This window comes from Actinoplanes sp. NPDC049598, from assembly GCF_040675435.1.
In the GTDB taxonomy this organism is placed as follows: domain Bacteria; phylum Actinomycetota; class Actinomycetes; order Mycobacteriales; family Micromonosporaceae; genus Actinoplanes.
Genome location: NZ_JBFAOX010000004.1, coordinates 1 through 56,530, shown reverse-complemented (window position 1 = coordinate 56,530; position 56,530 = coordinate 1). Strand labels below are relative to the sequence as shown.

Here is a 56,530-nt window from a genome sequence, read left to right as displayed (position 1 = left end):
CCTGCGGCGGCTTCCATGAACTCCAGCAGGGCGGCGCCGGCATCGGAAGCAGCGGTCAGGCGCTGGGCCAGGGCGGCCAGGTCGTCGATGCGGTCCAGGACCACGGCGGCCAGCAGGTCGTCCTTGGTCGGGAAATGGCGGAAGACCGTGCCCTTGCCGATCCCGGCGCGGCGGGCGATGTCGGCTACCGAGGCGTCGGGGCCGTGGAGGGCGAACTCCTCAGCAGCGGCGGCGAGAAGTGACGAGCGGTTGCGGGCGGCGTCTGCGCGCAGCGGCCGGTCGATCGTCACGGCGGCAACTCTAACAAGTTGACCAGGCGGTCCGTTTCACTCTAACGTGACCGCACGGTCCGCTTACGAGAGGTTGCCATGAAAGCCATCGTTGCCCGTGACTACGGGCCGCCCGAGAGCTTCGAAGTCGCCGACGTCCCGGTTCCGGAGGCGGGGCCGGGGCAGATTCAGGTGCGCATCGCGGCCGCCTCGATCAACCCGGGGGACATCGTCATTCCGAGCGGCGCCTACCCCGTTCAGCTGACGTTTCCGCACGTGCTGGGGAACGACTTCGCCGGCACCGTCACTGCGGTGGGGGCGGGCGTCACCGCGTACAGCAGGGGTGATGAGGTCTTTGGTCACTCCGTGCCCCGGGCGCTCGGCGAGCTGGCCGGGGCCAAGCAGCCGTCGGTGACGACCGGGACGCTGGCCGAATATGCGGTCTTCGAGGCCGGTACGCCGTTCATCGCGCACCGGCCGCCCGGGCTGGACGTCGTCACCGCGGCCGCGCTGCCCACGGTCGGCCTCACGGCGCACGCGCTGATCAAGACCGCCGAGCCGCGGCCGGGTGAGACCGTTCTGGTCATCGGGGCCACCGGCGGCGTCGGGACGACCGTGCTGCCCCTTCTCAAGGACTCCCACGTGATCGCCACGGGCCACCCGCCCGACGCCGCACTGCTCACGAAACTGGGCGCGACGGAGGTGATCGACTACGACGACTACCCCAGTGGCGGCGTCGACCTGATCCTCAATCTGGTCCGCCCGACCGACCAGCTCCGGGACGCGGTGAAGAGCCTCAAGCCCGGCGGCCGGCTCTTCACGATCACGTTCCCGCCCCCGCGGCCCGAGATGATCGGGCGCGACGACGTCCGGTTCGAGCTGGTGCTCGACGTCGACGGCGACCTCGGCGGCATGCGCGAGGTGGCCGGGCTGACCCCGCTGATCACCGCCCGCTACGACCTGGACGACGGTGTGCGCGCCCTGACCGACTTCGCCCGCAAGCACACCGTTGGCAAACTGGTCGTCAACGTATGCGAATCGCATACAATGGCGGCGTGAAAGAAATCGACGATTGGCATCAAGCCGTCAACGCCCGGGATCTGAACGCCGCGCGCCGGGCCGTTGCGGATTCCGTGCTGGTCAGCGGCCCGAGGGGCACGTCGCACGTCAGCCGCGACGAGTTCGCCGAGTGGATCACGCGGTCGGGCATCGAGCTCCGCCCGACCGCGTCGCATCCGCTCACCGACCACGTCGTCGTCCTCGAGCAGAAAGCCCGCTGGCCGCAGAGCGACGACTGGACCGAAGTGGCCACGGCGTTCCGGGTCCGCGCAGGCCTTGTCGACGCCGTCCTGCGCTTCACCACCCTGCCGGAAGCGCTGGCCGCGGCCGAAGCGTTGAAGGCGGGCGAGCCCGGCCAGACGCTGTTCGAGTTCATCCGCCACTGGTCCCGCCGGGGCGACTCCGAGCACGGCCGCGACGTTCAGGTCACCGAGGCCGTCCACTCGCTGCGCGCCCGCCCGGAGATCACGGTCAACGACGTCGCCGCCGAGCTCGGCCTCGACCAGTCCGGCGCCTCGCGCATGATCGCGCATGCGGAGGGCTACCTGGTCGTACGGCCCTCGGAACGAGACGCGCGGCGCCGCACCATCGCCGTGACCCCCGCCGGCGCCGAGCTATTGCACCAAGCCCACGTCTGGCAGGAGGCCGTCTTCGCCGAACTCACCGCCGACTGGACCGACACCGAACGCGCCGAGTTCCAGCGGGCCATGCGACGACTGCTCGATGCTTCCCGCGCGCGGCTCACGGCCGTGGCGACACCCGGGTCCAGTTCCGTTCGCCGCGCCGCGAAGTAGCGGCCACGCAGCGCGGGCAAAATGCCCCGTTAGTTACGGGCCGGGCCGGGCATTTGGAGGTCATGACCGAACAACCGCACCGCATCGACATCAGGCAGGGCGACGAGCCGGACGGCACCTCGGCCTACGCGGCCTCGCTGCGCCCGCCGGGCCACTCCGTCGACCCGGGTGTCCCCGAGGACGAGCGGGCCGACCGCGCCCCCGAGGACCGGTCGGGTGAGCGGGGCGGCGGCGTCGCCGACCGTTCCGGCTACGACTCGCGCAGCCTGGCCGGCGACAGCCCGAATTACCGCCCGGAATGAGGGTGGTCAGTCGCCGGCGGCCTTGAACAGGGCGGCGACCTCGGCCATGGACAGGTGACGGAAGCCGCCGGGCCGCAGGTCGCCGAGCCGGATCGGGCCGACCGAGGTGCGGATCAGCCGGGTCACCGGGTGACCGACCTCCTCCATCATCCGGCGGACGATGTGCTTGCGGCCCTCGTGCAGCGTGATCTCGACCTGGGCCGTCTTGCCCAGCGCGCCGACCAGCTTGAACGCGTCGGCCTTGGCCGGGCCGTCCTCGAGTTCGATGCCGTTGAGCAGCTGGCGCCCGACGTTGCGGGGCAGCGGCCCGTTGATCACCTCGGCCAGGTACGTCTTCTGGATCTCGTACCGCGGGTGGGTCAGCTTGTTGGTGAGGTCGCCGTCGTTGGTGATGAGCAGCAGGCCCTCGCTGTCGGCGTCGAGACGCCCCACGTGGTGGAGCCGGGTGCCGAACTGCCCGAGGAAGTCGGCGAGCTCGGTGCGGCCCTTCTCGTCGTCGAGCGACGACACGACACCGCGTGGCTTGTTCATCGCGATGTACATGAGCTTGGTGTCGGTGACGATCCGCTGGCCGTCAACGTGGATCTCGGCAGTGTTGGGGTCGACCTTGTCGCCGAGTTTGGCGACCTTGCCGTTGACCGTCACGCGCCGGCGGAAGATCAGGTCTTCGCAGGCGCGGCGGGATCCAACACCGGCGGCGGCCAGCACTTTCTGGAGGCGTTCGGCGGTGTCAGCCTGAGGCATCGAGCACTTCTTCCACGTCGTCGGGCAGGAACGGAGCGAGCGGCGGCAGCTGGTCGACCGAGTTGAGACCCAGTTTCTCCAGGAAGAGCGCCGTCGTGCGATACAGGTGTGCCCCGGTTTCGCTCTCCGTGCCGCATTCCTCGATCAGGCCGCGCGTCACAAGCGTACGCATGACCCCATCGCAGTTCACACCGCGGATGGCGGAGATGCGCGACCGGGTCACCGGCTGCTTGTAAGCAACTACGGCCAGTGTCTCCAGGGCCGCCTGGGTCAGCCGGACGGACTGCCCGTCGAGCACAAACCGCTCCACATACGCCGCATATTCCGGCCGCGTGTAGAGACGCCAGCCACCCGCCACCCGCCGAAGATCAAACCCGTGCCCCGCCGCCGTGTACCGCGCCGACAGGTCCTCCAACATCACCCCGACCCGCTCGGTCGGCTGCTCCAAGATCTGCGCGAGCTGCATCTCGGCCACCGGCTCATCGACGACCAGCATGATCGCCTCCAGCGCCGCCGCCAGCTCCGCGTCGTCGGTCAACCCCGGAAGGTCAACTTCCTCGGATGTACGCGTCGTGGCGTCCACAACCGCAGGAGCACCCCGCCGGCCCTTGCGCCCCTGTTCCGGCACCGCCGCGCCGGCCGCCCCCTCGCTCCGCTCGGCGCCGCCTACCCGCGGCTGGTCAACCTCGACCACCCCGTCCGGCCGGCCCCCACTCAGCGCCGCGTCAGCATCCTCGACCGGCACCTCGACGTCATCGTCATCGTCGTCGTCGTCGTAATCACGGTCCGACGCCGGCACCTCCTCCGAGAACGGCAGATCGTTCTCCCCGTCATCACTGACGTCATCATCGGCCGCCGCGTCGAACACATCCCCCGCGTCGTCCCCGTCCTCCGGCAACGGCGCGTCAACCGGATCCCCTTCGTCGTCGACGAGCTCAGCCTCAGCCGCCTCCTCGACCGCCTCCGGCACCGCCAACTCCGGCCCCGGCGAAACCGCCACGGTCCCCTGCCCCGCCGCCCCCTCATCGAGCGGCGCGTCAACCGGAATCCGATCCTCCCCGGCCTCACCCAGAGCCGGCTCCTCAGCGTCCCCAGCCGCCGACTCCCCCGCCTTCGCGACCGCTGACTCCCCCGCCTTGCCGACCGCAGACTCGTCCGCCTCCGCGACCGCAGACTCAGCCGCCTTCCTGAGCGCGGACTCATCCGCGCCCCCGGCGGAAGGCTCCCCCGCCGCGCCGGCCGTGGTCTCTTCAGCGTCCCGGGGGGCGGGCTCCTCCCCCGGCGGATTGGGCTGCTCGAACGCCGGATCGAAGTCGTCATCCGAGTCGAGCCCGGCCTCTTCGAGCTCGTCCCCATCCTCAGGCATCTGCCGGTTGTCCGACGCCCCCGCCGCGCTCCCCACCGGCCCGTGCTGAGCCCGCCGCTCCTCAGCCCAGTTCCCGTCCCCGCTGGACGACGTCGGCACCGCCGCCGACCACTCCCGCTCACCCGGCTCCGAGCCCGCGGCCGCCGCCACCCGCCCGGCCGTTTCCCGGTCAGCCCCCGATTCGGCGGCCGACTCCGTGTCAGCTTCCGCGTCGACGGCCGACTCCGTGTCAGCGCCCGAGTCCCGCCCCGCGTCCTCTTCCCCGCGCGCCAGCTCGGCCCGGGCCTCTTCCTCGGCCGCCGCCTGGAACTGTCGATCGGGGGTCCGCGGCGCCCGCTCCCACGGGGGCACCCAGGCCGCCGCCTGCGCCGCAAGTGAGTCGGCCTGCTCCTCGCTGCTCACGATCGTTCCTCCGCGTCGTCGTCTACCCCGCCAAGATCATCGCCATCCGGGCCCACGTCAAGCCGGCCCTCCCGCGACATCCCCGCTTCGGCCGAGCTCGAATCCCCCGACTCCGCCACACCGCCGGCGCCATCGCGCCCACCAGCCCGACTCGCCGCGTCGGCCCCGTCCGAGGGAGCCCCGGCCTCGGGAACAGCGGCATCGACCGTATCGAGCTGATCATCCAGGTCGCGCTGGCCGCGGTCGGCGTCAGCATCGTCGCCGGCGTTCGCGGCCGCGCCACGTTCGCCCGCGACCGCTCCCGCCGAGCCCAAACCCGGCACGTCGCCGAGGACGTCGGCCCCTCGCGCTGCAGTCGGCGGGTCTACAGGCTCGCCGCCGTCTTGGGCCTGGTCGGCCGCCGCTCCCGACAGCTCCCACACCACTTCCGGCGGGTCAGGCAGCTCGTCACCGTCATGACTCTGGTCCGCGTCCGCGGCCGGCAGCTCCCACACCACCTCCGGCGGGTCGGGGAACTCGTCGTCATCATCGAGCTCGTCCTCGTCCGGCAGGTCCGGCAGCACGGCCCTCGGCTCGTCGTCATCGCCGGGCTCGTCGGGGGCGGGATCCGCTGCCGCCTCACCCGCGGGCTTGTCGTCGTCGGTGGGCTTGGTGCCCTCGTAGTCGTCGATGTCGAGCTCGACGTCCGACGCGTCGCCGCCGATCCAGCGGACGGTCAGCTCATCGAGTGACACCGGCTGCTCGAAGTCGACCAGGCCCTCCCGGTAGAGCTCCAGCAAAGCCAGGAAGCGCGCCACCACCTCAAGCGTGTTGTCGCAGTCGGCGACCAGCAGCGAGAACGTCGCCGAGCCGGCCCGGCGGAGCCGGTCGCGCAAAAGGGCCGCATGCTCGCGGACGCTGACCCGCACCTGGTGGATGTGGGCGATCGACACCTGCGGCGGCCCCGGCTTGGGCACGAACTGCTTCAGCGCCAGCTTGAACAATCGCTCCGGCCCGATGCCCAGCACGAGGTCGGGCAGCGCCTCCGAGTACCGCGGCTCCATCGACACCGCGCGCGGCCACCGTTTGCCCCCGGTGAACTCGAGCTCGGCGATGTGGGCCGCGGCCTCCTTGTACGCCTTGTACTGCAGCAGCCGGGCGAACAGCAGGTCGCGGGCCTCGAGCAGGGCGAGGTCTTCCTCGTCCTCGACGTCGGCCGCGGGCAGCAGCCGGGCCGCCTTCAGGTCGAGCAGGGTGGCCGCCACCAGCAGGAACTCGCTGGTCTCGCCGAGATCCCAGTCGTCGCCCATGGCCCGGATGTACGCGATGAAGTCGTCGGTCACCTGATGCAGCGCGATTTCGGTGACGTCGAGCTTGTGCTTCCCGATCAGCTGCAGCAGTAGGTCGAACGGCCCGGTGAAGTTGTCGAGCCGCACGAGGAATTTGCCCGAATCGTCCGCAGCGGGGTCGGGCGCATCGGAAGGCGCGGCTGGGGGGACAAGCTCTTCAGGCACCTGCTGACCGTAGTCCACGGGTACGACAACTTGCTCAGTGCTCACGCCACCCCTCTCGCCCGTACCGTTTAAACGGGACAAATCCCGAAACGGTACGCGACGATGAGGAAGATCAACCCCAGAGGCGAACGAAGACGAGCCCGAGCGCGTCCAGGATGCGCAGCAGGAACGGCGCCCCGAACGGGAAGATGCACAGGATCAGCAGGACCAGGACCCCGATGTTCTTGTCCTCGAACCACAGCCGCATCCACTGCATGCCGTTGCCCGGCCGGGGCAGCGCCGAGTACAGCGCCCCGAACCCGTCCAGCGGCGGGATCGGAATGATGGCCAGGATGCCGAACGTCAGCAATCCGACCGCCAGCGACAGCAGAATCTGCTCCCCCACCGGCAGGTCGATCCCGAGCAGCACATCCCCCGGCCCGATGAAGGCGAGATAGTTGTCCGGATAAGCAAGCGCGTAGGCCAGCATCAACAGCTGCGACACCACGATGCAGAGCAGCGGCCCGGCCAGGAAGACCGCCACCGCGCGGCCGCGGCCCCGCCACCGCGGCACCTCGTCCACCGAGAGCATCTTGCCCCAGCCCATGCCCCCGATGGCCGCCGCCACCGCGCCGAACGGGTCCACGTCCTCGCGGAGCCGCGGCGTGATCGACTCGCGGCGGTCGGACAGGCCCAACGACCGCGACGTCACGCGGATGGCGACGGCCCGCAGCACCAGGCCGAGCAGGAAGGAGACGACCAGGGCGACGAACGCCACCGGCTCACCGAGCGCGTAGAGCACCTCTCAGCCGCGCTCCACCTTGGCCGCGATGACCTCGCGGGCCAGCTGGCGGTAGTTGCGGGCGCCGGAGGACGCCGGGTCGAGCGTGGTGATCGGTGCGCCGGCCACCGTGGACTCGGGGAACTTCACGGTCTTGGTGATGACCGTCTGGTACACCTTGTCGCCGAACGCCTCCACGACCCGCTGCAGCACCTGGCGGCAGTGGGTGGTGCGGCTGTCGTACATGGTGGCCAGGATGCCCTCGAGCTCGAGGTCGAAGTTGAGCCGCTCGCGGACCTTGTCGATGGTGTCGAGCAGCAGCGCCACGCCCCGCAGGGAGAAGAACTCGCACTCGAGCGGGATGAGCACGCCGTGCGCGATGGTCAGCGCGTTGATCGCCAGCAGGCCCAGCGAGGGCTGGCAGTCGATCAGGATGAAGTCGTACTCCTTGCGGACCGAGCGCAGGGCCCGGGCCAGCGCCATCTCGCGCGCGACCTCGTTGACCAGCTGGATCTCGGCCGCCGAGAGGTCGATGTTGGCCGGCAGCAGGTGCAGGCCGGCCACGTCGGTCTTGATGATGACGTCCTCGGTGGCCACGTCGTCCTGCATGAGCAGGTTGTAGACGCTCAGGTCGAGGTTGTGCGGGTTGACGCCGAGACCGACCGAGCACGCGCCCTGGGGGTCGAAGTCGACGAGCAGGACCTTGCGGCCGTACTCGGCGAGCGCCGCGCCCAGGTTGATCGTGGTGGTCGTCTTGCCGACGCCGCCCTTCTGGTTGGCCAGGGCGATGATCCGCGCGGGGCCGTGCCGGTCGGTCGGCATCGGCTCGGGGATCGGACGGCGCATGGTGTACGCCGTGGGGTCCGCCGGACCCAGGTCGGCCCCGAGATCCAAAGAGCTCTGCTGCTCCCGGAGCGCAGAGGTCCAGGCCTCGGCCCGATCGCCAGTTCCTGACATTCCCCCAGCCCCCTCTCGACTCGCAGCCGGAGCCGATGCCCGACTCTACGCCACGCGCGCCGCAACTCCGGGGTCAGCTGTCGGCGTGTCGCCCGAGACGGATGCGCAGCGTCTAACGAGCGCGCGGGTGAGCGGTCGCGTACACCTCACGCAGTCGGTCGACTGTGACCAAGGTGTACACCTGAGTAGTCGTCACCGAAGCGTGACCCAACAGCTCCTGAACCACGCGCACATCGGCCCCGCCGTCGAGCAGATGGGTCGCGTATGAGTGACGGAGCGTGTGCGGCGAGACCGCATGTGGACCGTCCACCGGGAGATCGGCGGCGATCGCCGCCCGGCGCAGGATCATCCAGGCACCCTGCCGGGACAGCCGGCCACCGCGCGCGTTCAGGAACACGGCCGGCGTCCCCTTCCCGTTGGCCGCGAGCGCCGGCCTCCCGCGTACGGCATAAGCGTCAAGCGCAGCGCGAGCGAAGCCACCCACCGGAACCAGGCGGGTCTTGCCGCCCTTGCCCCGCAGGATCGCCGAGGGGTCCTCGGCCAGCATCAGGTCGTCGATGTCGGCCCCGATCGCCTCGGAGATCCGCGCCCCGGTGCCGTAGAGGAACTCCAGCAGCGCCTTGTCGCGCAGCCCGCGCGGCGTGTCCTCGGGCACCGCGAGCAGCCGCGTCACCTGTTCGACGTCGAGCGCCTTGGGCAGGCGCCTGGGCAGCGCCGGCGGCTTGACGTCGGCTGCCACGTCGACGCCGACCAGGCCCTCGCGGGCGGCGAAGCGGTGCAGGCCCCGGACCGCGCTGATGGCCCGAGCGGCCGAGGAGGCGGCCAGCCCCTCCTCGTGCAGCAGGGCGAGATGATCGGTGACGGCCGAGGCCCGGACTTCGGACAAATCGGCCACTCCCGCGGCGGCGAGGGCCGCCGCGTAACGGTCAAGATCGCGGCGGTACGACTCCACGGTGTTCCGCGCCATGCCCCGCTCGACGGTCAGATGGTCGAGGTAGGCCGTGATCGCCTGCTCGAGGGTCAGCGCAGCACCTCGGTCAGGGCCAGGGTCTGCATGCCGTGCGCCTCCGCGACCGGTCCGTAGGTGACGTGCCCGTCGTGGGTGTTCAGGCCCAGCGCGAGCGCGGCGTCGGCCTTGAGCGCGTGCCGCCAGCCGAGGTTCGCCAGCTCCAGAGCGTACGGCAGGGTGACGTTGGTCAGCGCGTAGGTGCTGGTGTGCGGGACCGAACCCGGCATGTTGGCCACGCAGTAGAACAGCGAGTTGTGCACCTGATAGACCGGGTCGGCGTGGGTGGTCGGCCGCGAGTCCTCGAAGCAGCCGCCCTGGTCGATCGAGATGTCGACCAGCACACTGCCCGGCTTCATCCGCGCCACCAGGTCGTTCGGCACCAGGTTGGGCGCCTTCGCGCCGGGCACCAGCACGGCCCCGATCACCAGGTCGGCGTCCATCACGGCCTTCTCGATCTCGTACGCGTTCGAGGCCACCGTCTGCAGGTGCCCGCGGTAGTCGGCGTCGGCCGCCCGCAGCTTGGCGATGTTGCGGTCGAGCACCAGGATCTCGGCCTGCATGCCGAGCGCGATCGCGGCCGCGTTCATGCCCGAGACGCCGGCCCCGATGACCACGACCTTCGCCGCATAGACCCCAGGGACACCACCCATCAGCACGCCTCGTCCACCACCCGAGCGCATCAGGTGGTACGCGCCGACCTGCGGGGCGAGCCGCCCGGCGACCTCGGACATCGGGGCCAGCAGCGGCAGCGACCGGTCGGGCAGCTCGACCGTCTCGTACGCGATGCCGGTGACCTTTCGGTCGAGCAGCGCGTCGGTGCACTCCTTGGACGCGGCCAGGTGCAGATAGGTGAACAGGACCTGCCCCGGCCGCATCCGCGGGTACTCCTCGGCGATCGGCTCCTTGACCTTGAGGATCAGCTCGGCCGTGCCCCAGACGTCGTCGGCCGAGGCGACGATGGTCGCGCCCGCCGCCTGGTAGTCGCCGTCGGTGATCGACGACCCGTTACCGGCGCCGGCCTGCACGAACACCTCGTGCCCGGCCCGCCGGAACTCGTACACGCCGGCCGGGGTGATCGCGACCCGGAACTCGTTGTTCTTGACCTCGCTGGGAATGCCGACCTTCACGGCACCGTCCTTCCACTCGACGCTGAGCGTTCTTTTTGGACGGTACGGTAAGTTCCCGATCACGGCGGCTGAAAACCGCCGCGCGAGGCCGTCAGGTGGTGACGTTCCGGCTGTTCACGGTCAGGGCGTGGGCGTCGACGTCCGGCTGGTCCAGCCCGAAGCTCAGGACGCGCCGCGGGTGAATGCGAATGATCTCCCCGATGGCCTCGGCGGTGCCGCGGATCTCCACGCAGCGCACCCGCCACGGGTCGACCGACGGGACATCGTCGACCACGAAGGCGATCTGTCCGTTAGCTAGCACGTTGCGATATTTGCGGCTCTTCGACATGTTGTGACCGGGGATGTCGATCGTCCCGGCGGCGGCGTCGACCCGGAACCCGACGGGGCTGTTCTGCAGCGTGCCGTCCGGTCGCAGGGTGGCCAGGCGGCCCAGCGGCTGCCCCTGCAGATAGGCGATCTCGAGCTCGGTGAAAGGCATGATCGCAGGTTGCAACCTCAACCTTCGTTGAAGTCAAGCCGTACGGGGTATGTCCCGATCATGAGTGACATCAACCCCGAGACCGAATACTCCGAGTACGCCGCCGACGAGGGGCCCAGCTCGCCCGACGCCGCCCAGGAGCGCGAGCACCCCGAGCAGGAGGCCCACGGCGGCAGCATGGCCCCGGGCCTCGTCGACGACGCCGGCAATCAGGTCGAGGAGGCGCCCCCCGCCCCGGCCACCTGAGCCTCGTCCCGGCTCAAGTCAGCCTCCCGGGTCAAGTCAGCGAACAAGTCGGGCCGGTCCGGGTCCTCGATGGGGCGTCGCGGGGCGAGCACCGTGGCGGCCGTGTCGGCGACCGGGACCGCCTCCAGGGTGCGGCCGGCCCACAGCATCAGCGACAGGTCGACCCCGGCCAGCGGGGCCGGGGCCCGCGACACGGTCCAGACCGCGGCCGAGGGCACCTGGGCCGCGGCCACCAGCGGGGCCGGGCCGGCCAGCAGGAAGTCCAGGTCGAAGTCGACCAGCAGGCGCAGCATGGTAGCCCGGTTGGCCGGGTCGACGCCCTCGAACGCCTCGTCCAGCCAGAGCGGCCGCGGCGCGTCGGCCGAGCGCGAATAGAGCGCGACCAGCGTGGCCAGCAGCGGCTGGAGCAGCGTGACGACCTTGCCGCCGCCCGAGTCGACGCCGTGCACCTGCTTGGTCAGCGGCTTCCAGTCGCCGCCCTCGACCCGGTAGTAGCAGACACAGTCGAACCAGGCCCGGTAGTCGAGCAGTCCGGCCAGGTGCTTGACCCACTCGTCGGTGCCGATCACGCCGGAGTCCTGGGCCTCCCGCAGCCGGTCGCTGAGGAAGAGCCGGATCTGCTCCTGGGCCGAATCCGACTCGACCCGGCCCTCCTCCAACGCCCGCAGCAGGTTGAACCCGTGCTGCTGCCCGTCGGCGGGCCGGCGCCGGATCTGCAGCACCGTCTTGTTGGCCCCGGTCGGATGCCGCAGCAGCACCTCGTTCACCGTGGTCAGCAGCGTGACGACCCGGGTCATCCGGTCGGCCAGGTGGTCGATGAAGGTCGACGACAACAACTCGGCGTACATCTGGTGCAGCTTCTCGTCGTGCGTGGCCGACAGCTCAGCCACCGCCTGATCGAGCCGCTCCACCGCCGCCGGCGGGTCGAGCGGCGTCCCGGCCGCGTCGACCACCAGCATGATCGACGGCAGCGGCTGCCCCTCGTCCGCCTCCCCGACGATCACCGACCGCCCACCGGACGCCTCCAGCAGCGTCTGCAGCTCGGTCATCGCCCCCCGCAGCGCCCGCTGCATCGCGGTGTCGACCCGCCGCTCCCGATCGGCCGCAGACTCCGGCCACGACGGCGGCTTGACGACCTCGACCGCGATCCGCGCCTGAGCCAGCGCGTCCGCCAGCGTGCGCCCCGGCCGCCCACCCGCTACGTCGCCCGCCGCGGAGCCGCCCGCCGCGGAGCCGCCCGCCGCGGAGCCGCCCGCCGAGCCGTCAGAGCTGGCTGAGCCGTCAGAGCCGGCCGAGTCGTCGAGCTCGCCGATGCTGCGAGCCGCGGCGATTCCGGCGTCCACCGGCACCCACCACGCGCGCGCCGCCGCCTCGCGGTCGGCGATCGCGGCGGTCACCGCGTCCTCGCGGCGCTGCCACTCCCCCTCGGCCGTGCTGGCCGCGGCGGCGAGCGTCAGCCCGCGCTGGCGGCTGGCCGCGATGGCCCGGTCGCGCTCGCGGATCTGCTCCTCCAGCTCGGCCGAGCGGGCGAACTGCTCCCGGTCGTCCAGGCTGACCGAGGCCTCGGCCTCGCCCGCTTCGGCGTCGAGCCGGGCCGCGGTCACCGCGGCCTCGCCGACCGCCCGGGTGGCCGCGCCCTGCGCTGCCTCGGCCGCCTCGACGCCCGTCGCGGCGGTGGCGACGGCCCGTTCGGCGACGTCCTGATCCTTGAGCGCCAGCCGCAGGGAACCGGCCGCCAGCGCCGCCGAATCCAGCGCCGTCCCGACCGCGTCGAGCTGCTCGTCCGAGGTGGGCAGCCCATGCTCGTCGGCGTAGCCAGTCACCGCCATGGTGGCGGCGTCGGCCTCCTCCTTGGCGGCCGCCCCCTTGTCGGCGGCCAGGGCATGCGCCGTCTCGGCCCGATCGCGTTCCTTGGTGGCGACCGCCAGGCTGATCGCCGCGGCCACCACGTCGGCATCACTCGGCGCCGCGGTCACCGCCGCGCGCAGCACCGCTATCCGCTCGGTCAGCTCGCCCGCCTGCCGCGTCAGCTCCTCGGCCGCCTCCCGATCGGCCGCCGCCTGCTCCCGCAACGCCGCGATCTGCCGCCGCCGCGCCGCGGCCCGGGCCGCCGCACCGATCAGCTCCGCGCCGTCGGTGGCCCGCCCCGCCTGTCCTTCAGCGATCGGCGTACGCCACCGCCCATCCCCTGCGATGACAAAGTCACCGCCGATCGGCTCCCCTGTCCGGACATACCCGATACGTCGGAGAATCCGCAGAACCGTGGCTCCCAGCGGCCCCGCGTCCTCCGCCGGCTGCAGGACAGCGGTCAACGAACCGTCATCAAGAGCGCTCAGCGGCCCCGAAGCGACCGAATCCGCTCCGTCGCGGTCGCCCGACCACGCGCCGTCCTCCGTCACCCAAGCGTCGAGCAGCCCGGCCGCCGCCAGGGCCGCCTCGACGTGATCGAGCACCTCGGCCGGCACCTCACCGGCCGGATCGACCAATCGCCACAGCGGTGCCCCGGCCGCACCGGGAAAAGGCGGCCGTTCGCGACGGCTCCACCCCACGGGAGCGGCCGGCCGCGGATCGCCCGCCTCGCCCAACGTCGCCGCCTCGCGCTCGGCCTGCTCGGCCCGCTGCGTCGCCGCGCGAGCTTCGGCCCGCGCCGTGGCGATCTCCTCCGTGAGCGGTCCTACGGAAGGGTCGAGCCACTCCCGTGTGAGGAGCCCGCCCAGCACCTCTCGCGGGCGTACGGCATGGGTCTGCGAAACCACCTCCCGCACCCAGTCGTCGCGCAGCGCGACCGGCGGCACCGCCGTCGGGAGGGCGACCGCCCATCGCTCCAGATCGTCCGAAAGCTGCTGCACGGCGTCGGTCAGGGCCGACGCCGCCGTTTCCGCCGCCGCCGCGCGGGAGCGTTCCTCGTCGCGTAGGCGGACCGCCGTGGCCGACTCGGCCTGCCAGCGCCCCACCGCCGTCGCCGCGGCCCGGGTCAGCTTGCGCAGCGCCGTCACCTGGGCCCGGCGGGCGGCCACGGCGGCGTCGATCCGGTCGACGTCGCCCTCGCCGGCCCACTGCGCGGCCAGTCCCGCCGCCGAAAGCGCCGCGCCCGCGTGCGAGAGCGCCGCCGACGCCGCCGTTCGCGCGCTGTCGAACCGCCCGGTCGCCTCCGAGTGCGCGGCCCCCGCGGCTTCGAGCGCGACGACCGTACCGGCCAGGTTCTTCCGCGCCGTCTCCTCGGCGACCGTGGCCGCCGCGGCGTCGCGGCGCATCCGTTCCGCGTTCTGCGCGCGGCCGGTCGCGTCCCGATAAGCGGCCGAGCGCAACAGCTGAGTGAGAGCCGCGCGCGACCGCTGAACGTCCGCTTCCAGCTCGTCGCTGCGCTCGGTCTCCGCGGTCAACGCCGCGCGAGCCTGGGCGAGAGCACCCTCCGCGGTCTCGGCCGCCGACGCCGCCGCGGTCACTCCAGCGTCCGCGGCCAGCAGATCGTCCGCCCGGGCCCGCAGCAGCGCGTCGGCCCACGGCCGCCAGGCCCGCGCTAGGTAGACCCCGACCGCGTCCCGGGCCGCCAGCGCGTGGTCGCGGTCGCGGCCGAGCTGCTCCAGTTGTTGCCAGCCGTCGGCCAGCTTGTCCACCTCGGACTCGGCCACCGCGGGCAGGCTCATCCGGATCTGCTCGGTGAACCAGTCCGGGTTGAGCTTCTGGCCCAGGTGCGGCGTGCGCAGCACCTTCAGCATCTCGAGCACGGTGGCGAACCGGTCGTCGTCGGAGAAGCCGAACAGGTCGTTGGCGATCCGGGCCGCGTACCGCTTGCCGCTCCGCATCACCTCGAGGCCGGCCACGCCCGCCAGCTCCTTGGGCTCGACCGCCGAGGAGCCCACGGCCAGGGTGAGACCGTCGCGGACCCGGACCGCGCCGCGGCAGATGATCCACACCGGGTCGAGCTGGCTGACGCCACGCTTGGCCTGGGCGTAGAGCATCGTGGTGAAGAACTCGGGGCCGTCCTCGCCGAGCCGGCCGTACTCGACCCAGGCCCAACCGCGGTGAGTGGAGCCGGTGGCCTCCCGGCGGTCGCGGGCGTCGTCGGTCGGCTCGACGTAGTAGCGGAACGACTTGTCGGACTGGCCGAACGTGTCGATGTACTGCCGGTCGAGGCTGCCCGACAGCATGATCAGCGTGGTCAGGGCCATCAGCGTCGACTTGCCGGACTGGTTGGCCCCGACGAACTGCGCCCGCCCGTCGGCGAACCAGTACTCGGCCGCGTCGAACTCCCACAACCCGACGCAGCCGGCCCGCAACACCTGCCAGCGCGAGCGCACCGGCGAGGGCAGGCCACCGTGGGCGGCGGAATCCCGCCAGGCGGTCAGCTGCGCGTCGGTGGCTTCGGGAGACAGGGTCATCGGGCGGGCTCCGTGTTGTCGGTGATCGTCACGTCGGGGTCGCGGTACCGGCCCGCGACGGGCAGCAGGGTCCACGAGCCGTCCCAGCCCACGCGGAGCAGGCCGAGCTCGGTCAGCATGCGTTCGGCGTCGCGCCGCACGGTGCCGGGCACGGTCTTCTGCGGGACGGTCATGTAGTCGCCGCGCCAGCTGATCAGGTCGTCGACCACGGCGTCGACCTGGTCGGTGCTCAGGTGCACGGTGCCGTCGGCGTGCCGGGTGCCGTCGCGGCCGGCCTGGTCGGCCATGAGCAGCGCCACCCAGTCGACGGCGCGGGCCCGGGGCCACTCGGCGACCGTGGGCGGGCGGACCTCGTCGTCGGCCAGCACCACGAGCAGGCCCTCGCTGCGCGCCTCGATCGTGCCGCCGGTCATCTGGGCCACGTCGGCCGCCCGCTGACCGCGATGGGCGCGCAACGCCTCCGCCTCGGCCGGCGCCAGATCCCCGTACGGCACGAACGGGGTCTCCAGCAGCGCCCGCAGCTGCGCGACCGTCTCCGAGGCGGTGACCACCCCCGGGTTGAGGGCCAGGTCCATCACGTCCGGGCTGGTCATCAGCAGCAGAGCGTCCCGGTCGACCTCGAAGCCGGCGCCCGGCCCGGTGCCGGACTCGGTCCACTCGTCGAGCAGCCGCTCGTCGCTGGAGCGCTGCCGCAGCACGCCCCAGCTGGTCAAGAAGGCGGCGGAGTCGCGCAGAAGCCGCCGCTGGGTCTGATCGTCCGGGTCGTAGCGGGCGGCCGGCAGCTCGCGGACCATGTCGGACAGCCGCTGCAGGGTGACCCGCCCGGCCACGTCCTCGCAGCACGCGGCCAGGCAGCAGACCAGCGCGAGCATGCGCCGCTCGGGCGCCTCCGCCGGCCGCGGCGGCCGGGTCACCGAGCCCCCGAGCGGCACCCGGATCAGCCGTACGGCCTGGCCGACCCGCTGCACCCGGTAGCCGAGCCGCCGGGCCGCGTCGGTGACGGCCTGCTGATGGCGCAGCACGAGCCGGTAGAGCCGCGGGTCGGCCGCCGCCGTGACCAGCGGCTTGGCCAGCAACCCGGTGAACGCCTGCTGCGCCTCCCGAGCCGACGCCGTCGTCTTCATCGGGAGACCCCCGCGGGCTCGATGTGCAGGCGGATGTCGGGATGCACGAGCCGCCCGTCCGGCGTGTGCACGACCGCGGCCGGCGCGCCCGGCGGCGGCTCGGCCCGCAGCCGCCAGCGGGCATCGCCGGACGTCGCCGAGCGCACCCCGTCGCCGTCGGCCCGGGCCGAGGCCACCACGCCGAGCAGGATCATGAGCATCTGCAGCTCGGGCGAGGTCAGGTCGTGCCACTCGGACAGGCGTAACCCCGACCGGGCCAGCACCGAAGCCTCCGTACGGGCCGCCGCGTCGCGCAGATGCTCGGTGTGCACCCGCGCCGCGAGCCGGCTGGCCGACCGGTCGGTGATCCGCGCCGGCCCGCCCCCGGTCGCCTTCGGACCCTGCTTGCGCAGGCGGGCCGCGACCGGCACGGGCTCGGCGTCCCAGAAGGACGGTTGCCCCACCGCCATCGGCGCCTCACCCGGCAGATGGCGCGCCGAGAACAGTCCCGTCGACGCGCACCACACGTCCCAGGCGCTCTCGTCGTCGGCCGCCGCGTCGATCCGCGTGGCCAGCGCCAGCAGCTCGGCCCGCCGCGACACGTGCCCGCCGACGGCGGCCAGGGTCCGCTGCCCCCGCAGCAGCGGCCCGATCGTGTCCCGCATCTGCCGCCGCAACTTGCGCGCCTGACAATCCGGCCCGTCGAACCATGATCGCAACGTCGCCAGAGTCTGCGCATAAGAGAGGGTCAGCTCGTCGATCGCCGCGTTGTCGGCGTTCGCCCCGAGATGGTGCACCGCGATCCGCCGCCACGTGACCGCGTCGACCTCGCCCAGCTCCCCGATCAGCGCGGTGATCCGCTCCGAATGCGTGTCGACACCCCCGCCCCACATGTCGACATAGCGCCGCAGCGTCTCCTGCACGGTGTTGACCTTGGCCTGATCGGGCGTCCCGGCCAGCGCCCCCGCCAGGCGGGCCTGCCAGCTCGCGGCCGCCCGCGCCATCGCCTGATGCGTCGTCTGAATGACCGACCATGCCGAGGCCGCCGTCGCCGGATCAACCGACGCCGTATCCCGCAGCACACCCAGGTTGGCCGTCAGCACGCTCGGCGCCAGCGTCGCCGCGGCCGCCGACGCCAGATCCTGCCCCAGCGACATGACGGCCCGATGCAGCTCGGCCGCGACCTCGGTCAACTGGTACCGATCCCAGTTCAGGACGAAGTCGGCATCCCGATCCGTCCGGTCCTGGAACACGATCACGACGCCCCATTTCTCCAGCGCCGCCATCCGCTGCTTCAGCGTCTCCTCGGGAATCGTGAGGTCGGCGATCTGCTCCCGCAGCAGCCCCGGCAGATCAGCCGCGGCCACCCCGGTCAGGGTGTGCTGCTGCTCCTCCAGCAGAACCTGAACGATCAGCCTGTACTGAGCGGCATGCCGGCTGGTCAGATAGCTCGCCTGCAGAAGACCCCCGGGCAGCCCCGCCAGCTGCCACAAGTCGGCTTCGTCATCCACGGCGCACCCCCTCCGGCCCGGTCAATCGTTCGCGCTGGCGAGCATAGGCAGGGGGTCCGACAGTTTCACGCACCCGCCCACCGGACCGCGAAAAGAATCACCCCAGCTGTACGCAATCACGATCAGCACCCGCTCCCACCAGCCACGCTGGGTGCCGTCCCGGCCCCCCTGCCGCGGCTGCCGGGTTGTCCTGCAACTAGAGCGCCCAGTAGCAGTACAAATGCCACCCCTCAGCCCGCCCGGCCAACTCCGCCAGCCGCCGCACGAAATCAATGACTCCCTCCGGCTCCGCCCCGGCCACCTCCTCGGTCACCGCAAGCCGCGCCCCCGGCCCGCTCCAGATCCGCCGAGCCAGCCCCCGCCAGCGCATCCCGCAACGAATCGGTCACCGCGACGATGAGCTGCGTGCTCTCCCCCGACACGGCACTGACCGGCGCCCCCTGCCGCGGCAGCTCAACAACCTGGTCATAGGGCACCCCGGTCAGCATCGCCTCAAGATTCCCCGGGACGACGACCGGATCGACGTTCTTCGCCTCCAGCGCAGCTCGGTGGCCACCGGCCCGCCATCCGCCAGCGCCGGTCCGCAGCTGTGGCATACGTCGTTCTCGGGCGCACTGAGCGAACTCGGTCCTGGCCGCCCGACCCGTCAGGAGCTTGAGGCTGCTTCCGCGCCGGCCGGATCCACGAGCCGGGTCACCGGCGCCCGGCTCCTTCGGCAGCGAGTGCGTGGGCGTGTCGCCAGGCGGCGGTGCCGCCGGGGAGGGGCCAGGCGCGGGTGGTGCCGCGGGCGGTTTCGAGGGCTTGCAGGTCGCGGGCCAACTGCTGGTTCAGGGTCAGCAGGGCGTCCGTGGCGCCGGGGGAGCCGGCGGCGGCCTGGCGTTCGATGTGGTGGGTGGTGCGCTCGTGGGCGTCGAGCCAGATTTGGGTGTTGCGGGTGGCTCGGGGGCGGCTGATCGAGGAGAGGGCGAGCAGCGGGGGTGACTGCTGTTCGGCCAGGGCGGCGGCCAGGCGGTCGTGGCCGTCGAGGAGGACGTGGCAGTCCAGGCCGCTGATCCACCAGAGCAGGAGGGGCGGCAGGGCACCCTCGCGGGTCCGCTTGCGGTAGGCCTTGACCCGGGCGGCGGTCGGGCTCGGCAGGGGGCGCAGGGGCAGGATCTCCCAGCCTCCGGCCGGGCCGAACCAGCTGATCCCGCCGCGAGGCTGGGGAAGCACCTGGTCGGCGCGTATGTCGGTCGCCGTGGTGCTGATGGCCCAGCGCCCGGCGTGCAATGGCCCGGTGCTGGTCTCGGTCAGGGCGGAGGCGAAGTAGTGCGCCCAGGCCATGGGCGGCTTCGGGCTTCCGGCGCGGATCGGTGGGATCGGCGAGCGGAATTGTCCGGTCAGCACGTAGTCGACTCCGGCGTAGCGGGGATCCACTTCGGCCAGCAGGATCGCGGCGCCGGCCTGGCGGAGCAGGAGCAGCCCTCGGCCCGCCACTTCCATGCGCAGCTCCGGCCGGCCCGGGCTGTCCACGTCCAGCAGGACAGCCTCATCCAGGTTCGTCCGGCGCGCTTCGATCACCGGGCCATCATCGATGACGAAACCGCGATCGACCTCCCAATTCAGCCCGCGGCAAGTCAACCTCTGGTCAGGCCGCGCGATGTCAGTTCGGCGATGAGCTGCGGGTTGTCCCGATAGCGGATGGCGGCGATGCCCGCGTTCTCGGCGCCGTCCACATACTGCTGCTTGTCGTCGATGAAGAGGCACTCGTGCGCGGGGCGGCCGACTCGAGCCAGGGCGGCGTCGAAGAACTCGCGATGGGGTTTGCGGTGGCCGAGCTCGTGAGGCGCTCGACGATGGGGAGCAGGCCGCCGTCGCCGGTCAGGCTGCGGGCCTCGGCCGGGTCCTGCAGAAGTTCGTGCTGGAAGGCCAGGTAGCCGCTCTTCCAGGGGTGATCCCGCTCGATGTCGCGGACGAACTCGGGGCGCGGGAACTGCAGCACGCCGTCGACGTCGAGCAGCAGGGTGAGCATCCACGACCATAGCCCGATCGGCAGCGCGCAGCGCTGAGTCGTTGCAGGACAGCCCGGTAGCCGCGGCAGAGGGGCCGGGGACGGCAGCCAGCCGGGCTTGACGAAGCGGGCGCTTGTTGCGAACCCGTACCAATCATGGGTTATCAGTGGTTGCCGCAGTAAGGTGCGAATCACGGGAAGGAGGGAGCGGGCATGGCCGGGCCGGTTTCGTCCATTGCGTACGTTGCGCTGCATGAGGTGCTGCCGCCGGGGTTCGCGGGGGCGGAGGGGCGGCTGCGGGAGCTCGCGAGCAAGCTGGAGCGGCATCATTCGGCCGACCGGGTGGCCTGGCACTGGTATCCCGAGCATGTCGAGGTCCGCGCGGACGGCAAGATCCTGGCCGGGGTCACGATCACGATGTACGACACGCGGGACGACTGGCTGGAGCTGTCACTGCGGATTCTGTGGCGGGCCGGGCCGCGGCTGAGTGTCGAGGCGTCGGTCGAGGTGGCGTGCTGGTGCGCGGAGAACCACAACATGCATCCGGTGCGGGAGCTCGACCGGGATGTCGAGGACGATTTCGAGCTGGCCGACGCGTTCGCGGCCGGGGTGAAGATGCTGGTGGCCGTGCTCGGGGCGGGGCCGTTCGAGCCGCAGCCGTGGCGGGTGGCGGCGGGTCTGCCTATCCGGCCGGGATGATCGTCACGCCGGTCTCCCGCAATTTGTCCGTTTCGTCAGCCAAAAGGGAAGTTATGACGCCTGAAACCGACGAAAACGGCAAAACGCTAAAGGGCGAAGCGGCGCCGATCTTCTCCGCGCTCGCCAGAACATAGGTTTCAGCCGCCCGCGAAGCCAGCAAACGCTTCATGGCCGCCTCGTCCGGATCACCGGTAGTGAGCCCGGCCCGGTGATGTACGCCGGTCACGCCCATGAAGAAGAAGTCGGCGCTGATCGACCCAGCCGCCTCGGCCGCGGCCGCCCCCGACGTCACCGCCGAGTGTTTGAAGAGCCGCCCACCCAGCACGAACACGTCCACCGTCGGGTTCTCGACCAGCGCCGCCGCCACCGTCACGCTGTGAGTGATCACGGTGACCTCGGCCAGCAACCCGGCCAGCGCCAGCGCCGTCGTCCCGCCGTCGAGCAGCACAGTGGACCCCGGCCGGACCAACCCCGCGGCCGCCGCCGCCACGCGCGACTTGCTGTCGGTCGCCACCGACGTCCGGGTCGCATAGTCGGCCGCCGCCGGCGCCGCGGGCAGCGCACCCCCGTACACCCGATGGCACAAACCAGCCGCCGCCAGCTCCCGCAGGTCTCGCCGGATGTTGTCCTCGGCGATGCCGAGCTCGGCGGCCATGTCCTTGGCCACCACCTTGCCGTCGGCGCGCAGCCGGCTCAGCAGGAAGTCCTTGCGCTCGGCAGGCAGCAGCGTCGGTTTATCAGGCACTGCGTGTTTCTCCTTATTGTTGTCGACTCTTACGCACTGTACGGTACCCGGCATGACCATAGGAATCGACGAGCCCGACGCCCGCGGCCGCACCGGCCTCGACCAGATCGGCCGTGACCTGCGCGGCAACCCCGATGTGGTGATCCGCGACGTGGAGCTGGTGGCCACCGCGTGGCACGTGCTCCGGCGGACGACATTCGACTATCGGCACCGGGACGGGCGCTGGACCACGGAGCAACGCGAGACGTACGACCGGGGCGACGGCGCGACGATCCTGCTCTACAACGCCGACCAGAAAACCGTCCTGCTGAGCAAGCAGTTCCGTTACCCGGCCTACGTCAACGGCCACCCCGACGGCATGCTGATCGAGACGGCGGCCGGCCTGCTCGACGACGACGACCCGGCCAGCGCGATCCGCCGCGAGGCCGGCGAGGAGCTGGGTGTCACCGTCGGCGAGCTGGAGCCCGTCTTCGCGGTGTGGATGAGCCCCGGATCGGTGACCGAGCGGCTGCACTTCTACGCGGCGCCCTACACCGCGGCCGACCGCACCGGCCCGGGTGGCGGCGTGGCCGACGAGGGCGAGGACATCGAGGTCGTCGAGCTCGACTTCGACGAGGCCCTGCGCCAGATCGAGACCGGCCGGATCGCCGACGCCAAGACCATCATGCTGCTGCAATGGGCGGCTCTGCGCGGCATTATGAAGTGACTGATATGAATGGCAGGCATCGAGGAACTGCGATGCTCGCGAGATGCGAATCCCCCTGATCGTCGCCGCGCTGGGCCTCACCCTCGGCGCCGCAGCCCCCGCCCAGGCCGTGGCCGCGGCCCCGGACATCCCGGTGGCCAACGTCAAGGCCCACCTGCAGCAGCTGCAGTCCATCGCCACCGCCAACGGCGGCAACCGGGCCCACGGCCGCCCCGGCTACCTGGCCTCCGTCACGTACGTGAAGAACCTGCTCGACGCGGCCGGCTTCACCACCACGCAGCAGTCGTTCACGTACAACGGCGCCACCGGCTACAACCTGATCGCCGACTGGCCCGGCGGCAACACCTCGGACACGCTGATGATCGGCGCCCACCTGGACAGCGTCACCGCCGGCCCGGGCATCAACGACAACGGCTCGGGCTCGGCGGCCAACCTCGAGGTCGCGCTGGCCGTCGCCCGCGCCGGCTTCCAGCCGTCGCGCCACCTGCGGTTCGGCTGGTGGGGCGCGGAGGAGCTGGGTCTGCGCGGCTCCACGGCGTACGTCAACTCGCTGTCCACGGCGCAGAAGGCGGCGATCACGGGTTACCTGAACTTCGACATGGTCGGCTCCCCCAACCCCGGCTACTTCCTGTACGACGGCGACAACTCGGACGGCACCGGCTCCGGCCCCGGCCCGGCCGGCTCGGCCCAGATCGAGCAGACCCTGGCCGCGTACTTCACCTCGATCGGCGTGCCCACCCGCGGCACCGACTTCGACGGCCGCAGCGATTACGGCCCGTTCATCGCGGCCGGCATCCCCGCCGGCGGCATCTTCACCGGCGCCGAGGGGCGTAAGACGGCGGCCCAGGTGCAGCTCTGGGGCGGCACGGCGACCACGTTCGACCCCTGCTACCACGCGTCGTGCGACACGACCTCGAACATCAACGACACCGCGCTCGACCGCAACAGCGACGCCATCGCGTACGCGGTCTGGACCCTGGCCGCCGGCTCCGGTGGCGGCGGTGGCACCACCGTCTGGTCCGACGACTTCGAGACCGCTTCGACGTGGACCCGTGGTACGGCCGACACCGCGACGTCCGGCCTGTTCGAGCGCGGCGACCCGGCAGCCACGACGTCTCAGCTCGGCACGGCCGCGAGCGGCACGTACGACCTGGTCACCGGGGCCACGGCCGGTTCCAGCGCCGGTGCCAACGACGTCGACGGCGGCGTGACCAGCCTCCGCTCCCCCGCGATCACCCTGCCGTCGGGCACGCTGACGCTCAACTTCTCGTGGTACCTCTCCCACCTGACCAACTCGAGCAGCGCCGACTACTTCCGCGTCCGCCTCGTCGCCGGCGCCACCACGACCACCCTGTTCACCCAGGCCGGGGCCGCCACCGACCGCGCCCCCGCGTGGCAGACGGCGTCGGTCAGCCTCAGCCCCTACGCCGGCCAGACCGTCAATCTCCTGGTCGAGGCCGCCGACGCCGCCACCGCGTCCCTGGTCGAGGCCGCGATCGACAACATCAAGATCACCAAGGCCTGAGCCGTACGCCGGCGCGGGCCCCCGCCCGCGCCGGCGACTACGGTGATCGCGTGGACCTGACATACGGGGAGGTCGGCGCCACCCGCCACGAACCCCTGCCGAGCGGCTACGGACACGTGCGCCGCGACGTCCGCATCGGCCACGGCCGTCCCCTGTTCGAGGCCGCGTCCGCCGACTTGCTCGGCTGGCGGATGCATCGCCGGGCCGGCTTCACGGTCACCAGCGCCGGCGACGACGTCACCCTCACCCTCGGCCGGTGGCCGCTGCGCCTGACCATCCCGTGCCGCGTCGTCTACCGGATCGACGAGGAGAACCGCCGGGGCTTCGCCTACGGAACGCGGCCCGGCCACCCCGAACGCGGTGAAGAGGCCTTCGTCGTCGAGCTGACCGAGACGGGCGACGTCTACTTCCGGATCCGCGCCTTCAGCCGCCCCGCGTCGCTGCTGGCCCGCGCGGGCGGCCCGATCACGCGGATGGTCCAGGAATTCGCGACGGACTGCTACGTCCGTTCCTTGACACCGGCCCCGGCTCCCCTAAAGTGATTGCAACTTGCAACCGCTTTGAGGGGACGAGACCATGGGCCGCTTCCAGTACTGGATGAACGTGTCGCTCGACCTGCGGATCGAACAGGCCACCGGCGAGAACGGCGGCGGCAACTGGATGCGCATCGACGAGGAGCTGCACCGCGAGTTCAACGCCCGGGCCCGCGCGCTCGCGGTCATGGTCCAGGGCCGGGTCATCTACGAGACGATGGAGAGCTACTGGCCGCAGGCCCGCGACGACGAGTCGGAGCCGGAGGTCATGCGGGAGTACGGCGAGATCTGGACCTCCGCCCCCAAGGTGCTGGTCTCCCGCACCCGCGACAGCGCCGACCACAACACCCGCGTCTTCGGCGGCGACAACGCGATCGAGCAGCTGGCCGCGTTGCGAGCCGAGACCGACGGCACCATCGGCGTCGGCGGCGCGACGATCGCCACCCAGCTGCTGCGGGCCGGTCTCCTCGACGAACTGCTGCTCTTCACCCACCCGGCGATCCTCGGCACCGGCCGCCCGCTCTTCGACGACCTGGACACGCCGCTCCAGCTCGACCTGCTCGAGCACCAGACCTTCAAGCAGGGCGTCACGATGCACCATTACCGCGTACGCGCCGATGCTTGAGGTCGGCGAGGACCTGGTCCGCGGGCTGCTGCGCGAGCAACAGCCCGACCTGGCCGACCTGCCCCTCCGCGAGGTGGCGGGCGGCTGGGGGAACCAGATGTGGCGCCTCGGGGACGACCTGGCCGTCCGGGTGCAGCGGATGGACGACAGCCCCGAGCCACAGCTGAAGGAGCGCCGCTGGCTGCCCCTGCTGGCCTCCCGTCTGCCGCTTCCGATCCCGACGCCGGTGCGCAGCGGCCTGCCGTCCGAGCGCTTCCCGAAGCTGTGGACGGTCATGACCTGGGTCGAGGGCACTCCCCTGGACCACGGCGCGATCATCCGCGCCGACCACGCGGCCGACACGCTGGCCGCGTTCCTTCGAGCCCTGCATGTCGAAGCTCCCGCCGACGCGCCGGGGCCCTCGGACTTCGGCACCCACCCCAAGGACGCCGGGGGCGGGTTCGAGCACTTCCTGGGTTCCGTGGACCTCGACGGCACCGAGCGCGAGATCCGCGCCGTGTGGGACGAGGCGGCGGCCACCCCCGAATGGCCGGGACCACCCGTCTGGGTGCACGGCGACCTGCACCCCGCCAACGTCGTCGTCGCCGACGGCACCCTGGCCGGCGTCGTGGACTTCGGCGCCCTCTTCGCCGGCGACCCGGCGTGGGACCTCGGCGCGGCCTGGCTGCTGCTGCCGGACGGCGGCGCCGCCCGCTTCTTCGACAGCTACGCCCAGGCCGACGACGCCACGATCCGCCGGGCACGCGGCCTGGCCGCCCTGAAATGCCTGTTCCTGATCCTGATGGGCCAGAACGGCGACCGCGGTTTGCCCGGCGGCAAACCTCACTGGGGCCCGGCCGGCCGGTCCGCGCTCGCCCGCGTCCTCCACGGCCTGTGATCAATGCCCACCCTGGCGGCCGAGGGTCAGCTCGGGGGTGACGCCGGGCCGGGTCCACCGCGCCGCCCGCCAGGTCTCCAGGTCGACGACGGGCGGCCGGAAAGCGGAGCGAGCAGCGCGTGCTGGGTTCGTCGTAGACTTCACGGCATGGTCCGCATCGGAGCGATCGTCTTGAACGTGTCCGACACCCGCCGGGGGGCCGCGTTCTGGGGCCAGGCACTGGGCTACCAGCCTGCCGCGAACCCGGACTTCCTGGTGCCGTCCGAGGCCGGCGCGCCAAGACTGCACCTGGATGAGAATGACCGCACACACCTCGACCTTTGGGCGGCCGATGAGCAGGAGCAGCTCGCCGAGGTCGAGCGACTGCTGGCGCTCGGCGCCACCCGAGTCGAGTGGGACTATCCCGAGGGCGCGGACTTCATTGTTCTGGCTGACCCGGACGGCAACCTGTTCTGCGTGATCAATGTCAGTGCCTGACGCCGGCCACTGAGCCCCTGCGCCCGTGCCGGCGTCGCTCATCAAGCGGCGCTGATCGGGGTTTCTGTCAGACCCCGGGCGTAGCGTCCGGGCCATGACATTGTCGAGAGAGGAACGCGAGGCGTTTCTGGCCGAGCCGCACATCGGCGCCCTGTCGGTGGTCGAGCAGCCTGATCAGGCGCCGCTGACTGTCCCGATCTGGTACCAGTACGAGCCAGGTGGCGAGTTATGGATTGCCACGGGGCCGGAGGCGCGTAAGACGCAGGCGATCCGCAGGGTGGGCCACTTCGGCTTGATGGTGCAACGCAGTGCTCCGACGACCAGGTACGTATCGGTGCGAGGACCAGTGGTGCGCATCGAGCCGGGTTCACCTGAACGGTCGCGGGAACTGGCACGGCGCTACATCCCGGCCGCGAGGGTGGAAGAGTACTTGGACTTCGAGCGGACGCACATAGGCGCCCAAGTCATCATCCACATGCGTCCCGAACGCTGGCTGTCGTCGGACCTCGGACCAGAATGGTGAATGACATATCGCCCGCCTGTGGCTACATGACGCGGCTCTTCGCGTAGTCGGCGGCGGTGACCTGCGGTTTTGTGCGGTTGAGGATCGTGGCCATCACGGCGGCCAGGGCGAGCAGGACGAGCACGGGGATCATGGCGTTGCGCAGGCCGTAGTGGTCGCCCAGGAAGCCCAGGGCGGGCGGGCCGACCAGGAAGGCGACGTAGCCGACGGTGGCGACCAGGGAGACGCGGGCGGCGGCGTTGGCGCCGGAGTCGCCGGCGGCGGAGAGGGCGACCGGGAAGCCGAGGGCGGCGCCCAGGCCCCACAGCAGGACGGCGGCGCCGGCCACGATCTGGTTGTCGATCAGGACGACGAGGGCGATGCCGGCCCCGCCGATGAGCGCGCTCGCGGCCAGCACCGGGGCTCGGCCGAAGCGGTCGAGGAAGCGGTCGCCGGTGAAACGCCCGATGGTCATGGCGGCCGAGAAGACCACGTAGACGGCCGAGCCCAGCGCCGGGTCGAAGCCGTGGCCGTCGACCATGAGCAGCGGCAGCCAGTCGTTCGCGGCGCCCTCGGCCAGCGCCATGGCCAGCACGATCACCCCGATGAGGAGCAGGACGGGGTCACGCCACACTCCTCGCGCGGGCGCCGTGCCGGGTTCGGCCGGGGAGGCAAGACCAAGACCTGAGGGCAGGTGCCGTACGGCCGTGAGCGCCACCGGAACGCTGAGCGCCCCGATCGCCAGGAGATGCCAGGAGGCCGGGAACGCCACCGCGGTCAGGATCATGCCGGCGATCGCGCCGACCACCGTGCCGAAGCTGAAGAAGCCGTGCATCGTGGGCAGGACCGGCCGGCCGATGACCCGTTCGACGTCGGCGCCCTCGATGTTCATGGCCACCTCGCCGCCGCCCATGCCCAGCCCGAACAGCCCCAGCCCGGCCGCGACGACGGCGCTCTGCGCGGTCGCGGCCCCGAGCCCGATGATCGGGGTGCTGAGCGTCGTGGCCAGGACGCCGATAGTGACGATGGGCCGGGTGCCGAAGCGCCGTACGAGCGCACCCGAGCCGAGGATGCCGGCCATTGAGCCCGCCGAGAGCCCGAACAGCACCAGGCCCATCTCGCCCGTCGTGGCCCCGAGCAGGTCGCGGATGTCCGGCGTCCGGGTCACCCAGGACGAGATCCCCAGCCCGGGCAGGAAGAACAGCGCGAACAGCGCGAGGCGGCGGCGGGCGGTGGCGCGATCCATGCGTACGAACGTACACAGCACCGGGCGATCGAGATCACCACGAGCGGCCGAACTCACATTTCCGCCGCCGGCTCACTGATCGATGCGGGCGTCTCCCATGACGACCCCGAACAGGCCACGCGGGTTGCCGGTCTTGGTGTCCTTGCCGACGCAGAGGATCTGCAACTGCACGGTGCCCTTGAGGTCGAACTCGACTCGGTGACTCTGACCCAGCCGGACGTCGAAGGGATTAGTGAGTTCGTTTCCGCTCTGATCCTTGAACGAGACGTGGGCGATCCGGTCGAGGCCGTCCTGCTCATCGTCGGCAATGCCGACCGTGGCGCTGAATTTGGCATATCCGGCCACCGGCCACACCTGCGACGACGACGAGCTCGGGGTGCCGCAGTATTTGCGGACACTCTGGTCGTACGTCTTCCCGGCGATCGAATACGGCCCGTTGCCATAACTGTTCTTCAGGGCCCGCAGATCCGATAGGTACGCCGTGGTGGGCGCCTCGGCGATTGCCGGCCCGGGCGGATCGGTGGTCTCCTCCGGCTCAAGGCTCGGGGATTCGCTGTTCGGCTCGGCGGCCGGCTCGCTGGTGGGCGGCTCGACGCTGGGTGACTCGACGCCGGGCGGGGCCAATGTCGCCGAGGGCGGGGAGGTGGTGGCCGTGGTCGCGGCCGGCGCCGGATCACCGAGGGCCTGGTCCCACGCCCGCTCCACCGGCCGGGCGATGAGCGCGACGAAGAACGTCGCGGACACCCCGACCACGACCGCGAGAATCGCCGAACTCCGTATCCGATTCCTCCCCGATCACCGGCCGATGTCGCCTGGCGCCGTCGCTCAGCACGTCGACGCGGCCGCAGATGCCGAAGGGTGGCCTGCGACAGCTTCAGGCACCGGTGCGGCGGAAAGCGTGGCACGCTCATATATCGTCCGGGACGGCGCAGGAGCGGACCTGTGCTGTTCAACCTCAATGGGGAGGCGGCCATGGGCATGCTCGAACGGATCCGGGACGGGCTGATCGGTTCCGGGCAGGTGCTACAGGGCCCCTTCGGTCCGCGCCGGATCACCTACGCGGACTACACCGCGTCGGGGCAGGCGCTCGACTTCGTCGAGGACTTCATCCGCGAGCGGGTGCTGGCCCGCTACGCGAACACGCACACCGAGGCGTCGGCCACCGGCGCGCAGACCGGGGCGCTGCGTGAAGAAGCCCGCCAGATGATCCACCGCAGCGTCGGGGGCGGCCCCGACCACGTGGTGATCTTCTGCGGGTCGGGGGCGACGTCGGCGGTGGCCAAGCTGGCCGGGGTCTTCGGCATCCGGATTCCGGAACGCCTCGACGACGCGTACGGCTTGAGCGAGCGCATCCCGCAGCGGGACCGGCCGGTGATCTTCGTCGGGCCCTACGAGCACCACTCGAACGAGCTGCCCTGGCGCGAGTCGATCGCCGATGTGGTCGAGATCGAGTCCGACCACACCGGGCATGTGGATCTCGACGCGCTGCGGGCGGCCCTCACCGCGTACAGCCAGCGGCCTTTGCGAATCGGCAGTTTCTCCGCGGCGTCGAACGTGACCGGCATCCTGACCGACACGGCGGCGGTCTCGCGGATCCTCAAGGAGCACGGGGCGCTGTCGGTCTGGGACTACGCCGCGGCCGGGCCGTACGTGCCGATCTCGATGCACGACAAGGACGCGGTCTTCCTGTCGCCGCACAAGTTCGCCGGCGGGCCGCAGACCCCGGGCGTGCTGGTGATCGACCGGCACCTGCTGACCAACCGGGTGCCGGTGGTGCCGGGTGGCGGCACCGTGGCGTACGTGGACCCGGGCGGCCACCGCTACCTGACCGACCCGGTGGCCCGCGAGGAGGGCGGCACCCCGGCCATCGTCGAGTCGATCCGGGCCGGGCTGGTCTTCGCGGTCAAGGACGCCGTCGGCCCCGAGGTGATCGAGGAGCGGGAGCGGGCGCTGTGGCAGCGGGCCCGTGCGCGGTGGGCCGGCGAGGAGAACATCTCGATCCTGGGCGACCTGGACGCCGACCGCCTGTCGATCGTGTCGTTCCAGGTCCGCGCGGGCTCGCTCCATCTGCATCACAATTACGTGGCGGCGCTGCTCAACGACCTGTTCGGCATCCAGGCCCGCAGCGGCTGCTCCTGCGCCGGCCCGTACGGCCACCGCCTGCTCGGCATCGACGACGCCCACTCGCGCGAGTTCCGCAGCGAGATCGTCGAGGGCTGGGAGGGCATCAAGCCCGGCTGGACCAGGCTCAACCTGAACTACTTCATCTCCGACACGGTGGCCGACTACCTGATCGAGGCGGTCACCCTGATCGCCCGCCACGGCGCGGCGCTGCTGCCCGACTACCGCTTCGACCCGCGCACCGGCCGCTGGACCCACGTGCGCCACACCGATCCCCCCGTCCACCTGGCCGACCTGCTGCTCGGCACGCCCCTGCCACCGCCCGTCACGGTCGGCGAGGACGCCCTGGCGGGCTACCTCGAGGAGGCCCGCGCGCTGCTGACGGGCCGTCCGTCCCCAGCCGATGGCGTACGCCTGCAGCTGCCGGCCGCGTTCGAAAAGCTCCGCTGGTTCCTCCTCCCGGACGCCTGCCTGCCCGCTGCGCCCTGACACCCGACCGCGTCCCGCCGCTTATGCTCCGCGGCGCCCACCCACCTCCCATCGCCTCGGCCCGCCCCCTCCCGCTCCCCTCACCGGGGTGGGAAGGGAGCGTCGGCCGGGCCGGCGACGATGGCAGCCCACTTGCTGCGGCCCGCGGCCGGCTCACCCCGCTCCCACTGCCCTCGGCGCACCACCTCCCACTCCCCCCGGCGCACCACGCCCCACCCCTCGGCGCAGCACCTCCCACCCCCCTCGGCGCAGCACCTCCCACCCCCCTCGGCGCAGCACCTCCCACCCCCCTCGGCGCAGCACCTCCCACCCCCCCCTCGGCGCACCACCTCCCCTTAGCGGGTGCTGATCACCGCCATCGCGGCCAGCCGGGCCGTGATCAGGCGGGTTGCCCGGCGCGCGATCGGGCCGGTCCGGCGATCCCCCATCACCCACCACTCCCTACCCGCGGGCGGGCGGCTGCTGGGTGAGGGCTGAGGCCAGCAGGTCGACGCTGCTGAGCAGGGCTTTCTCGGGGGCGTCGCGCCAATCAGCGGCGTGTGGCGGGAGGCTGGTCGCCAGGGGGTAGCGGTCGCGGAAGTCCGGGATCTGCCGGGCGGTCTCCTGGGCCTGGGCGAGCCAGCCGGCCGCGCTGCCCGGCTCCATGCGCTCGTAGGCGGCGGCCGTGCCGGCGGTGGCCCGGACCGTCGCATAGAGCATGGTGACTACCGTGGCGCGTTGCAGCGGGTCGACCTGCCAGGTGTCGAGGATCTGCAGCAGCCGCTCGAGCCAGTCCTGCTCGTGCGGGCCCTGGGTGGCCCGCGACCACGGCAGCTCGGTGAGCCAGGGGTGCGCCCGGTAGGTGTTGAACAGGTTCAACGCCCAGGCCCGCAGCGCGCCGGCCAGGCCGGTGGTGGGCTCGGCCCACTCCGGCATCGCGGTCGCCTGGTCCTGCATCAGGGCGATGAGGTGGTCTTTCGTCCCGACGTACGGATAGAGCGCCATCGCGGTGCGGTCGAGCCGGGCGGCGATCGCGCGGGTCGAGACCGCACTCAAGCCCTCGGTGTCGGCGATCGCTATCCCGATGCGCAAAATCTCGTCGAGGTCCAGCTGCTGGCGCGGGCCGCGGCGGGGTGTGGGCAGTTCCGTGCCGCGATGCCGCCACAGCCGGCGGACGTGGGCGCTGTTGTCCTCCATAGTCCTTACAGTGTATAACCGCGTAGTCCTTACACCGTATATGGTTTCGTTCGGGAGGCGTCATGGCACGGCTGCACGACGGTACGGAATTGGACGTCAGCGTGATCGGTGACGGTCCCACCGTGCTGCTGCCGATCAGCACCGCGATCACGGACGAGCCGCAGGCCTCGCAGATGCGGGCCTGGGGCGCCGAGCCGGATGTCGGGCAGCGGCTGGCGACCGGGCTGGCCGGGGCCGGGTTCCGGGTGGTGGCGGCCGACTACGAGGGGCATCGGGCCCGCCATCCCGCGTCGTCGTTGACCGCGGCGGCGGTCGCGGCCGACCTGCTGGCACTGGCCGACGCGCCACGATTCGCTTATTACGGCTACTCGTGGCTCGCGCTGGCCGGGTTGCAACTGGCGGTCCGGACCGACCGGCTGACCGCGCTGGTCATGGGCGGTTATCCCCCGCTCGGCGGGCCGTATGCAGAAATGCTCGGGGTGACTCGGGCCGCGCATCGCATGGCGGTCGACAATGCCGGCAAATCATCGTCGCCGGCGGACATCACGCCGGGCGATTGGGAGTCGGTCGAGGTGTCGGTGCCGCCCGCGCAGACCGGGCAATACGTGACCCTCTACGAATCGCTGGAGTCCTTCGACGAGCGGGCGGCACTGGAAGGTCTGCGCATTCCGCGAATGGCATTCGCCGGCGCGGAGGACAATATTCAGTACGGCGCGAAATGGGGCGACCTGCGGGTGCCGATCGCCGAGCGGCTGGCCGAGAACCGATCCGAACTGGAATCCCTCGGCTGGAGCGTAACCCTGATCCCGGGTGTCGACCACATGGCCGGGATGCGGCCCGGGCTCGTCCTGCCGCTTTTGCTCGAGATTTTTTCTCCCCTCGCTGACCTGCGGAAATAGACCCTTTCGGAGGTGCCTCGGCGATATCGCGTTGAACCGTCCGGGCGTCGGTGCCCGTACTGGCCCGCAACCAGGTGACATCGACGTCCGACGACGAGGAGTGATCATGAGGTCGCGCGCTTACCGGCGTTTTCGAAGCCAAGGGAACCAGGGTGGTCGTCGCAAGACGATAGGCGCGGTGGTGGTGGCCGGAGTCGTGGTGGCGCTCGGCGCGGCGGGTGTGCAGCTCGCCAACGCCAGCACCGGATCCGACACCAAAGCGGTCGACGTGGTCACGGTCGACGGCCAGCAGTTCGACGTCGCGAAGTGCGCCGACGTGCAGGTCAACGCGGGCGCGGTGGTCTGCGACGGCGAGGAGCTGGCCCCCGTCGAGCAGCAGGCCCCGGGCGAGCAGGCGGCCGGCGCGGCCGCGGCCCTCGAAGCAGCCTGCGACGCCTTCGCCGCCGACGCGGCCGCCGCCGGCGGCGACCAGGCCGGCCAGGAGGAGGCCGCTGCCGGTTCCGCGGCGGCCAAAGCGCAGAACAAGGCGATGGCCAAGAAGTGGGCCAAGACTCTGAAGAAGGCCGCCGCTGGTAAGGCCGCCGGCAAGAAGGAGAAGGCCGGCACCGAGGAAGGCGCGGCCGGCGAGGAAGCGGGCGCGGGCGACCAGGCCGGCGCGGGCAAACAGGCCGGCGCGGGCGAGGAAGCCGGCGCGGGCGAGGAAGCCGGCGCGGGTGAAGAGGCCGGCGCGGGTGAGGACGCGGGTGCCGCCAACGACGCCGCCGCGGCCGCTGTCGCCTCCGCGCAGCAGAGCCTCCTGCAGGCCTGCCTCGCCCTGGCCGACGCCAAGGCCGTAGTGGCCGGCGGCGACGCTGGCGCGGGCGAAGAGGCCGGGGCCGGCGAGGAAGCCGGCGCGGGCGAAGAGGCCGGGGCCGGCGAGGAAGCCGGCGCGGGCGAGGAAGCCGGCGCTGGTGAAGAGGCCGGGGCGGGCGCCGAGGAAAGCGCCGCTCCGAAGGCCAAGAAGTAGAACCACCCGGTGGTGATGCGGGCGCGGTCCCGGCGCCCGCATCACTGAGGAGTCAGGAGGTTCGCAGTCGAGCCAGCTCTTCCCGGGCGAACTCGACCCGCGGGCTTTCCCCGCCGCCGGCGGCCGCCAGTTGGTCGGCGAGGTCGTGGGCCGCTTCGAGGCGATGATGCCTCGCTCGCCGGGCCGCGCGGCTGTGGGCGGCTTTGCGGTAGCGGCGCCGTTCGCGCCAGCCGCCGGCGAGGGCGTCCAGCTCCTCGGGGGTGATGACGCCGGAGTCGGCTTCGGGGGCCATCACCGCTCGCATGGCCGCGCGTTCCGGCCGTACGGTCAGGTGGAAGACCGAGATCACGGCGGTGAAGGCGAGCAGGATCTCCAGCAGGATGAAAAGCAGGACGAGCCGGCCGTCGCCGTCGGCGAGGCCGACGTTGGAGTCCCACAGGCCGTGCAGCACCATCGCGGTCAGCACCAATCCGAGGCCGAGACCGGTCCGGCGCCGTTGGGCCGGGGTGCCGACGAGGTAGACGACGCCCGCGCCGGCGATCGCCGAGTACAGGATGTGCGACGAGAAGCCGGTCAGCAGCCGCAGGCCGACGGTGTGCAGGCTGGTGCCGAGCTGGTCGGAGCCGAACTCGTCGGCGGCGGCGTTCAATCCGTACAGGATGTCCTCGAGGATCTCGAAGCCGAGACCGGCGAACGCGCCCAGGATGAAGCCGTCGTAGGCCGTGCGTACGACGCGCGGGGCGATGAACAAAAGCAGCAGCACACCGGAGGCCTTGCCGAGCTCCTCGAAGAACGGCGCGGTCAGCCCGGCCCCGAACGCCTGCTGGAAGTCCTCGCCGAACAACTTGCCGTAAAGGTCGAGCAGGGCGGAGTTGCCGGACAGCGCGATCACCCACGGCGCGGCGAAGCCACCCCAGACGAACGCCGCCACGGCCAGGCCGAGCGGCTGCTTGGAGTAGCGGTCGATCCGCTCGGTGAACCACCAGAACACCACGGCGTAGAACGCGAAGATGATCGCGCTGGCCGTCAGCGCCGGAGCGTACAGCCGGATCCCTTGATTGAGCGTGCCGAACAGCACCCACAGTCCATAGGCGACGGTGAGCACATACACCCAGAAGCAGGCGTTGCGCGGCTGCCAGAACGAAAAGGCATTACCCCAGCCGGTACGCGTGATGGCGGCTTCCCTGGTGGTGACCGTCACGACGCGCTCCCCACCGGCTCGACCGACTGCAGCATGGCCACGACCTGCCGTTGCACGCTCTCGGACACCTGCTGCGGCCCGACCACCTCGACCTCGACGCCGGTCTCGCCGAACACGAACGCGGCCACGAGCCCGGTGCCGTTCGTACCCTCGAAGTCGGCCGCGACTCCGAGGTCGCCGCTCCCGTTGGTGACCGTCACCGGATCGCCGGTGACGTGGAAGCCCGCGTCATCGGGTACCCGTAGCCCCTCGTTGGTCTTCTTGATCTGGGCCAGCAGCTGCGCCGGCGTGCCGCGGTACGTGTCCGCGACGACCTCGAACGTGACCCCGCCGTACGACACGGCCGCCGTCCCCGGATAGCCGGCCGGCCCGCCGTCGCCCTGCCGCGCTCCGGCCAGCAGATTCGCCCCGACCGCGGGCACGAACCGTACGCCCGGCCCCACCTGGACCACGTCCCCGGCCACGATCGGATCATCCACCGACACCCGGTCGTTGATCGCCGGCACGACCCACACCGCCACCGCGACCAGCAACGCCACCACCGCCGCCGGCAGCAGCGTCCGCCGGTCCATCCCGAACGTCCGCCGGTCGACCGGCACCCAGTGGGCACGCCACCGCTCGTCCGCATAAGGCCCCGTCATGATCGAACGCTAACAGCCCACCCGCCCAAGCACACTCCGAGCCGATATGCCGAACCGGCCCGGCGGAGGACCGCCGGGCCGGGATCGAACGAGAATGTCAGGCGGGCCGCAGAGTCGCCCAGCCCTCGTCGCGGGCGCGGGCCGCCGCGAGCAGCCCGCCCACCGCTGCGGCGTTGGTGATCTCGCCGCGGAAGACCATCGCCACCGCCTCGTCGAGGTCGACGCGGGTGATCTCCAGGTCGGCCTCCTCGTCGGTGCGGGAGTAGCGCTTGTCGTCCGGCACCTCGGTGAGGTCGCGGGCGAGGAAGATGCGGATCGTCTCGTCGCTGAAGCCGGGCGAGTTGTACATGTCGATCAGCAGGTCCCAGCGGGCGGCGTCGACGTCGGCCTCCTCGGCCAGCTCGCGGGCGGCCGTGGTGAGCGGCTCCTCACCCTCGACGTCGCGCAGGCCGGCGGGCAGCTCCCACAGGCGCTGGCCGACCGCGTGCCGGTACTGCCGGATCAGCACGACCCGGTCGACCTCGTCGAGAGCCACGATGCCGACCGCGCCGCGGTTGCGGACCACGTCCCGCTGGGCGGTGCCGCCGCCGGACATGGTCACCTCCTCGCTGAAGACCTCGAAGATCGGGCCCTTGTAGCGAGACGTGCTGGAGACGGTCCGGTGCTGGAAAGTCACGACGCGTCCACCGGGAGCTCGTCGGCCGCGGCGTACTCGATGGCGGCCTTGACCAGGCCGTCGAAGAGCGGGTGGGGCCGGGTCGGGCGGCTCTTGAGCTCGGGGTGGGCCTGGGTGGCCACGAAGTACGGGTGGGTGTCGTGATCGAGCTCGATGAACTCGACGAGCCGCCCGTCGGGCGAGGTGCCCGAGAAGACCAGCCCGGCCTCGGTCAGCTTGGCCCGGTAGTCGTTGTTGACCTCGTAGCGGTGGCGGTGGCGCTCGGAGATGTCGGTCGAGCCGTACACCCCGGCCACGACCGAGCCCTCGGCCAGCGTGGCCGGGTAGGCGCCCAGGCGCATCGTGCCGCCCAGGTCGCCCTTGCCGGCGACGATGTCCTGCTGGTCGGCCATGGTGGAGATGACGGGGTACGGGGCCTGCTCGTCGAACTCGAGCGAATTGGCCCCGGTCAGCCCGGCCAGGTGGCGCGCCGCGTCGATGGTCATGCACTGGAGGCCGAGGCAGATGCCCAGGATCGGGATCAGGTTCTCCCGGGCGTACCGCGAGGTGTTGATCTTGCCCTCGATGCCCCGCACGCCGAAGCCGCCGGGGATCACGATGCCGTCGACGCCCTTCAGGGCGGCCGCGGCGCCGGCCATGGTCTCGCAGTCGTCGCTGGGCACCCAGCGCAGCTGGATCTTCACGGTGTTGCCGAAGCCGGCGGCCCGGATGGCCTCGCTGACCGAGAGGTACGCGTCGGGCAGGTCGACGTATTTGCCGACGAGCGCGATGGTGATCGTCCGCTTCGGGTGGTGCACCCGCTCCAGCAGGTCGTGCCAGGTCGACCAGTTGACGTCCCGGAACGACAGACCGAGGCGACGGACGACGTACGCGTCGAGGCCCTCCTCGTGCAGCACCTTGGGAATGTCGTAGATGCTCGGCGCGTCCGGGCAGGCGATGACGGCTTCCCGGTCGACGTCGCAGTAGAGCGCCAGCTTGTGCTTGAGCTTCTCGGGGATCTCCCGGTCGCTGCGGCAGATCAGCGCGTCGGGCTGGATGCCGATGTTGCGCAGCGCGGCCACCGAGTGCTGGGTCGGCTTGGTCTTCAGCTCGCCCGACGGGGCCAGGTAGGGCACCAGCGAGACGTGCAGGTAGAAGACGTGGTCGCGGCCCACCTCGTGGCGGACCTGCCGGATCGCCTCGAGGAACGGCAGCGACTCCATGTCGCCGACCGTGCCGCCGACCTCGGTGATGACCACGTCGGGCTTGCGGCCCGTCTCGTCCTCGTCGGCCATCGCGAAGATCCGCGACTTGATCTCGTTGGTGATGTGCGGAATGACCTGCACGGTGTCGCCGAGGTACTCACCGCGGCGCTCGCGGGCGATGACGGCCGAGTAGACCTGGCCGGTCGTGACGTTCGCCTTGCCGGACAGCGAACGGTCGAGGAAGCGCTCGTAGTGGCCGACGTCGAGGTCGGTCTCGGCCCCGTCCTCGGTCACGAAGACCTCGCCGTGCTGGAACGGGTTCATCGTTCCAGGGTCGACGTTGAGGTAGGGGTCGAGCTTCTGCATGACGACCCGCAGTCCGCGCGCGGTCAGAAGGTTGCCGAGGCTGGAGGCGGTGAGGCCCTTGCCCAGCGAGGAGGCGACGCCCCCGGTGACGAAGATGTGCCGCGTGTCGCGCACTGTTGAGGCCAAGGCCTTGCTCCCGTGGTCGTCTGTTGAACCGACGTGCAGACCGGGGCGTGAAAAGCGGCCCCATCCACGGGAGTCCACCGTAACACCTGAGAACGACCACGCACGTTCGGGCTGGTCGTGACGCGTGTCAACCTGACATTGCGCGATCGTCGCGCAACGCCGGGCCACCGGGCCCGTCCGTTTCGCCCTCGGGACGCGTACGGTCCGCCGCGTGCAGCAGCACCCGCAGCACGGTCAGCGCCACGGTCGGCACCACGGCCGCGGCGGCCGCCCCGGCGACGGTCAGCGCCGAACCGCTGAGCACCCCCGCCGCCAGCGTCGCCACCGTCACCCCGGCCCCGGCCGCGCGCAGCGCCGGATGCAGCCCGAAGACCCGGTTGAGCCCGCCCCAGGGCGAGAAGTGGCAGAAGGCGAGCATCAGCACCCCGGCCAGCGCCAGAATCGTCAGCGGGCTGTTGAGCAGGGTCTGGCCGTTGGCCGCGGCGGCCCGCTGCATGGCCGGGCCACCGGTGCCGTTGGCCAGCTCGGAGAGCAACCGGCCCAGGCTGCCCTGGTCGGCCGCGGGCCGGTTGACGTCGACCACCGCGAAACCGATGGTGACGGCCGCGCCGGCCACCGCCGCCCAGGCGAAGCGGGCGAAGGTCAGCCAGCCGCCCCGGCTGATCGCCGCGGCCACACAGACGCCGGCCGTGACCGCGACCGCCCCGACCGGGTCGGCGCCCAGGTAGGGGCTGCCGACCATGACCACGCCGACGCCGCCGAACAGCACCACGATCACCGGCCGCCACGGCTTGCTGAGCCACTGCGCGAGACAGCCGGCCGCCACCAGCAGACCGGCCACGAAGACGCCGAGACCGACCACGCCGACCCCGGCATACCGCCCGCCCTGCGTGGCCGAGTAGCCGGCGACGCCGTTGAGCTGGAGCCGGGCCCCGGTGATGAGGTCGAGGCCGACCACCACGGCGGCCACCCCGGCCGCCGCGCCCAGCGGCCACAGCGTGCGGTGGTAGCGCGGCGAGAGCCGCAGCACGGCGGTGCCGATGAGCGTGAACAGGCCGGTGACCGTCCCGAAGACCCAAGCTGGGTGCGGATTGCGCCACCATGGCGTGGCGTCGGCCAGCAGCGCGGCCGGGATGGCCAGCGCGGCCGCGATCAGCGCGATCTCGGCCACCACGACCAGCCGCTTGGGCGGCAGGGCAGGACCGCGTGGCCCGGCGTGCCGCCGGGCCCGGACCATCACCGGCACCAACAGCAGGAACAGCAGCACCTGGACGATGGCGAGCACCGTGAAGAAGATGCCGGCCACCGCGTTCTGCGCCTTGGCCCGCAGGTCGGCGTTGTGCACGCCGAGCATCGCGTCGGTGATGTCGGCCGGGCGGCCCTCGACCACGGTGGCCGTACGCCCGGCGAACAGCTTCTCCGGGGCCGGGCGGCCCAGCGCGGACAGGATCGTCGGGGCCAGGTCGATGAGCTGCAGGTAGCCGTCACGCCCGGTCCCGGCCGAGGTCAGCCAGCCGCCGTTCCAGCCCTCGCCCTCGGCGATGGCCACGTGCAGCCGCCCCGAGCGCTCGGTGTCGGAGACACCCGCGACCAGCAGCAGCGACCGCTCGGGGCGGGCCGCGACGACCCGCGCCAGCAGCGCGTCGGCCCTCTCGACCTGAGCCTGCCGGGCGGTGCCGGAGCCGCTGACCGGGCCCAGGTCGACGAAGGACAGCACGCAGTCGGAGAGCAGCTTCCCCGGGTCGGCCGGCAGCTCGGGCTGGTAGGTGTCGACCCGGCCGAACGGCCGGGCGGCGGCGATGGCGGCGCCCGGGCCGACCGCCACTGTGCAGCGCACCGACTCGGCGAGCGCGCCGGGCGTGGCCCCGTACGGCAGCCGGTCCTGGTTGTTCTGGACGACGGCCCGCTGGTCGGTGACGTTGGCGCCGATGCCGTCGGGCCGGGTGAGGCTGGGCGAGACAGGCTCGCATTGACTGCTGGCCGTGCGCCGGGGCCAGGCCGCGTAGTTGCCGGCGCCCAGGGTCAGCCAGCCGTCGGACGGGCAGGTCACCTTCATGGCCGAGCGCACCGACAGCCAGCCGACCGAGCCGCGGGTGGCCTCCTGCCAGAGCGCGGGTGTGCGCTGCGGGTCGAGATCGTCCCAGCGCAGCCCCGCCGCCCCGGCCACGATGACGTAGTCGGCGCTGCCCGGCGTCGCCGTCGTGGACGGCCGGATCGCCAGCCCCAGCAGGCTCGCCACCGCGATCAGGACCACCAGGACGTACGGAACCCACGCCCGCCGCCCCGATCGCGGCGCCCCCACCGAGCTCGGCGGAACCCGGCGCAGCCGGTCGAGAAACCGCGGCCGCAAGCCGTCCCCGCGGCGCACCCGCTCGAGAAGCACGCTGCCCGGGCCGTCACTCTCGAGGTGCCGTTCGCTGGGCGCCGCCCCCGAGCCGTCCCGGTCGGCGGGCGTCGCTTCCGAGCCGCCGGGGCCCGCGGGCGTCGCTTTCGGGCCGCTTGGGGCCGCGGCGGGCGGCGCTTTCGGGCCGCTTGGGGCGGCGGGCGTCGCTTCGGGATCGCGATCGGGGCGCGCCGGGTCGGGAGGGGTCACTCTCGGGCCGTCACTTCGGCGTAGGCGGCGAGCACGTCGGCGACGGTGTCGGACTCGCTCGGCCAGGTGGCGGACTGGCGCGGGCCGCGGGCGGCGTAGTCGGCCCGCTTGTCCTTGTCGGCCAGCAGGTCACGCACGGCGGTGTCGATCGCGTCGACGTCACCCGGTGGGATGAGCACGGCCGCGTCGCCGACCAGGCCGGGCAGCCCGCCGACGGCGGTGGTGATCAGGGGGACCCCGGCCTCGAGGGCCTCCTGGGCGAACAGCTGCCGGGCCTCCCAGTCGCTGGTGACCACGGCGAGGTCGGCCCCGAGCAGCAGGTCGGGCACGTCCGAGCGGCGGCCGAGCAGGTGGAACGGGGCGTGCAGCTGCGAAGCGAGCTGGGCCAGCGACATGTAGCTGGGCCCGGAGCCGGCCACCACGACGACCGGGGCCGGGTCGAGGCCCTTCCACCGGGCCGACGCCTCGACCAGCAGGTCGTAGCGTTTCTGCGGGTGCAGCCGGCCGACCGAGACGATCAGCGGCGTCTCCGGCCGCAGCCGGAACTCGGCCCGCACGGCGGCCCGGGTGCGCCGCGGCGGGGCCAGCGTGGGCGCGGCCACGGCGCCGAGCCGGGCGTTGCGGGCACCCAGCGTGGTGGCCCGCTCGACCAGGTCTTCCGAGGCCCCCAGGGTGAGGGTGGCGCTGCGCGCGACGACCCGCTCGACCAGGGCGGCCGCCTGCCCGCGCAGACCTTTGCGGACCATGACCGTGTTGTGCAGCGTGACCACCAGCGGCTTGCCGGTCCGCGCGACCGCGGCCACGAACGCGGCCCGCAGCCCGTGCGCGTGCACGACGTCGACCGGGCGGCTGCTGAGCACGCCGCGCAGCTTGCGGACCGTGCCCGCGTCCTGCGCGCCCGGGTTGGCCGGGATCTCCACCGGCACGAAGGTCGCACCCGCGGCGGCGAAGCCGAACAGCTCGTCGGTCGCGGCCGGCCCGCACACCATCACCTCGCACCCGGCGGCGACCAGCCCGCGGGTCAGCGACCCGACGTGCTGCCCGACCCCGCCGGTGCTCGACGCGAGCACCAGTGCCACCGATCCGCGCCACCCCACGGCTTGCTCCTCCCTCACTGCCACCACGCCACCACCCGGCAACGCCTCATCTTCGCCGCGCCACCCGCACTCCGGCGACCCGCCCTTGCCCGGAAAGCGCCCGCGGCTCCGTCTTGCCTTCTATGACAACCGGCGACCCTTTGGCGTTGCACCGCGCGGCCTCATTTCCGGCCGCGGCGGAGGCGGCGGGTGAGCGGGGCCGTCAGGGGCGCCAAGTCGCGCCGGGCCGCCGGGTAGGCGACCGCGAAGAAGACTCCGAGGACGGCGAGCCCACCCAGCATGCCTTGGACGACGCTGCCCGCGACCGTCGGGGTCGGGCCGAAGAGGTGGCCGATTCCGGCCACCACGCCCCATCCGGCGAGCGCGGCCGCGCCGCCGCCCAGCACCGCCACGACGGCCGCCCGCGGCAGCCCGGCCAGCGAGGAGGGTCCGGCCGCCCGCCGTACAGCCAAGATCAGCAACACGCCGATCACCGTCATGCCGACCGTGTTGGCCAGCCCCAGACCCAGCACCTGCCGTGAGTCGTCGAGCGTGGAGAAAACCAAAGCGGCCGCCGCGGCGACGAACCATCCCGCCGCGGTCGACCAGGCCGCGGCCACCGTCGCCCCACGTGCGTAAAGCGCCCGCGACAAAAGCGCGAAGAGCGCGTAACCCAACAACCCAGGCGCAAATCCGACAATCCCGGAAGAGGCCGGGGCCGCCCCGGTGAGATAGGCGATCGGCCCGGCCAAGGCGATCAGCGCCGCCGCCCCCAACCCGGCCAGCAGCATCACCGAGCGCGCGGCCCCGGAGAGCGACCGCCGATAACCCTCCTCGTCCCCCGTCGACGCCGCGGCCGCCAGGGACGGATACACCGCGGTTGCCACCGGCACCGCCAGCACCGCCCACGGCAGCAGGAAGACCGTCTGGGCCGCGTTGTAGAGGGTCAACCCGCCACCGGCCGCGAGGGCGATCACCACCACCGTCATCACCTGCTGGGAGCCGACCGTTACCGCGCCGGCCCAGCCCAGGCGTACGGCCTGACGACCCTCCGCTCCCGGGAAGCGCAATGTGGGACGCAGTCGCAAGCGCAGCTTGCGCAGCGGGACGAGCAGGCACAGGGCGAGCACGACGACGCCCGCGGTGGTGCCGATCGACAGGGTGAGCTCGCCGGAGCGGGTCAGCCCCGGGAAGTCCGTCTTGGCCCCGTCCACCACGGCGTACGTCAGGTAGGCGCCCATCACGGTCACGCTGGAGAGCAAGGGAGCGATCGCCGGCCAGGCGAACCGGTGGTGGGCCTGCAGCACGCCGGTGAGCACGATGCCGATCCCGTACAGCGGAAGTTGAGGAGCGAAGACCCGCAGCATGCTCGCCGCGGTCTCCTGGTGCTCGGGCGGCACGTCGGGAAACAGCGCCGCGATCGGCCCGGCCAGCAGCGCGACCAGCCCGGCCAGCGGCACCAGCAGCACGAGCACCCAGGTCAGCAGGGCCGAGGCGACGGCGTCGACGCGCTGTCGATCGCCGGACGCGACGTGCCCGGCCAGCAGCGGGACGACCAGACTGGCCAGCGCGCCGCCCGCGACCAGCTCGAAGACGATGTTCGGGATGGTGTTGGCGGCGTTGTAGATGTCGCCCAGCGGGCCGTGCCCGACGGTGTGCAGGAAGACGAAGGTGCGCCCGAACCCCGCGATCCGCGCCACCACCGTGAGCACGGTGATCAGCGCCGCGGCCCCGGCGATCTTGGCCGCCGGCCGCACCGTCACTGGTGCGCGGGGCGACGGCCCAGCTCGTCGAGGTAGCGCAGCCACGGGGTGTCCTCGATGACCTTGGTGAAGCTGACCTTCTCGCTGGCCGCGGTCAGCGAGGCCAGGGCCGTCAGCGCGGCCGCGCGGCCGGCGGGCCCGGTACGCGCGATCAGCGCCACCCCGAGCAGCGCGCCGAGGGCGTTCGCCCCCGAGTCACCCAGCATGATCTCCTCGGCCAGGTCGTCGGCGACCAGACCGGAGGCAGCGCCGAGGGTGCCCGCGGCGACCCCGCCCTTGCGGCCCAGGGCCAGCGGCGCCCCGAGGACCGCGGACGCCTTGATGGCCCGGCCCGGGCGCAGGTCGAGCAGGTTGAGCAGGTTGGCCGTGCCGGCGACGACCCCGGCCCCGAGCAGCACGTCCGTGGCGCGGCCGATCTTCGTACGGCGGCTGCTGCCGACCAGGGCGCTGGCCACGAACGCCGCCGCGCCGACCCCGGCGATCTTCACCAGACCGCTGGTCACCTTGCCCTCGCGGGCCGCGCCGAGGTGCCCGGCGAAGCCCTTGAACACCTTCTGGTCGGGCCGGTTGCCCACGACGTCGTCGTAGAGCCCGACCGCGCCCGACACCGCGCCGGCCGTGAGGGCCGCGGCCGCCGTACGCCCGTCGCGGGCCCCGATCGCCGCGCCCACCGTCGCGCCCAGCGCGAGCGCCGGGCCGCCGGCCAGGGTGACCGTGCGCCCGTGGAAGTTGGTCCGTTCCAGGGCGTGCGCGTTGGGGTCGCGGCGGATCCAGGCGAGGGCGGCGCGGGCGACGGACGCGCCGGCGCCGAACGACCGGAGAACTCCAGAGGCCATGGCTGGGAAGTCTAGAGAACGGCCGCTAGGACGCGGCCTTGGGCACCAGCGACGAGGCGCCGGCGGCCAGCCCGTACTGGCCGACCTTGCCCTGCACCAGCCGCTCGACGGTGGCCATGCCGGTCGCGACCTGCCCGTCCGTGGTGCTCGCGTTGTCCACCGTGGAGATGTCCTTGACCAGCGTCGGGTCGCCGCGCACCTGGGAGACCAGGTTGCCGTCGCCGACGCCGCCGCCGGCCACCACCAGCGGGCGGTAGCGGCGGAACTGGTTGGCCGTGGTCAGCGCGGCCTGGTTGCGCTTGGCCGCGTCCTTGTCGGCGGGCGGCTCACCGGAGATCATCACGGCCGCCTCGGCCCCGCCCACGGCCTTGTCCTCGACCTTGATGTAGCCCTGCTCGGAGTATGCGGTGAGCACGGCCGTGACGTCGCCCGCGGCGGCCTGGGTGGCCCCGGTGTGCTGCAGCAGCGTGAGCGCGAGCTGGGCGCTGGCCGTCTCGACGCCGTTGCTGTTGAGCGGCAGCGGCAGCTCGTCGCTCTGGATGCTCGGCTGCGACGACTGGCTGGCCAGGTCGAGCAGCTCGACCTCGACGGCCGGGTCGAAGAACTTGTCCTGCACGGTGACGGTGGCGGTGATCGTGGCGCCGGCGACCTTCAGCATCGCCGCCACGTCGTCGGCGTAGTCGGTGGTGCCGGGCAGCGCCACCACGGCCAGCTTGCGGCCGGTGAGCTTGCCGTTGAGCAGCGTCGGGGCGATCTCGGTGGCGAACTCCTGGCTGCGGTTGAGCTCGTCGCGGTACTGGTTGATCTGGTCGCGCTTGTTGCTGTTGTCCTTGTTCAGCGCGGTGATCTGGCTCTTCAGGTTCTCGGCGACCGGGCCGTTGAGCGCGGCGGTGCCGACGACCAGGCCGATGGCCAGCGCCAGGAAGACCGCGGTGAGCGACACCACGTGATACCGGAAGTTGATCACGACAAGCCCTTAGAAGAGGTGGCCGAGCTGGAAAACCAGATTGTCCCACCACTCGGAGACCACGGTCAGATACGCCTTGCCGATCGTCGACACGGCGACGGCCGAGGCCATGGCGGCCAGCGCCGAGAGCACGAGCAGCAGCAGCGCCGAGCCGGAGATGCCCTGCCGGTAGAGCCGGCTCACACCCTTGGCGTCGACCAGCTTGCCGCCGACCTTGAGCCGGGTCAGGAACGTCGAGGCCATGCCGCCGCGGCCCTTGTCGAGGAACTCGACCAGGTTGGCGTGGGTGCCGACGGCGACGATGAGCGTGGCGCCCTTCTCGTCGGCCAGCAGCATCGCCAGGTCCTCGCTGGTGGCCGCGGCCGGGAAGGTCAGCGCGGCCACGTCCAGCTTGTGCACCCGCTCCAGGCCGGGCGCGCGCCCGTCCGGGTAGGCGTGCACGACGACCTCGGCCCCGCAGCGCAGCACGTCGTCGGTGACCGAGTCCATGTCGCCGATGATCATGTCAGGGGTGTAGCCGTTCTCGACCAGCGCGTCGGCCCCGCCGTCGACGCCGATCAGCACCGGCTTGTACTCGTGGATGTAGGGCCGCAGGACGTCCAGGTCGTCCTTGTAGTCGTAACCGCGCACGACGATCAGCACGTGCCGCCCGGCGATGCGGGTCTGCACGTCGGGCACGCCCACGCCGTCGAGCAGCAGGTCGCGCTCCTGCTTGAGGTAGTCCATCGTGTTCGCGGCGAACGCCTCGAGCTGCACGGACAGGCCCTCGCGGGCGTCGGCCATCGAGCGCGCCACGGTCTCGGTGTCCTGCCGGACGCCGGTGGCCACGGCCTCGCCGTCGAGCAGCACGGTGTCGCCCTCGATGACGATCTGGTCGCCCTCGTGCAGCCGCTCGAAGACCTCCTCACCGAGGTCGTCGATGAGCATGACGCCGTTCTTGATGAGGACTTCCGGGCCCAGGTTGGGGTAGCGGCCGGAGATCGACGGCTTCGCGTTGAGCACGACCTTGACGCCGACGGCGACCAGCGCGTCGGCCGCGACCCGGTCGATGTCGACGTGGTCGATCACGGCAATCTCACCCGGGCGCAGGCGGCCGGTCAGCCGCTTGGTCCGCCTGTCCAGGCGGGCGGTGCCGGTGATCGCCTCGGGATCGGTGCTCCGGGTTCGGCGCAAGGTCGGAAGTCGCATCACGGCCATCCTGACACGCCGGGTCACGCGCCTCGCACGCGACATGCGCGATCTCACCCACAAAAGGGGCATAACGCCCCGGTCGCTGTCACCGTGCGGTCTTCTCGCGGCCCGCGACCGCCAGCAGCTCCTCCGCATGCGCGATGCCCAGGTCGGAGTCGGGCAGACCGGCCAGCATCCGGGACAACTCGCGGGCCCGCTCGGTCTCCTCGACGATGCGCACGCCACTGGTCGTGATGGCGCCACCGGTGTCCTTGGCGACGACCAGATGGCGGTCGGCGAACGCCGCCACCTGCGGCAAGTGGGTCACCACGAGCACCTGATGCGTACGCGCGAGACGGGCCAGCCGCCGGCCGATCTCCACCGCCGCCGTGCCGCCGACCCCCGCGTCGACCTCGTCGAAGACCAGCGTCTCGGGACCGCCGGCGCCGGCGAAGACGACCTCTATGGCCAGCATGACGCGGGACAGCTCACCGCCGGAGGCGCCTTTCTGCAGCGGCAGCGACGGCGCGCCCGGATGGGCGATCAGGCGCAGCTCCACCTCGTCGGCGCCGTCCGGCCCGACGGCCAGGCCGTCGATGTTCGGCTCGTCCTTGCCCGCGCTGCGCGGCAGCACCGCCACCTCGACCCGCGCGTGCGGCATGGCCAGACCGGCCAGCTCCACGCTCACCGCCTCGGAGAAACGGCCGGCGGCGTCGACCCGGGCCGCGGTCAGCCGCCCGGCCAGCTCGCCGACCTGGGCGGCCAGGCGCAGCCGCTCCTTGTCGAGCTCCTCCAGCAGCTCGTCGGAGGAGTCGAGCTGCGACAGCCTCGTCCGGGCGTTGTCGGCCCAGGCGATGACCCCCTCGACGTCATCCGCGTACTTCCGGGTCAGGCTGCGCAGGGCGGCCCGCCGCTCGTAGATCTGCTCCAGCCGGGCCGGGTCGGCGTCGAGTGTGCCCAGATAGGTCGACAGCTCGGAGGCGACGTCACCGACCAGGGTGGCCGCCTCCTCGATGCGCAGGGCCAGCTCGCTCAGCGACGCGTCGACCTCGGCCTGCGCCTCCAGGGTGCGCCGGGCCGTGCCCAGCAGCTGCGTCGCGTCGGGCGTCTCGTCGCTCACCTCGACCCCGCCGGCCAGCGCCTGGGCCGCGATCGTGGCCGCCACCCGCAGACCCTCGGCGTGCTCGAGGCGCTGCACCTCGGCCCGCAGCTCCTCGTCCTCCCCCGGCTGGGGGTCGACCCGGCTGATCTCGTCGAGGCCGAGCTTGAGCAGGTCGGCCTCCTGGGCCCGGTCCCGCGCGTTGCGGCGGCGGTCGGCCAGGTCGTCGACGACGGCACGCCAGCGGCCGTACGCCTCGCGATAGGTCTCCAGAAGTTTCTCGTGCTCGGGGCCGGCGAAGCGGTCGAGGGCCCCGCGCTGCTCGGCCGGGCGCAGCAGGCGCAGCTGATCGGACTGGCCGTGCACGGCCAGGACCCGCTCGCCGATGTCGGTCAGCATCGCCACCGGCATGCTGCGGCCGCCGACGTGCGCCCGCGAACGCCCCTCGATGGTCACCGTGCGGCTCAGCAGGACCGAGCCGTCGTCGTCGGGCTCGCCCCCGGCGTCGGTGATCCTGGTCCGCACCTCGTCGCCGAGCTTGCCGCTCAGGCCCAGCCGGCCCTCCACGACCGCCCGGCCCGGGTCGGCCCGCACCCGGCCCGCGTCGGCCCGGCCGCCGAACAGCAGGCCGAGACCGGTCACCACCATCGTCTTACCGGCACCGGTCTCACCGGTGATGACGTTCATCCCCGTCGTCAGCCGCAGGGTCGTGTCATCGATGACACCGAGCCCGGTGATCCGCAGTTCCTCCAGCACAGGGCAGACAGTATCGGTCCCCACCGACAATCGCCCACTGCGGCTGAGCTTTCCCGCGGCGGAAAACCCAATGACAACCGTTTTTAACGCCGATTGCCCCGCCAGCCCTCGACCGGGAGCGCGAATTTCGCGACCAGGACATCGGTGAATGGCCTGGGTGCGAGCCGGACCAGCCGTACGGGGAGCTGGCCGCGCTCGACCGTGACTTTCGCCCCCGGCGGAAGGTCCCACGTGCGGCGGCCGTCGCAACACAGCACGGCAAAGGAGGTGTACGGATCCACGGTCAGCGCGAACGTCGACGTCGGCGCGGTGACCAGCGGCTTGCTGAACAGCGCGTGGGCGCTGATCGGGACCAGCAGCAGCGCCTCGACCTCGGGCCAGACGACCGGTCCGCCGCCGGAGAACGCGTACGCCGTGGAGCCGGTCGGAGTGGCGCACACCACACCGTCACAGCCGTACCGGGCCAGGGGCCGGCCGTCCACGTCGACGAGCAGCTCGAGCATCTGCGCCCGCTGCCCCTTCTCGACGCTCACCTCGTTCAGCGCCCACGACTCGGCGATCAGCCGTCCGTCGTACTCGGCCCGCACCTCCAAGGTCAACCGTTCGTCCACCTTGTACGAGCCGTCGATGATGTCCTTGACGGCCTGGTCGATGTGGTCGATCTCGGCCTCGGCCAGGAAGCCGACCTTGCCCAGGTTGATGCCGAGCAGCGGCGCCTTGACCGGGCGGGCCAGCTCGGCCGCGCGCAGGAACGTGCCGTCGCCGCCGAGGGCCAGCACGATCTCCACCCCCTCGGCGGCCGCCATCCCGCTGACCGGGGTCACCTCGGGCGGCAGATCGAGATCGGCCACCTCCTCGGCGACCACCCGGACCTCGAACCCGGCCGCGACCAGGTCGCGGGCCACGGACCGGGCGTGCTGGGTGCTCTGCCGCCGGCCGGTGTGCGTGACCAGCAGGGCCGAGCGCGTCATGTGTCCTCCAAGGGGGCCGGCGAGTCCTTCAGCGAGTCCTTCAGCGCGGCCGAAGCTACCCCGTTGTCCGGTCCCGCGGCGACCACTCGGTCGATCTCCGCACGATCGGCGGGCGGCGCGTCCCGCCGGAACCACACGAAGAACTCGACGTTGCCGCTCGGCCCCGGCAGCGGGCTCGCGGTCACGCCCTTCGTACCCAGGCCCAGCTCGGCCGCCGCGACGGCGACATCCATGACCGCCTCGGCCCGCAACGGCCAGTCCCGTACGACCCCGCCGGCGCCCACCCGGTCCTTGCCCACCTCGAACTGCGGCTTGACCATCAGCGCCAGGTCACCGTCGTCCTTCGTGCACGCGGCGAGCGCCGGCAGCACCAGCCGCAACGAGATGAACGACAGGTCGGCCACGGTCAGGTCCACCGGTCCCCCGATGACCTCGGGCGTGAGCGTACGGACGTTCGTGCGCTCGTAGACGTCGACGCGCTCGTCGGTGCGGATCGGCCAGGCCAGCTGGCCGTACCCGACGTCCACGGCGGCCACCCGGGCCGCGCCGGCGCGCAGCAGCACGTCGGTGAAGCCACCGGTCGACGCGCCGGCGTCGAGGCAACGCCGGCCGGTCACGGTCAGCCCGGACCCGGCGAACGCCTCGAGCGCACCGGCCAGCTTGTGCCCGCCCCGCGACACGTACTCCGTGGCCGGGTCCTCCCCGGTGACCAGCACCGGATCGGCCGGGTCGACCATGGCCGCCACCTTGCGGGCCACCGTCCCCCGCACCTGCACCCGGCCCGCCTCGACCAGCGCGGCGGCCTGCTCCCGGGACCGGGCCAGCTTGCGCCGCACCAGCTCGGCGTCGAGTCTCGCTCGCCGGGCCATCAGAGAGCACTCACCGGTCGATGCTCGCCAGGGTCTCCTGGAAGACCTGGTGCGCCGCCTCGTACTCGGCGATCTGCTCGGCCGGGGCGAGCCGGCTCGCGTTCTCCAGCGCCTTCAGCACCGCGTCGACGGCCGGGTGGCCGGTCTCCTCGACGATCTGCCCACTCGCCTCGACGAAGGCCTCCGCGTGCGGCTGCGCCGGCTGCTGACCGCCCTGCGCCGGGCCGTAAGGGACGCCCGGCGGTGGAGCGGGCCGGTGCGGCGGCGGGCCGGGCCGGAACGCGCCACCCTGCGGCGGGCCCGGCTTGAACGGGAACGTCATCGGGTCAGGCCTCCGAACCCGGCTTGTTCTCGATCGGGGCCGGCGTCTCGGGCGCGCTCAGCGGCGGCAGGACCGTACCGGCGGCCGCGTCCCGCACGGCGGCCGTCGGCGCCTCGGCCGTACCCGCCGGCGCAGCCGGGGTGGCCTTCTTGGCCGCCTTCTTCGCCGGGGCCTTTTTCGCCGCCTTCGCCACCTTCTTGATGGCCGCGCTGGGCGTGGCCTCGGTCTCGGCGACGTTCTGACCGGGCGTGCCCGGCCTGCTCTCCCCGATCGCGGCCCTCTTGGCCGGGCCGACCGGCGTGGCCCCGGCCGTGGCGGTGTCGTCCGCCGCGACCTTCTTCGCCACGGCCTTCTTGGCGACCGCCTTCTTCGCCGGCGGGATCGGCGCGGCCCCGGCCGTAGCCGTCTCCGCCGCCGCCACCTTCTTCGCCACGGCCTTCTTGGCGAGCCGCGACGTGTTCGCCGGCGCGGCCGCGGGCGTGGTCCCGGCCGACGGCATCGCGTTCGGAACGGCCTTCTTCGCCGCCTTCTTACGCGGCAGCGGGGCCGGCCGCTCGATCCGGGTGCCCCCCGTCTCGTACTCGTCCTCCGAGCTCACCGAGGCCCGGGCCTCCGCGTCACGCAGCTGATCCTCGAGGTCCTTGAGCCGCTTCTGCAGCTCGGTGACCTCCTCGGCCGTGGCCAGACCGACCACGTTGAGCGCGCGCTCCACCTCGTAGCGCACGATGTTGGTCAGCGCCTCGCGGTTGGCCACGCCGGCCGACAGCAGATCGTCCACCAGCCCCTGCAACTGCGCGGCCGTCGCCCCACCCTTGTTGACCAGTTCGCCCGCAACTTTCTGCGCGCGCTTGCGGGGCGCCTCGGTCAATCCGAGGGCAAGGTCCAGATACGCCCGCCATGCGTCCGGCATTTTTCCGCTCCTCTCGCGGCTCGTCGGGTGCAACGCTACCGGGAGGTGGGAAAGACTTAGGGAGGTACGGTCCGGTATGCGGGCCGGGTGTCGCGAGGAAAGGTTGTCACATGGCCACCGTGGACGAGTGCCGAGACGCTTTGCACGCCCTGGCGGCGAAGCTCGATCGCAACGCCGAGACCCAGGGCAAACTCGACTTCGACCGTACGCTGGCATGCCGCGTCCCCGACCTGCAGACAGCCTTCCACGGCCGCCTCACCGGCGGCCGCCTGATCGACATCACGGACGGCGACGACCCCAAAGCCAAGATCGCCCTCACCGCCGACAGCGACAACCTCCTGGCCCTGCTGCAGGGCAAGCTGGACGTCACCCGGGCCATCGCCTCCCGCCAGATCCAGATCAAGGCCAACCCCTTCGACCTGCTGAAGCTGCGCAAACTCCTCTGACCAAAGTGGCCCTCATCGGCGCAGGGCAGGCATCTGCCAGCCCTGCGCGAGCCGCGACGAGTGCAGGTTGACGCCCCCACCGAAGAACTCGGTGAACTTCATGATCAGCGGATCCCATCGCAACGGGTCGACATGCGCCGTCCCCGGAACCATCAGATCTTTCTCGACGTGGGCCCGCAGCACCTCCACCTGGTAGGCCGAAGCCCGCATTCCCGGCTCGGTGATCGGATGCATGCCCGTCACGCGCCCTTCAAGCTGGATCGGGCACTCCGCCACCCGCGGCGGCCCGACCAGTTCGGACGCTTGCGGAGTCAGCCCACCCACAGCGAACTTGTCCGCCACGTGCCTGTACCCCTGCGCCCGCTTAGTCTCGGGCACGTCGGCCCGCCCGGTCGTCATCGCGATCCGGTCCACCGCCTCGACCAGCCCCGACGAAGGCAGGCTGAGCACACACTCCCGCTCCCGCCAGAGGTTCGCCGCCGTCTGACTGCGATCCCCCATCCCCAGCACCGCCGTCTGCCCCAGCCACCAGGCCGACGACATCGGCGCCAGATTCGCACTGCCATCCGGATTGAGCGTGCTGATCAGCACCACCGGCGTGCCGAAGTAAAGAACCTTCAGTCCAGGCACGACGTGCATCAAGAGCCTCCAAAATCATTTGAGACTCCATGGTCACCCGCCCCCAGCTCGAGGTCTGGCGGCTTTCGGACATCGCGCAACTGCGCGGGCGGCGCGGTGGGCCGGTGCTGCGCAGCGCAGCGGAGACTGGCCTTGTTCGGGCACGGCGGGCCGTGGAAAAGGGGCGGCCCGGCTGCGCTTGGCCAGGTGGCCAGGCGCGGCCGGGCCGCGGTGGTCGGGACGGTGGATCGGGTTACAAGCCCCAGTCCTGGAACAACGCTCGGGCGGCATCGGAGCCGGCCCGGAGGGAGGTGAGGGGGACACCGGTCCAGGTGGTGGTGCAGAGCAGGCGCAGAGCGGTCAGGGGGTCGCCGTCGCCGGTCAGGGTGGCGGTTTCGTCCTCGCGGGTGACCTGCCAGCCGTCGGCCTTGGTGGCGTCCAGGGGGACGCGTAGGGCATCGGCGGGGTGGAAGAGGGCGGCGAGGTCGGCGGCCACGTAGGTGGGGCGGCGGTCCGGAGTCGCGGCCAGGAGGTCGGCGGGGGTGCTTACGCCGGTGAGGACCAGGAGGCTGTCGAGGCCGGCGGTCACCGCGCCCTGGATGTCGGTGTCGAGGCGGTCGCCTACGGCCAGGGGGTGCTTGGCGTGGGCGTTCGCGGCGGCGGTGGTGAAGAGGGCCGGCTCGGGCTTGCCGACCACCAGGTCGGGGTCGCGGTCCAGGGCGGTACGCAGGACGGCGACGAGCGAGCCGTTGCCGGGTAGGGGGCCACGGGGGCTGGGCAGGGTGCGGTCGGTGTTGGTGGCGACCCACAAGGCGCCGGCGCGGACGGCCAGGGCGGCCTCGGAGAGGATCCGCCAGCCGACGTCGGGGCCGTAGCCCTGCACGACGGCGGCGGGGTTGTCTTCGAGCTTCTCGACGGGGACCAGGCCGGCGTCACGGACCTCGGCCCGCAGGGCGTCGGCGCCGACCACCAGGACGGGTGAGCCGGCGGGGAGTTTCCGGGCGAGCAGGGACGCCGCGGCGCCGGCCGAGGTGAGGACCTCGGCCGGTTCCGCGGGTACGCCCATGCCGGTGAGGGCGGCGGCGACGTCGGCGGCGCGGCGGGACGCGTTGTTCGTCGCGTACGCCACCGCAGTGCCGGCGGTCCGCAGGCGTTCGATCGCCTCGGCGGCGCCGTCGATCGGCTCGTCGGTCAGGTAGACGACGCCGTCCAGGTCGAAGATGACCAGGTCGTAGACGGCCGCGAGGTGGTCGCTCACTCCTGGGTCTTCTTGCCCTCGGGCTCGTCGTCCTTCGCCTCGCCGGCCGAGAAGTTGACGGCGGGGACGTCGCCGCTCCTGGCCTCGACCGGGTCGGTGTTCACGTCCGTCTCGGCCACGGCCACCGGCTCGTCGTCCTCGTCCTCGTCGTCCGAGTCGTCGTCCTCGTCCGAGTCGTCGTAGTCGTCGGTCTTGGCGGCGACGTCGTCGAGGTCCTCGTCGCCCTCGTCCTCGTCATCCTCGTCGAACTCGTCGTCGCCGTCGTACGAGTCGCGAGCGGACTCCTCGTCGTCATCGTCGGCGGCGGCGCGGGGCTCGGAGTCCGGCTCGGCGTCGTCCTCGTCCTCCGGCTCGTCACCCTCGATGCTGACGCCGTCGAGCTCGAGCAGGCGCTCGGCCGCGTCGGTGAGCTGGTCGTCGTCGACCGCCGCGGCGCGCGAGAACCACTCCCGGGCCTCGTCCCGCCGACCGGCGGCGAGCAGGGCGTCGGCGTACGCGTACCGGAGGCGGGCCGCCCAGTCGGCGTCCTCGTCGGCGGTCAGCTCGCGCACCTGGAGCATCGCCACGGCCGCGTCGTGCTGGCCGAGGTCGCCCCGCGCGCCGGCCGCCACGATCAGCAGCTCGATCGCGCCGGACTTGTCCATCTTCTCGACGTCGGCCCCGCGGAACAGGTCGATGGCCCGCTCGGGGCGGCCCAGCGCGCGCTCGCAGTCGGCCAGCTCGGCCAGGTGCGTCTGACGGCCGGTCATCCGGTGGTACGTACGCAGCTCGGCGATCGCGGTCGTCCAGTCCCCCGCGGCGTACGCGGCCAGACCGACGGCCTCCCGCACCACGGCGATACGCGACGCCAGCCGGCGGGCCGCGATCGCGTGCTGCAGGGCGAGCTCGGAGTCCTCGTCGATGATCTGGCCGGCCGCCACGAGGTGCCGCGCGACCTTGTCGGAGACGTCGCGCGCCAGCGAGACGAGCTCGGAGCGCACCTCCTGGTCGAGGTCGGTCGCCTGGATCTCCTCGGGAATCTCCGGCGCCTTGAAGGCCTGCTCGTCGCCGCCCGGCTCGTCCTGGGCCGGCCCACGGTCGTCCCGGTCGCGGAAGCCGCCCCGGTCGTCCCGGTTCTGGTAGCCGCCCCGGTCACGGTCGCCGCCCCGGAAGCCGCCGCGGTCGCCTCGGTCCTGGTACGACGGCCGGTCACGGTCACCCCGGAAGCCGCCTCCCTGCGGACGGTCACCCCGGTCACGCTGAGGGCGGTCGCCGTACGGGCGGTCGCCCGCCGGACGGTCGCCGCGGAAGCCCCCGCCGCTGCGGTTGCCCGGCCGGTCCCCGCCGCCGGGGTAGCCCCCACGGTCGCGGTCGCCGCCACGGTACCCACCGCGGTCGTCGCGGTTCTGGTAGCCGCCCCGGTCACCCCGGTCCTGGTACGACGGCCGCTCGCGGTCGCCGCCGCGGAACCCGCCCCGGTCGCCCTGGTAGCTGCTGCGCGGCCCGCTGCTGTCCCGGTCACCGCCACGGAACCCACCCCGGTCGCCACCACCCTGGTAGCCACCACGGTCACGGTCACCGCCACGGAACCCACCCCGGTCGCCACCGCCCTGGTAGCCACCACGGTCACGGTCGCCACCCCGGAAGCCGCCACCCTGCGGGCGGTCGCCCCGGTCCTGGTACGACGGGCGGTCGCGGAACCCACCCCGGTCGCCACCACGATCCTGGTACGACGGCCGGTCACGGTCGCCGCCGCGGAAACCGCCGCCCTGGGGACGATCGCCACGGTCCTGGTACGAGGGACGGTCGCCGCCGCGGAAGCCACCGCCCTGGGGACGATCGCCACGGTCCTGATACGAGGGACGGTCGCCGCCCCGGAAGCCGCCGGCACCCTGGGGACGATCGCCCCGGTAGCCGCCACCCTGCGGGCGGTCGCCGCCCCGGTAGCCACCGCGATCGCCACCGCCCCGGTAACCGCCCCGGTCGCCGCCACCCTGGTAGCCACCACGGTCACGGTCACCGCCGCGGAAGCCACCACCCTGGGGACGATCGCCACGGTCCTGGTACGAGGGACGGTCGCCGCCCCGGAAGCCGCCACCACCCTGGGGACGGTCACCCCGGTAGCCGCCACCCTGCGGACGGTCGCCACGGTCACTACGGAACCCGCCGCCTTGTGGACGGTCACGGTCGCCGCCCCGGAAGCCGCCGCCCTGAGGGCGGTCACCCCGGTAGCCGCCGCCCTGAGGGCGGTCACCCCGGTCGCTACGGAACCCGCCCCGATCGCCGCCGGAGACGCCACGACGGTCGCCGCCGCCCTGGTAACCACCACGGTCACGGTCACCGCCACGGAAGCCTCCGCGGTCGCCGCCACCCTGGTAGCCACCACGGTCACGGTCGCCACCCCGGAAGCCGCCACGGTCGCCGCCACCGGACGAGCCGCCGCGGTAACCGCCACGGTCGCCGCCGGAGGAGCCGCCACGGTAACCTCCGCGGTCGCCGCCACGGTCACGGTCGCCGCCGCGGTAGCCGCCACGGTCGTCGCGGTTCTGGTAGCCGCCCCGCTCGCCTCGGTCTCCGCGATCGCCCCGGTCGCCCCGGAAGCCACCGCGGTCGCGGTCACCGCCGCGGCCGGCCGGGCGGTCGTCGTCGCGGGGGCCGGAGCCGCCGTCCTGGGGTCCTGTAGTCACGGATCAATCCTTCCGGTACGGCGGGCCCTCGGTATGGCGGGCAAGCCTCAACACTCAAAGTTACTCGGGGGCGTACATACAAAAGCAGCCGAGGGCCGACTCCGTCTCGGAGCGGCCCTCGGCTGTCTACGTTGAGTCCGGCGGCGTCCTACTCTCCCACACCCTCCCGAGTGCAGTACCATCGGCGCTGGAGGGCTTAGCTTCCGGGTTCGGAATGAGACCGGGCGTTTCCCCTCCGCTATGACCACCGAAACAACCATCAGCGAAACAACAACCAGCAAGCGACAACCACAACTAATGGTTGGTGCTTGGTTGTTCGTTTGCTGTGAATCACACAGTGGACGCGTCGAGCATAATGTTTAGGGTGGTTAAGCCCTCGGCCTATTAGTACCGGTCGA

The 56,530-nt window shown here is 72.1% G+C and carries 53 protein-coding genes, 1 rRNA gene and 1 pseudogene (1 of these 55 cut by a window edge); 17 read left to right on the top strand and 38 right to left on the bottom strand.

The window, feature by feature from the left end; translation table 11 throughout:
- A protein-coding gene (locus AB0J66_RS11640; protein WP_364658810.1) for a helix-turn-helix domain-containing protein crosses the window boundary here: on the bottom strand, positions 1-290 show its 5' end (the start). It extends 301 nt beyond the left edge of the window; only the first 290 of its 591 coding nucleotides appear in the window; the start codon lies at positions 288-290; the stop codon falls past the left edge of the window.
- Between the two features lie 78 nt (positions 291-368).
- Here AB0J66_RS11640 and AB0J66_RS11635 point away from each other — a divergent pair, with 78 nt between their 5' ends.
- From AB0J66_RS11635 to AB0J66_RS11625, 3 genes are all read left to right on the top strand, one after another.
- Positions 369-1,328 (top strand): NADP-dependent oxidoreductase, encoded by a 960-nt coding sequence (locus AB0J66_RS11635; RefSeq protein ID WP_364658808.1) that lies wholly within the window; start codon positions 369-371, stop codon positions 1,326-1,328.
- Positions 1,325-2,122 (top strand): MarR family winged helix-turn-helix transcriptional regulator, encoded by a 798-nt coding sequence (locus AB0J66_RS11630; RefSeq protein WP_364658807.1) that lies wholly within the window; start codon positions 1,325-1,327, stop codon positions 2,120-2,122. Before AB0J66_RS11635 ends, AB0J66_RS11630 begins: the two co-directional genes overlap by 4 nt.
- A gap of 62 nt (positions 2,123-2,184) precedes the next feature.
- The gene (locus tag AB0J66_RS11625; RefSeq protein WP_364658805.1) at positions 2,185-2,424 is read left to right on the top strand and encodes a hypothetical protein; all 240 of its coding nucleotides are present in this window, start codon (positions 2,185-2,187) and stop codon (positions 2,422-2,424) included.
- Positions 2,425-2,430: 6 nt separating this feature from the next.
- Here the strand turns inward: AB0J66_RS11625 and AB0J66_RS11620 are convergent, their stop codons facing one another.
- From AB0J66_RS11620 to AB0J66_RS11585, 8 genes and pseudogenes are all read right to left on the bottom strand, one after another.
- Positions 2,431-3,168: a pseudouridine synthase gene (locus tag AB0J66_RS11620; protein ID WP_364658803.1), complete on the bottom strand. Its 738-nt coding sequence runs from the start codon at positions 3,166-3,168 to the stop codon at positions 2,431-2,433.
- The gene (gene scpB / locus AB0J66_RS11615) at positions 3,155-3,967 is read right to left on the bottom strand and encodes an SMC-Scp complex subunit ScpB (protein ID WP_364659465.1); all 813 of its coding nucleotides are present in this window, start codon (positions 3,965-3,967) and stop codon (positions 3,155-3,157) included. Before scpB ends, AB0J66_RS11620 begins: the two co-directional genes overlap by 14 nt.
- A 1,610-nt stretch (positions 3,968-5,577) precedes the next feature.
- Positions 5,578-6,447 (bottom strand): annotated as a pseudogene (locus AB0J66_RS11610) (segregation/condensation protein A); the annotation flags it as partial.
- Positions 6,448-6,541: 94 nt separating this feature from the next.
- The gene (locus AB0J66_RS11605; protein ID WP_364658801.1) at positions 6,542-7,210 is read right to left on the bottom strand and encodes a hypothetical protein; all 669 of its coding nucleotides are present in this window, start codon (positions 7,208-7,210) and stop codon (positions 6,542-6,544) included.
- A gap of 3 nt (positions 7,211-7,213) precedes the next feature.
- Entirely contained in the window at positions 7,214-8,146 is a 933-nt protein-coding gene (locus AB0J66_RS11600) for an AAA family ATPase (protein ID WP_364658799.1), read from the bottom strand.
- Positions 8,147-8,258: 112 nt separating this feature from the next.
- Positions 8,259-9,170 carry a site-specific tyrosine recombinase XerD gene (locus AB0J66_RS11595; RefSeq protein ID WP_364659463.1) on the bottom strand — a complete coding sequence of 304 codons (912 nt, stop codon included), beginning with the start codon at positions 9,168-9,170 and terminating at the stop codon, positions 8,259-8,261.
- On the bottom strand, positions 9,167-10,282 hold the full coding sequence (gene ald / locus AB0J66_RS11590; RefSeq protein WP_364658797.1) for an alanine dehydrogenase: 1,116 nt from the start codon (positions 10,280-10,282) through the stop codon (positions 9,167-9,169). Before ald ends, AB0J66_RS11595 begins: the two co-directional genes overlap by 4 nt.
- 91 nt (positions 10,283-10,373) lie before the next feature.
- Complete coding sequence (locus tag AB0J66_RS11585) at positions 10,374-10,760, bottom strand: PPOX class F420-dependent oxidoreductase (protein WP_364658795.1); 387 nt, start codon at positions 10,758-10,760, stop codon at positions 10,374-10,376.
- Between the two features lie 60 nt (positions 10,761-10,820).
- Here AB0J66_RS11585 and AB0J66_RS11580 point away from each other — a divergent pair, with 60 nt between their 5' ends.
- The gene (locus AB0J66_RS11580; RefSeq protein WP_364658793.1) at positions 10,821-11,006 is read left to right on the top strand and encodes a hypothetical protein; all 186 of its coding nucleotides are present in this window, start codon (positions 10,821-10,823) and stop codon (positions 11,004-11,006) included.
- Here the strand turns inward: AB0J66_RS11580 and AB0J66_RS11575 are convergent.
- From AB0J66_RS11575 to AB0J66_RS11555, 5 genes are all read right to left on the bottom strand, one after another.
- Positions 10,970-15,388 (bottom strand): SbcC/MukB-like Walker B domain-containing protein, encoded by a 4,419-nt coding sequence (locus AB0J66_RS11575; RefSeq protein WP_364658791.1) that lies wholly within the window; start codon positions 15,386-15,388, stop codon positions 10,970-10,972. The genes AB0J66_RS11580 and AB0J66_RS11575 overlap by 37 nt on opposite strands.
- Positions 15,385-16,512, bottom strand: coding sequence for a TIGR02678 family protein (locus tag AB0J66_RS11570; RefSeq protein WP_364658789.1), 1,128 nt, complete (start codon positions 16,510-16,512; stop codon positions 15,385-15,387). Before AB0J66_RS11570 ends, AB0J66_RS11575 begins: the two co-directional genes overlap by 4 nt.
- Entirely contained in the window at positions 16,509-18,002 is a 1,494-nt protein-coding gene (locus AB0J66_RS11565) for a DUF2397 domain-containing protein (protein WP_364658788.1), read from the bottom strand. The genes AB0J66_RS11570 and AB0J66_RS11565 overlap by 4 nt, the downstream gene beginning before the upstream one ends.
- A gap of 693 nt (positions 18,003-18,695) precedes the next feature.
- Positions 18,696-19,562 (bottom strand): hypothetical protein, encoded by an 867-nt coding sequence (locus AB0J66_RS11560; protein ID WP_364658787.1) that lies wholly within the window; start codon positions 19,560-19,562, stop codon positions 18,696-18,698.
- 56 nt (positions 19,563-19,618) lie between these two features.
- Positions 19,619-20,023, bottom strand: a complete 405-nt coding sequence (locus tag AB0J66_RS11555) for an HAD-IA family hydrolase (protein ID WP_364658785.1) — start codon at positions 20,021-20,023, stop codon at positions 19,619-19,621.
- A gap of 182 nt (positions 20,024-20,205) precedes the next feature.
- Here AB0J66_RS11555 and AB0J66_RS11550 point away from each other — a divergent pair, with 182 nt between their 5' ends.
- The gene (locus tag AB0J66_RS11550; RefSeq protein WP_364658783.1) at positions 20,206-20,691 is read left to right on the top strand and encodes a hypothetical protein; all 486 of its coding nucleotides are present in this window, start codon (positions 20,206-20,208) and stop codon (positions 20,689-20,691) included.
- Here AB0J66_RS11550 and AB0J66_RS11545 read toward each other — a convergent pair.
- Complete coding sequence (locus tag AB0J66_RS11545) at positions 20,675-21,436, bottom strand: DeoR/GlpR family DNA-binding transcription regulator (protein WP_364658781.1); 762 nt, start codon at positions 21,434-21,436, stop codon at positions 20,675-20,677. The genes AB0J66_RS11550 and AB0J66_RS11545 overlap by 17 nt on opposite strands.
- Positions 21,437-21,488: 52 nt before the next feature.
- Between AB0J66_RS11545 and AB0J66_RS11540 the strand changes: the two genes are divergently transcribed.
- Genes AB0J66_RS11540 through AB0J66_RS11520 form a run of 5 tightly spaced genes read left to right on the top strand, consistent with a single transcriptional unit; the run spans position 21,489 to position 25,702 of the window.
- Positions 21,489-22,142 (top strand): NUDIX domain-containing protein, encoded by a 654-nt coding sequence (locus tag AB0J66_RS11540; protein ID WP_364658779.1) that lies wholly within the window; start codon positions 21,489-21,491, stop codon positions 22,140-22,142.
- Positions 22,143-22,185: 43 nt separating this feature from the next.
- Complete coding sequence (locus AB0J66_RS11535) at positions 22,186-23,667, top strand: M28 family peptidase (protein WP_364658778.1); 1,482 nt, start codon at positions 22,186-22,188, stop codon at positions 23,665-23,667.
- A gap of 50 nt (positions 23,668-23,717) precedes the next feature.
- Positions 23,718-24,209 (top strand): DUF1990 domain-containing protein, encoded by a 492-nt coding sequence (locus AB0J66_RS11530; protein ID WP_364658776.1) that lies wholly within the window; start codon positions 23,718-23,720, stop codon positions 24,207-24,209.
- Positions 24,210-24,243: 34 nt separating this feature from the next.
- Positions 24,244-24,825, top strand: coding sequence for a dihydrofolate reductase family protein (locus AB0J66_RS11525; RefSeq protein ID WP_364658774.1), 582 nt, complete (start codon positions 24,244-24,246; stop codon positions 24,823-24,825).
- The gene (locus tag AB0J66_RS11520; RefSeq protein ID WP_364658772.1) at positions 24,818-25,702 is read left to right on the top strand and encodes an aminoglycoside phosphotransferase family protein; all 885 of its coding nucleotides are present in this window, start codon (positions 24,818-24,820) and stop codon (positions 25,700-25,702) included. The genes AB0J66_RS11525 and AB0J66_RS11520 overlap by 8 nt, the downstream gene beginning before the upstream one ends.
- On the opposite strand, the gene AB0J66_RS11515 is transcribed toward AB0J66_RS11520, so the two are convergent.
- Positions 25,703-25,846 carry a hypothetical protein gene (locus AB0J66_RS11515; protein ID WP_364658770.1) on the bottom strand — a complete coding sequence of 48 codons (144 nt, stop codon included), beginning with the start codon at positions 25,844-25,846 and terminating at the stop codon, positions 25,703-25,705. It lies immediately after the preceding gene.
- Between the two features lie 3 nt (positions 25,847-25,849).
- Between AB0J66_RS11515 and AB0J66_RS11510 the strand changes: the two genes are divergently transcribed.
- The gene (locus tag AB0J66_RS11510) at positions 25,850-26,179 is read left to right on the top strand and encodes a VOC family protein (RefSeq protein WP_364658768.1); all 330 of its coding nucleotides are present in this window, start codon (positions 25,850-25,852) and stop codon (positions 26,177-26,179) included.
- A 94-nt stretch (positions 26,180-26,273) separates the two neighbouring features.
- Positions 26,274-26,702, top strand: coding sequence for a pyridoxamine 5'-phosphate oxidase family protein (locus AB0J66_RS11505; RefSeq protein ID WP_364658766.1), 429 nt, complete (start codon positions 26,274-26,276; stop codon positions 26,700-26,702).
- 22 nt (positions 26,703-26,724) lie between these two features.
- Here the strand turns inward: AB0J66_RS11505 and AB0J66_RS11500 are convergent, their stop codons facing one another.
- Both AB0J66_RS11500 and AB0J66_RS11495 read right to left on the bottom strand, forming a co-directional pair.
- On the bottom strand, positions 26,725-27,927 hold the full coding sequence (locus AB0J66_RS11500; protein ID WP_364658764.1) for an MFS transporter: 1,203 nt from the start codon (positions 27,925-27,927) through the stop codon (positions 26,725-26,727).
- Between the two features lie 72 nt (positions 27,928-27,999).
- Positions 28,000-28,680 carry a hypothetical protein gene (locus tag AB0J66_RS11495; RefSeq protein ID WP_364658762.1) on the bottom strand — a complete coding sequence of 227 codons (681 nt, stop codon included), beginning with the start codon at positions 28,678-28,680 and terminating at the stop codon, positions 28,000-28,002.
- Positions 28,681-28,869: 189 nt separating this feature from the next.
- Here AB0J66_RS11495 and AB0J66_RS11490 point away from each other — a divergent pair, with 189 nt between their 5' ends.
- Entirely contained in the window at positions 28,870-30,537 is a 1,668-nt protein-coding gene (locus AB0J66_RS11490; protein WP_364658760.1) for an aminotransferase class V-fold PLP-dependent enzyme, read from the top strand.
- A gap of 441 nt (positions 30,538-30,978) precedes the next feature.
- On the opposite strand, the gene AB0J66_RS11485 is transcribed toward AB0J66_RS11490, so the two are convergent.
- On the bottom strand, positions 30,979-31,713 hold the full coding sequence (locus AB0J66_RS11485) for a hypothetical protein (RefSeq protein ID WP_364658758.1): 735 nt from the start codon (positions 31,711-31,713) through the stop codon (positions 30,979-30,981).
- Positions 31,714-31,775: 62 nt separating this feature from the next.
- Here AB0J66_RS11485 and AB0J66_RS11480 point away from each other — a divergent pair, with 62 nt between their 5' ends.
- Complete coding sequence (locus tag AB0J66_RS11480; RefSeq protein WP_364658756.1) at positions 31,776-32,612, top strand: alpha/beta hydrolase; 837 nt, start codon at positions 31,776-31,778, stop codon at positions 32,610-32,612.
- Positions 32,613-32,790: 178 nt separating this feature from the next.
- Positions 32,791-33,618, top strand: coding sequence for a hypothetical protein (locus AB0J66_RS11475; RefSeq protein ID WP_364658754.1), 828 nt, complete (start codon positions 32,791-32,793; stop codon positions 33,616-33,618).
- 52 nt (positions 33,619-33,670) lie between these two features.
- On the opposite strand, the gene AB0J66_RS11470 is transcribed toward AB0J66_RS11475, so the two are convergent.
- The 15 genes from AB0J66_RS11470 to AB0J66_RS11400 all read right to left on the bottom strand — a co-directional run bounded on the left by AB0J66_RS11470 (position 33,671) and on the right by AB0J66_RS11400 (position 51,144).
- Positions 33,671-34,819 carry a PrsW family intramembrane metalloprotease gene (locus AB0J66_RS11470; protein WP_364658753.1) on the bottom strand — a complete coding sequence of 383 codons (1,149 nt, stop codon included), beginning with the start codon at positions 34,817-34,819 and terminating at the stop codon, positions 33,671-33,673.
- Entirely contained in the window at positions 34,816-35,460 is a 645-nt protein-coding gene (locus tag AB0J66_RS11465) for a hypothetical protein (RefSeq protein ID WP_364658751.1), read from the bottom strand. The genes AB0J66_RS11470 and AB0J66_RS11465 overlap by 4 nt, the downstream gene beginning before the upstream one ends.
- Positions 35,461-35,557: 97 nt before the next feature.
- On the bottom strand, positions 35,558-36,136 hold the full coding sequence (locus AB0J66_RS11460) for an NUDIX hydrolase (protein ID WP_364658749.1): 579 nt from the start codon (positions 36,134-36,136) through the stop codon (positions 35,558-35,560).
- On the bottom strand, positions 36,133-37,812 hold the full coding sequence (locus AB0J66_RS11455; protein ID WP_364658747.1) for a CTP synthase: 1,680 nt from the start codon (positions 37,810-37,812) through the stop codon (positions 36,133-36,135). Before AB0J66_RS11455 ends, AB0J66_RS11460 begins: the two co-directional genes overlap by 4 nt.
- Positions 37,813-37,939: 127 nt before the next feature.
- The gene (locus AB0J66_RS11450; protein ID WP_364658745.1) at positions 37,940-40,162 is read right to left on the bottom strand and encodes a hypothetical protein; all 2,223 of its coding nucleotides are present in this window, start codon (positions 40,160-40,162) and stop codon (positions 37,940-37,942) included.
- 239 nt (positions 40,163-40,401) lie between these two features.
- A complete protein-coding gene (locus AB0J66_RS11445; RefSeq protein ID WP_364658743.1) occupies positions 40,402-41,502 on the bottom strand; it encodes a glycosyltransferase family 4 protein in 1,101 nt (366 codons plus the stop codon).
- Positions 41,503-41,663: 161 nt separating this feature from the next.
- Positions 41,664-43,244 (bottom strand): lipid II flippase MurJ, encoded by a 1,581-nt coding sequence (locus tag AB0J66_RS11440; RefSeq protein WP_364658741.1) that lies wholly within the window; start codon positions 43,242-43,244, stop codon positions 41,664-41,666.
- Positions 43,241-44,080, bottom strand: coding sequence for a hypothetical protein (locus AB0J66_RS11435; RefSeq protein ID WP_364658739.1), 840 nt, complete (start codon positions 44,078-44,080; stop codon positions 43,241-43,243). The genes AB0J66_RS11440 and AB0J66_RS11435 overlap by 4 nt, the downstream gene beginning before the upstream one ends.
- Positions 44,081-44,105: 25 nt before the next feature.
- Entirely contained in the window at positions 44,106-45,047 is a 942-nt protein-coding gene (locus tag AB0J66_RS11430) for a copper transporter (RefSeq protein ID WP_364658737.1), read from the bottom strand.
- A gap of 9 nt (positions 45,048-45,056) precedes the next feature.
- Positions 45,057-46,235: a putative cytokinetic ring protein SteA gene (gene steA, locus AB0J66_RS11425; protein ID WP_364658735.1), complete on the bottom strand. Its 1,179-nt coding sequence runs from the start codon at positions 46,233-46,235 to the stop codon at positions 45,057-45,059.
- An 88-nt stretch (positions 46,236-46,323) separates the two neighbouring features.
- Positions 46,324-48,072, bottom strand: a complete 1,749-nt coding sequence (gene recN, locus AB0J66_RS11420; protein WP_364658733.1) for a DNA repair protein RecN — start codon at positions 48,070-48,072, stop codon at positions 46,324-46,326.
- 83 nt (positions 48,073-48,155) lie between these two features.
- Positions 48,156-49,043 carry an NAD kinase gene (locus AB0J66_RS11415; RefSeq protein ID WP_364658731.1) on the bottom strand — a complete coding sequence of 296 codons (888 nt, stop codon included), beginning with the start codon at positions 49,041-49,043 and terminating at the stop codon, positions 48,156-48,158.
- Positions 49,040-49,912 (bottom strand): TlyA family RNA methyltransferase, encoded by an 873-nt coding sequence (locus tag AB0J66_RS11410; protein WP_364658729.1) that lies wholly within the window; start codon positions 49,910-49,912, stop codon positions 49,040-49,042. The genes AB0J66_RS11415 and AB0J66_RS11410 overlap by 4 nt, the downstream gene beginning before the upstream one ends.
- A 10-nt stretch (positions 49,913-49,922) precedes the next feature.
- A complete protein-coding gene (locus AB0J66_RS11405) occupies positions 49,923-50,234 on the bottom strand; it encodes a hypothetical protein (protein WP_364658727.1) in 312 nt (103 codons plus the stop codon).
- Positions 50,235-50,238: 4 nt separating this feature from the next.
- The gene (locus AB0J66_RS11400) at positions 50,239-51,144 is read right to left on the bottom strand and encodes a hypothetical protein (protein ID WP_364658725.1); all 906 of its coding nucleotides are present in this window, start codon (positions 51,142-51,144) and stop codon (positions 50,239-50,241) included.
- Between the two features lie 110 nt (positions 51,145-51,254).
- On the opposite strand from AB0J66_RS11400, the gene AB0J66_RS11395 reads away from it, so the two are divergent.
- Positions 51,255-51,590 carry an SCP2 sterol-binding domain-containing protein gene (locus AB0J66_RS11395; protein ID WP_364658723.1) on the top strand — a complete coding sequence of 112 codons (336 nt, stop codon included), beginning with the start codon at positions 51,255-51,257 and terminating at the stop codon, positions 51,588-51,590.
- Positions 51,591-51,602: 12 nt separating this feature from the next.
- On the opposite strand, the gene AB0J66_RS11390 is transcribed toward AB0J66_RS11395, so the two are convergent.
- The 3 genes from AB0J66_RS11390 to AB0J66_RS11380 form a co-directional block, all read right to left on the bottom strand.
- Complete coding sequence (locus AB0J66_RS11390; protein ID WP_364658720.1) at positions 51,603-52,229, bottom strand: flavin reductase family protein; 627 nt, start codon at positions 52,227-52,229, stop codon at positions 51,603-51,605.
- A 232-nt stretch (positions 52,230-52,461) separates the two neighbouring features.
- Complete coding sequence (locus AB0J66_RS11385) at positions 52,462-53,466, bottom strand: HAD-IIA family hydrolase (protein WP_364658718.1); 1,005 nt, start codon at positions 53,464-53,466, stop codon at positions 52,462-52,464.
- Positions 53,463-54,446, bottom strand: a complete 984-nt coding sequence (locus tag AB0J66_RS11380) for a Replicase polyprotein 1ab (RefSeq protein WP_364658716.1) — start codon at positions 54,444-54,446, stop codon at positions 53,463-53,465. Before AB0J66_RS11380 ends, AB0J66_RS11385 begins: the two co-directional genes overlap by 4 nt.
- On the opposite strand from AB0J66_RS11380, the gene AB0J66_RS11375 reads away from it, so the two are divergent.
- Complete coding sequence (locus AB0J66_RS11375; RefSeq protein ID WP_364658715.1) at positions 54,390-56,267, top strand: hypothetical protein; 1,878 nt, start codon at positions 54,390-54,392, stop codon at positions 56,265-56,267. The two genes, AB0J66_RS11380 and AB0J66_RS11375, sit on opposite strands and share 57 nt — an antisense overlap.
- Here AB0J66_RS11375 and rrf read toward each other — a convergent pair.
- Positions 56,268-56,384: ribosomal RNA gene (gene rrf / locus AB0J66_RS11370) — 5S ribosomal RNA — on the bottom strand.
- Between the last annotated feature and the right edge of the window lie 146 nt (positions 56,385-56,530).

What these genes read in the sequence shown, in the direction of transcription:
- AB0J66_RS11635 (WP_364658808.1), top strand. Translation starts at nt 369, where the DNA reads ATGAAAGCCATCGTTGCCCGTGACTACGGGCCGCCCGAGAGCTTCGAA.
- AB0J66_RS11625 (WP_364658805.1), top strand. Translation starts at nt 2,185, where the DNA reads ATGACCGAACAACCGCACCGCATCGACATCAGGCAGGGCGACGAGCCG.
- AB0J66_RS11620 (WP_364658803.1), bottom strand. Translation starts at nt 3,168, where the DNA reads ATGCCTCAGGCTGACACCGCCGAACGCCTCCAGAAAGTGCTGGCCGCC.
- AB0J66_RS11600 (WP_364658799.1), bottom strand. Translation starts at nt 8,146, where the DNA reads ATGTCAGGAACTGGCGATCGGGCCGAGGCCTGGACCTCTGCGCTCCGG.
- AB0J66_RS11585 (WP_364658795.1), bottom strand. Translation starts at nt 10,760, where the DNA reads ATGCCTTTCACCGAGCTCGAGATCGCCTATCTGCAGGGGCAGCCGCTG.
- AB0J66_RS11580 (WP_364658793.1), top strand. Translation starts at nt 10,821, where the DNA reads ATGAGTGACATCAACCCCGAGACCGAATACTCCGAGTACGCCGCCGAC.
- AB0J66_RS11575 (WP_364658791.1), bottom strand. Translation starts at nt 15,388, where the DNA reads ATGACCCTGTCTCCCGAAGCCACCGACGCGCAGCTGACCGCCTGGCGG.
- AB0J66_RS11570 (WP_364658789.1), bottom strand. Translation starts at nt 16,512, where the DNA reads ATGAAGACGACGGCGTCGGCTCGGGAGGCGCAGCAGGCGTTCACCGGG.
- AB0J66_RS11555 (WP_364658785.1), bottom strand. Translation starts at nt 20,023, where the DNA reads ATGGTCGTGGATGCTCACCCTGCTGCTCGACGTCGACGGCGTGCTGCA.
- AB0J66_RS11550 (WP_364658783.1), top strand. Translation starts at nt 20,206, where the DNA reads ATGGCCGGGCCGGTTTCGTCCATTGCGTACGTTGCGCTGCATGAGGTG.
- AB0J66_RS11540 (WP_364658779.1), top strand. Translation starts at nt 21,489, where the DNA reads ATGACCATAGGAATCGACGAGCCCGACGCCCGCGGCCGCACCGGCCTC.
- AB0J66_RS11535 (WP_364658778.1), top strand. Translation starts at nt 22,186, where the DNA reads ATGCGAATCCCCCTGATCGTCGCCGCGCTGGGCCTCACCCTCGGCGCC.
- AB0J66_RS11525 (WP_364658774.1), top strand. Translation starts at nt 24,244, where the DNA reads ATGGGCCGCTTCCAGTACTGGATGAACGTGTCGCTCGACCTGCGGATC.
- AB0J66_RS11520 (WP_364658772.1), top strand. Translation starts at nt 24,818, where the DNA reads ATGCTTGAGGTCGGCGAGGACCTGGTCCGCGGGCTGCTGCGCGAGCAA.
- AB0J66_RS11510 (WP_364658768.1), top strand. Translation starts at nt 25,850, where the DNA reads ATGGTCCGCATCGGAGCGATCGTCTTGAACGTGTCCGACACCCGCCGG.
- AB0J66_RS11505 (WP_364658766.1), top strand. Translation starts at nt 26,274, where the DNA reads ATGACATTGTCGAGAGAGGAACGCGAGGCGTTTCTGGCCGAGCCGCAC.
- AB0J66_RS11500 (WP_364658764.1), bottom strand. Translation starts at nt 27,927, where the DNA reads ATGGATCGCGCCACCGCCCGCCGCCGCCTCGCGCTGTTCGCGCTGTTC.
- AB0J66_RS11485 (WP_364658758.1), bottom strand. Translation starts at nt 31,713, where the DNA reads ATGGAGGACAACAGCGCCCACGTCCGCCGGCTGTGGCGGCATCGCGGC.
- AB0J66_RS11480 (WP_364658756.1), top strand. Translation starts at nt 31,776, where the DNA reads ATGGCACGGCTGCACGACGGTACGGAATTGGACGTCAGCGTGATCGGT.
- AB0J66_RS11465 (WP_364658751.1), bottom strand. Translation starts at nt 35,460, where the DNA reads ATGACGGGGCCTTATGCGGACGAGCGGTGGCGTGCCCACTGGGTGCCG.
- AB0J66_RS11435 (WP_364658739.1), bottom strand. Translation starts at nt 44,080, where the DNA reads ATGGCCTCTGGAGTTCTCCGGTCGTTCGGCGCCGGCGCGTCCGTCGCC.
- steA (WP_364658735.1), bottom strand. Translation starts at nt 46,235, where the DNA reads ATGCGACTTCCGACCTTGCGCCGAACCCGGAGCACCGATCCCGAGGCG.
- AB0J66_RS11415 (WP_364658731.1), bottom strand. Translation starts at nt 49,043, where the DNA reads ATGACGCGCTCGGCCCTGCTGGTCACGCACACCGGCCGGCGGCAGAGC.
- AB0J66_RS11410 (WP_364658729.1), bottom strand. Translation starts at nt 49,912, where the DNA reads ATGGCCCGGCGAGCGAGACTCGACGCCGAGCTGGTGCGGCGCAAGCTG.
- AB0J66_RS11405 (WP_364658727.1), bottom strand. Translation starts at nt 50,234, where the DNA reads ATGACGTTCCCGTTCAAGCCGGGCCCGCCGCAGGGTGGCGCGTTCCGG.
- AB0J66_RS11400 (WP_364658725.1), bottom strand. Translation starts at nt 51,144, where the DNA reads ATGCCGGACGCATGGCGGGCGTATCTGGACCTTGCCCTCGGATTGACC.
- AB0J66_RS11395 (WP_364658723.1), top strand. Translation starts at nt 51,255, where the DNA reads ATGGCCACCGTGGACGAGTGCCGAGACGCTTTGCACGCCCTGGCGGCG.
- AB0J66_RS11390 (WP_364658720.1), bottom strand. Translation starts at nt 52,229, where the DNA reads ATGCACGTCGTGCCTGGACTGAAGGTTCTTTACTTCGGCACGCCGGTG.